Origin of the sequence: Massilia sp. UBA6681 (genome assembly GCF_002454935.1) — a bacterium.
Lineage (GTDB): Bacteria > Pseudomonadota > Gammaproteobacteria > Burkholderiales > Burkholderiaceae_D > Telluria > Telluria varians.
The window spans coordinates 55522-113192 of sequence record NZ_DKJX01000057.1; the positions used below are offsets into that span (position 1 = coordinate 55522).

A 57671-nucleotide genomic window follows, 5' to 3' on the forward strand; every position below is an offset into this window, starting at 1 on the left:
ACCGGCATGCCGTGCACCTTGAAGTCTTCCTGCAGGTCCGACTCGAAGCTCCAGTGTCCGTCGTACAGCAAGTTGATGTCGGTGACGCCCACCCAGTTGATGCCGCACTTGTAGAGCTCGGGATCTTTGACCAGGCCCATCAGGGCAGCATAGCCGCCGTAGCTGGCGCCGGCGATGCTAATGCGCTTCGGGTCGGCGATGCCTTGCGCGATGGCCCAGCGCGCGGCGTCGGCGATGTCGTCCTGCATCGCCAGGCCCCACTGCTTCCAGCCTGCCTGGAAGTGCGCCTGGCCGTAGCCGCGGCTGCCGCGGAAGTCCGGCTCCACCACCGCATAGTCGCGCGAGGCAAGGAATTGCGTCTCCGGATCCCAGCCCCAGCGATTGCCGCGCACGTAAGGGCCGCCGTGCACCAGCACCACCAGCGGCAGGTTCTTCTTGCCACCTGCCGGGATCGTGAGCAGGGCCGGGATCTCGCGGCCGTCGCGCGCCTTGTAGCGCACCGCGTCCTGGCGTGCCATGCGGCGCGGGTCGATGCCCTCGCGGCTCTTGCCGACCGGATTGAGTTTGCCGGTCTCCAGGTTATACAGGTTGTAGGCCAGCGGCCGCAGGTCGGAGTAGGAGGCGACCAGCACCCAGGGCGTTTCGGGACGCGCCGGCACCGTGATCATGTTGATCGTGCCCGGCATGAGCTGGTCGACTTTCTGCTGGACTGCCTGCATGTCCTGGTCGAACCAGACGTGCCCGACTGCATCGGTCTCGTAGCGCACGCCGAGCAGCTTGCCGGGACGACCGACCAGGGCGCCATTGAAGTCGTAGCCCGGGGTGACGACCACCGGCTCGGGAACGACCTTGCCGCTTGCCATGTCGAAGCGGTGCAGCGCGGTGGTGTCCTTGCCGAGGCTGGCACGCACGAAGAGCGTGCCGTCGCTGCCGAAGCCGACCGGCGAGAATGGAGCGTCGCCGTCGTAGGTGGCGTATCGCGCGATGGTGCGCCAGGCGCCGCCGGATGGCTCGCGATAGTGGAAGGTGGTCTTGCCGTCTTCGCTGTTGACGGCCAGGCGCGGCTCGCCCGCATTGTCGAGCAGCCAGGCGTCCACCGGGCCGGGACGCTGTACGGTTTGCGCGCGGCCGGTGACGGTATCGAGGTGCAGCAGGTTCACGGTCCGGACATCGAAGCGCGATGCGAGCTCGATGCTGGTCACGTACACCTTGTCAGAATCCTGCGCGCCACGCTGGCCCAGCATGAAGGTGTGCCAGGGCAGCATGCGGCGGTCGCCCAGCGATGGGGCTGCCACCACCCCCTGCATGCTGCGCCGGTGCGCCAGCTGGCGCAGCTTGGCGCCGTCGCGGTCGACCGCATAGAGGCCGCTGGCGAGGTGGCGTCCACCGGGACCGACCTGCTTGTCGGTGAGGTTGAACAGCAGGCGCTTGTCGTTCACCCATTGGAATTGGAACACGTCGGCGTCCGTGTAGCCGGCCACCAGCCTGGGCTTGTTGTCGCTCAGGTCGACGACGACGAGCATGTCGCGCCGGCCCGGGGCCCCCGACAGCGCAGCCAGGTAGCGGCCGCTCGGTGACAGCTCGGCGCGCTCGAGCAGTGGGTTCGAGAAGAAGGTTTCGACCGGCGGCGGCGCGTCCTGGGCGTGCGACGGTAGGATGGCGACACTGGCCGCCGCCAGCACGAGGCATAGCCGCGCGCAGGGTGTGAATGAGGCGGGGTTCATGGTCTCGGTTCAGCTTGTCGTTATTGGCGGACGCCGGAGCGTCCGTTCCTGTCTGCTGTCTTGTCTTGCTATTTCGCCGCGCCTGCGCCGATGTGCTTGTCGAGGAAGCGCTCGACCCGGCCCCAGAAGTCGACGTTGTTCTTCTCCAGTGCGAAGCCATGGCCTTCTTCCGGATACTCGACCCACTCGACGTTCTTGTTGGTCTTCTGAAGCGCGTTGCGGAACAGCGTGCCGTGGTTGATCGGCACGCGCTGGTCGACACCGCCGTAGGCAAGCAGCACCGGCTGGGTGATGCGGGCGGCCTGCTCGATCGGGGACGTCGCCTTGAACTGGGCCGCGTCCTTGACCGGATCGCCGATCATTTCCGGCATGCCGTAGGCCTTGAATTCGTCCGAGGTGTCGTTGGTGAAGCTCCAGCCGCCGTTGTACAGCAGGTTGATGTCGGTGACGCCCACCCAGTTGATGCCGCACTTGTACAGGTCCGGATCCTTCACCAGCCCCATCAGCGTGGCGTAGCCGCCGTAGCTAGCCCCGGCGATGCATACGCGCGCTCCATCGGCGATGCCCTGGCCGACCGCCCAGCGCACGCCGTCGGCAATGTCGTCCTGCATCGCCAGGCCCCATTGCTTGAAGCCGGCCTTGAAGTGCTTGATGCCGAAGCCCAGGCTGCCGCGGAACTCGGGTTCCAGCACCGCGTAGCCGCGCGAGGCCAGGAACTGTGAATCCGGGCTCCAGCCCCACGATCCGCCGCGCACGTAGGGGCCGCCGTGCACCATGACCACCATGGGCAGGTTCTTCTTCACGCCACCCGGCGGGAGGGTAAGCAGGGCTGGGATCTCGAGGCCGTCGCGCGCCTTGTAGCGTACGAACTGCTGGCGGCCCATCTGGGAGGGCTTGATGTCCGGCTTGAAGTCGGCGACCTTGTTCAGCTGCTTGGACTGCATGTTGTACAGTGAGTAGGTGCCGGGGATGGCATCCGAGTAGGAGAATACCAGCACCCAGGGCGATTCGCTTTTCGCCGGCACCGTGACCATGTTGATCGTGGCCGGCAGCAGCTTGTCCAGCTCGGCCTGTATCGTCTTCATGCGAGGGTCGAACCATTCGTTCGATACCGCATCGGTGCGGAAGCTGATGCCCAGCACCTTGTCGCGGTTGGCGATCAGGCGGCCATCGAAATCGAAGCCCGCGGTCATGACGAGTGGCTGCGGGTCGATCTTGCCGGTGCCGATGTCGAAGATATGGACCGCCGTCGTATCGCGTCCGCCGCTGCGCGCCAGCACGTACAGATTGCCTTCCGCGGTGAAACCGAGCGGCTGCAGCGCTTTGCTGCCGTCGCCGTAGGCGGGATAGCTGGCCAGCACGCGCCAGGCGCCGCTGGCCGGGTCGCGGTAATGCAGGGTGATCGTGTCTTTCTCGAAAGCCGTGGCGAGGCGTGGCTCGCCCTTGTGGTCGAGCATCCAGCTCCGTACGTTGCCCGGCCGGGGCACGGTCTGGGTGAAGCCGGTCAGCGTATTCAGATGCAGCAGGTCGAAGCTGCGCACTTCACCGGCGGTATCGAAATTGGCATTCATGACATACACGTAGTCGGAGTCGCGCGTGCCGGCCTGAGGAAGCAGGTAGGTATGCCAGGGTAGGACCTTGCGGGTGGCGCGGGTGCCGTGCGTACTGCGCCAGCCGGTGCGGTCCGCCAGTTCGACGAACTTCTGGCCGTCGCGGTTGATCGCATACAGGCCGGGCGCGTAGCGCTTGTTGCCGAGGCCGACGTTCTTTTCCTGGGTGGTGAAGACCAGGCGTTCGTTGTTGATCCAGCGGATGTCGCCGACGTCCGCATCGTCGTAGGAGGCGATGACCTTGGCGCTGTTGTTCGACAGGTCGACGATGGCCAGTGAGTCGCGCTTGCCTGGCGCACCCAGGCGCACGGCCAGGAAGTGGGCGTCCGGCGACAGCACGGCGCCGCCGAATGGGGAATTGCCGAAGAAGCTGGCGATGGACGGCAGCGCAGCCGGGACCGGCGCCTGCGCATCGGCATGGACCGGCAGGGTGCAGGCGAGTGCGACGGCGGAGGCGAGTGCAGCGCAGCGCAGGGAGCGGAGTAACGAAGTGTGCATGGATCTCTGTTCGGTTGTCGTCTTGGACGCGGGACGCTTTCCCGCAGCCGCTCGACAATAACAGTCTTGCCATCGGAAAAACACCCGCAATACCGATGTCATGCATACGGCATGCCTGCCGTGGCGCATACGCCTCAGGGCTTGCCCGCCGTCTCTTCCTCGGGCGCCCGGATGTAATCCACCATGCCCAGGCTCGCATGGCTCGGCGGTGCGCTCAGCAGGCTGCCGATCACCGTGGCCAGCAGTCCCGCCGGCACCCCGAACACGCCGGCCGCCAGCGGCTGGATGCCTAGCCAGGACTGGTCCAGGCTGCCGCCCAGGGTGGGGCTGGCGCGCAGCATGTACCACAGGCAGACCAGGAAGCCGGTGACCATGCCCGCCATCGCTCCCATGTGGTTGGCGCGCTTCCAGAACACACCCAGCACCAGCACCGGGAAAAGAGTCGAACCGGCGAGCGAGAACGCCGCGCCGACCAGGGAGAGGATGTCGGCGGGCTTCTGCGAGGCGGTATAGGCCGCGATGAAGGCGACCGCCAGCAGCAGCAGCTTGGAGATCGTCACCCGCTTCTGGGTCGAGGCGCCCGGATCGACCATCTTGTAGTACACGTCGTGCGACAGCGCGTTGGAAATCGCCAGCAGCAGGCCGTCGGCCGTGGACAGCGCCGCGGCCAGGCCGCCGGCCGCCACCAGGCCCGAGATCACGTAGGGCAGGCCGCCGATCTCGGGCGTCGCCAGCACCAGCACGTCGGCGTCGATCGCGATCTCGGCCAGCTGCACCACGCCGTCGCGGTTGACGTCGGCGATGCTGAGCAGGGGGCTGACCTTGTCCACGCTGGCCCAGTACGAGACCCAGGTCGGCAGCGACGAGAAATCGCTGCCCACCAGCGCGGTGTAGATGTCGTACTTGGCCAGCACCGCCAGCGCCGGGATGGTCAGGTAGATCAGCAGGATGAAGAACAGGGTCCAGAACACCGACACCCGGGTTTCGTTCACCGAGGGCGTGGTGTAGGCGCGCATCAGGATGTGGGGCAGGGCGGCGGTGCCGAACATCAGGCAGAACACCACGGCCAGGAAGTTGTTGCGGCGCTTGTCCGATTCCTCTTCGGTGGCGCCGGGGAAGGGCACCGTGTGCGGCACCGGCGGGCGGGCGCGCGCCAGGTTGGCGTCGCGCTGCTCGAGCCACAGGGCGCGCGCCTCGTCGGCCGAACCGGGATAGGTGTTCATGGCGCGCTCGGCCTGGCGCACCTCGACCAGCGAGGCATTGCTGGCGCGTACCGAGGCCAGGTTGCGCTGCGCTTCCAGCTGGCCCGTCTCCCACGAGGCCGGCAGGGCGGCCAGGCGCACCGCGTATTCGTCGGCACGGCGCCGGAACTCGGCCCGCACCTGTTCCTCGCGCGGGTCCTTCTCCAGCTGCTGCTCGCGCGCCGCCAGCTTCTGTAACAGCGAGCCGTAGGCCACCTGGGGGATGGGGTTGTCGGCATGCTTGGCCGCCAGCCAGATGCTCGGGATCAAAAAAGCGACCAGCAGGATGATGTACTGCGCCACCTGGGTCCAGGTGATGCCGCGCATCCCGCCCAGGAACGAGCAGACCAGGATCGAGGCCAGGCCCAGGAAGATCCCGACCGAGAAATCGACGCCGGTGAAGCGCGAGGCGATCAGGCCAACCGCGTAGATCTGGGCCACCACGTAGGTGAACGAGACCAGGATGGTGGCGGCCACCGCCAGCGCCCGCACCGGCCCGCCGCGCCCGCCGGCGCCGCCGCCGTAGCGCACCGCCAGGAAATCGGGGATGGTGTATTGCCCGAACTTGCGCAGGTAGGGCGCGATGAGCAGGGCCACCAGCACGAAGCCGCCGGTCCAGCCCATGATGTAGGCCAGCCCGTCGAAGCCGTACAGGTACAGGCCGCCGGCCAGGCTGATGAAGCTGGCCGCCGAGATCCAGTCGGCCGCCGTGGCCATGCCGTTGAACAGGGCCGGCACCCGCCGCCCGGCCACGTAGTATTCGGTGACGTTCGAGGTGCGCGCCACCACGCCGATGGTGGCGTACAGGACGATGGTCGCGAACATGAAGATGTAGCCGATCCACAGGCGCGGCATGCCTTCCTGCTCGAGCAGGGCCAGCGCCAGCAGGAACAGGGCGAAGCAGGCGGTGTACCAGAGGTAGTAGCGCGACAGCTTGCGGAAGTAGGGCGGCTTGTTCGCGCTCATGCGCTCTCCCGCGCGGCGTCCGGGTACAGGCGGTCGAGCCGGCGCATGCGCCAGGCGTAGAACACGATCACGGCGAGCGACACCAGCGACGCTCCTTGAGCCGCCATGTAGAAGGACATGGGCCAGCCGAACAGGGTGAAGCGCGACAGCTCGCGCGCGAAGAACACGGTGCAAAAGCCGGTGCACAGCCACACCACCAGCAGCGCCGCGGTCAGCCGGCGTGTCGCCTGCCAGTGCGCGGCGCGGGCGGCGGCCAGGCGCGCGTGCGGATCGCTCGGCGTAGGCGGGGAATCAGTCGGCATCGATGGGTTCATGGACAGGAGGCGGGAAGGTCAGGCGGAACAGGCTGCCGGGATACTTGGACGAGTGGCTGCGCGGGTTGTTGAAGATGTCGATCTCGGCGCCGTGCTGCTGCGCGATCTCGCGCACGATCGCCAGCCCCAGGCCGCTGCCCTGCACGTTGCTGCCGAGGATACGGTAGAAGCGTTCGAACACGTTGGCGCGCTCGCTCGGCGCGATGCCGGGACCGGTGTCCTCGACCTCGAGCAGGGCGTGTTCTCCGTCGCGGCGCACGCGCACCGTCACGCTGCCCCCCTGCGGGGTGTAGCGCAACGCGTTGTCGATCAGGTTCGACAGCAGTTCGCGCAGCATCAGCGCGTTGCCGGCGATATGCAGGGTTTCGTGCGCGGGCGCATCGGGAGATTCGTAGCCGAGGTCGATGCCATGCGCGAACGAGGCCTGCACCCAGTCCTGCACGGTGGCGCGGGCCAACTGGGCCAGGTCGATTTCCTCGAAAGCGAGGCCGGCATGCGGCTGGTTCTCGGCGCGGGCGAGGGCCAGCAGCTGGTTGACCAGGCGCGTGGCCGATTCCGAGCTCTTGGCCAGCTGCTCGAGCGAGCGGTGGATCTCGCCCGGGTCGACCTGGCGCAATGCGAGCTCGGACTGCATGCGCATGCCGGCCAGCGGGGTCTTCATCTGGTGCGCGGCGTCGGCGATGAAGCGCTTCTGCATCTCGACGGTCTGGGCCAGGCGCTCGAGCATGTCGTTGAAGGAGCCGACCAGCGGCGAGATCTCTTCCGGCACCTGGCGCGGGTCGATCGGCGACAGGTCGTCCTGCGGGCGCGCGCGGATGCGCTCCTGCAGCTCGGCCAGCGGGGACAGGCCGCGCGACAGCGCGAACCAGACCAGCGCCAGGATCACCGGCAGGATGATGAACTGGGGCAGGATCACGCCCTTGATGATCTCGTTGGCCAGGTGGGCGCGCTTGTCGAGGGTTTCGGCGACCTGCACCAGGGCCAGGCTGGGGGGCGTGCCCGCCGGACGGGCGCGCAGCGGATCGAGGTTGACCCAGGAGTAGGCGACGCGTACCGGCGTGCCGTGGATGTTGTCATTGCGGAAGAGCACGGCGCCGCCATGGGCGCCTTCCTCGAGCATGCCCTTGCGCGGGCGCGGCAGGTCGCGGTCGCCGTCGAGGTGGGCGCCGTCCGGCCCGCTGATCTGGAAGTAGACGCTGTCGACGTCGTCGGCGCGCAGCACGTCGGTCGCGCTGCCGGGCAGCTGCACCTCGGGCCGGCCGGCCACCGTGCGGATCTGCTGCGACAGCACGGTGACGCGGTCTTCCAGCGCGTCGTCGAAAGGCTGGTTGGCGATCGACTTGGCCACCAGGTAGGTGATCGCGATGCTCATCGGCCACAACAGCAGCAGCGGGGCCAGCATCCAGTCGAGGATCTCGCCGAACAGCGAATGGCGGATGTTCTCGTCGGGCTCGGGATTGGGTGGGATCCAGGGCTGGTACTGGCCCGCCTGGAAGGGCGCGAACGGGTCCTGCCCCGCGCTTGGCGGCTTGTCGGCAAGGCCGCGTTCGTGCTCGTTCACTTGTTCTCTTGGACCGGGGCGCGCGGGGCGTCTGAGTATTTCTCGAGGCAGTAGCCAAGGCCGCGCACGGTGGCGATGCGCACGCCGCCGACCTCGATTTTCTTGCGCAGGCGGTGCACGTAGACCTCGATGGCGTTGTTCGAGACTTCCTCGCCCCATTCGCACAGGTGGTCGACCAGCTGCTCCTTGGAGACCAGGCGCCCGGTGCGCGCCAGCAGCACTTCCAGCAGGCCGAGCTCGCGCGCCGACAGGTCGAGCATCTGGTCGTTGATGTAGGCGCTGCGGCCGACCTGGTCGTACACCAGCGGGCCGTGGCGCACCACGGCGGGGCCGCCGCCGGCGCCGCGGCGGGTGAGGGCGCGCACCCGCGCCTCCAGCTCGGACAGGGCGAAAGGCTTGGCCATGTAGTCGTCGGCGCCGAGGTCGAGACCCTCGACGCGCTGCTCGACCGAGTCGGCGGCGGTGAGGATCAGCACCGGCAGCAGCGAGGAACGCGCGCGCAGGCGGCGCAGCACTTCCAGGCCGGACAGCTTGGGCAGGCCGAGGTCGAGGATCAGGAGGTCGAACTCCTGGGTGGACAATGCCGTATCGGCATCCTGGCCGTTCTTGACGCAATCGATGGCATAGCCGGACTGGCGCAGGGAACGCGTTAGCCCATCGGCAAGTACGCTATCATCTTCGGCGAGCAGAATTCGCATGGGGCTACCTCAGTATTCGTTAGACCTTTGACAGGCCCTATTGTGTTTGATTTATCGCAACAATGCGAGTCTTACGGATAACAACACGGCGACTTTTTTCGCTTGCCTAAACCACTGGATTTATATACAGTAGTGGCTTGATTTCGCTTGTTCAAACCACTGAGTTTTTATACAGTAGTGACCTTGATTTGCGTGGTAGCGCCCCTACCTTGCCTACTCCACAGCTGAAAGTACACCATGGACGACAAAAAAACCGCAGTAAACGCCGCTGAAAAGGGCAAGGCGCTGGCCGCCGCCCTGGCGCAAATTGAAAAGCAGTTCGGCAAGGGCTCGGTGATGCGCATGGACACCAGCGCACCGGTCGAGGAAGTCCAGACTGTTTCCACCGGCTCGCTGGGCCTGGACATCGCGCTGGGCGTCGGTGGCCTGCCGCGCGGCCGTATCGTCGAGATCTACGGTCCGGAATCGTCGGGTAAAACCACCCTGACGCTGCAGACCATCGCCCAGATGCAGAAACTGGGCGGCACCTGCGCCTTCATCGACGCCGAGCACGCGCTCGACGTGACCTACGCGCAGAAACTGGGCATCAACCTGGGCGAGCTCTTGATCTCGCAGCCGGACACCGGCGAGCAAGCCCTCGAAATCACCGACGCGCTGGTGCGTTCGGGCTCGGTCGACCTGGTGGTCATCGACTCGGTGGCGGCACTGACCCCGCGCGCCGAAATCGAAGGCGACATGGGCGACTCGCTCCCGGGCCTGCAGGCGCGACTGATGTCGCAGGCGCTGCGCAAGCTGACCGGCTCGATCAACCGTACCAATACCCTGGTCATCTTCATCAACCAGATCCGTATGAAGATCGGCGTGATGTTCGGCAGCCCGGAAACCACCACCGGCGGTAACGCGCTGAAGTTCTACGCCTCCGTGCGCATGGACATCCGCCGTACCGGCTCGATCAAGTCGGGCGACGAAGTGATCGGTAACGAAACCAAGGTCAAGGTCGTCAAGAACAAGATCGCGCCGCCGTTCAAGGAAGCCCACTTCGACATCCTGTACGGAGAAGGCACCTCGCGCGAAGGCGAAATCCTGGACCTGGGCGCCGACAACAAGATCGTCGAGAAGTCGGGTTCGTGGTACAGCTATAACGGCGAACGCATCGGCCAGGGCAAGGACAACGCCCGCCAGTTCCTGAAAGACCGTCCGGCACTGGCACGCGAAATCGAGAACAAGGTCCGTGCTGCGCTGGGCGTGCGCGAACTGCCGCCGGTCCTTGCTGCTGTCGAAGACAGCGGCAAGGACAAGCTGAAGGCAGTCGGCGAGTAATCGCCGGTTCGCGGAAGTAGTCGATGCCGGCACCCCAGCTGAGCCTCAAGGCGCGCGCGTTGCGTTATCTCTCGATGCGCGAGCACAGCCGGCTCGAGCTGGGGCGCAAGCTGGCCCGTTATGCCGAGGAGGGCGATGACGTGGAAGCCCTCCTGGATTTCCTTGAGAAGAACAACTGGCTGTCGCAGGAGCGTTTTGCCGAATCCCTGATCAACAGGAAGGCAAGCCGCTTCGGCAACAGCCGCGTGATGGCCGAGCTGCAAAGCCACGGCGTCAACGGCGAAGCGCTGGACGAGATCAAGGCCGCGCTCGCCGACAGCGAAACCGCACGCGCCACCGAAGTCTGGCGGCGCAAGTTCGGCACCGTCGCCGCCGATGCGGCTGAGCGTGCCAAGCAGATGCGTTTCATGCTGCAGCGTGGTTTCTCCCAACGCGCTGCACGGATCGCAATGCAGGGCGCTCCCGACGACGACGAGCTGTAAACAGGCTGGAGTTCGAGCCTGTTGCCCTGACGAGCCGGCCTGGCCCCAGGCTTGCTCTGACGATATGCCAGGCGTGGCCGCAGGCCTGATGTATCACCCTCGATCATTGCGCTTCTTCTATATAGAAGCATGCTCCGGCGCCAGCGTGGAGCGTCATCCCCGATATGCCCAGGCATATTCCTCAACGGACGATGGCGCTGCACGCTGGCGCTGTGCGTTTACGGAGCCTGTGCGGCGCGCCGCTGTCGAGATTGGTCTTGCCAACCCGCCAGACCCGTCCAGCCAAAGTAATATTGACGGCTCAGCAAGAAACCCGTCCGATCTTGCCTGCAGTGCAGCAAAAAGGCCGCTGTTGCAGTGCAACCGCCAACGCCGTGTGCTAAACTTTCACGGTTTAAGCAGCGCCGCATGAGCGGTTGTTGTCGTAGAAGCTACGGCAACGTGCATGAAGCACACTGGCTGCACCACTAACCGCCGCGTAAGCGGCATTGGTTTTTATGCCCCTGTCTCCTCCCGTATCGCGCTCGCTCCGGCATACGCGCGCCATCACCGTCGAAGCCTATGCGCGCGACGATGGCCTGTGGGATCTGGACGCCAGTATCCGCGACGTCAAAACCCGTGACATTTCGCTGCCTTCCGGTGATCGACCGGGCGGCATGCCTGTACACGACCTCAAGCTGCGCGTCACCATCGACCGCAAGCTGACCATCGTGGACGCCGAAGCCGCGTCCGATTCCGTTCCGTATCCCGGTTTTTGCGAGACCATCGGCCCTGCTTACAAAAAGCTGGTCGGCCTGTCGCTCATGAACCACTTCCGGCTGCACCTGAAAGACCGCCTGTCCGGCGTGCTCGGCTGCACCCACCTGACCGAATTGGCCCAGGTGCTGCCTACCGCAGCGCTGCAGGCCTACGCCGACGACGTGTTCGACGATCGCGGCGGCGCCGACGCAGATGCGAATAAAAGCGCGGCCGAACGGCCTTTCGAGCTCGACCGTTGCCATGCGCTGCGCAGCGACGGACCGGCCGTGGCCACCTACTATCCCCGCTGGTCGATCAAAGCCGTGTCGGGTTAGGATTCGCTGTTTGTCATTTTGTAATTCAACCGTATTACTCATTCAGTACATAGATAAGAAGGGAAGCCAGCATGAAAATCCATGAGTATCAGGGCAAAGAAATCCTCCGAAAATTCGGAGTGACCGTTCCGCGCGGCATTCCGTGCATGAACGTGGAAGAGGCCGTGAAGGCAGCTGAAGAGCTGGGCGGCCCGGTCTGGGTCGTCAAGGCGCAGATCCACGCAGGCGGCCGCGGCAAGGGTGGCGGCGTCAAGGTTGCCAAGTCGCTGGAACAGGTCAAGGAATACGCCGACCAGATCATGGGCATGCAGCTGATCACGCACCAGACCAGCCCGGAAGGCCAGAAAGTCCGCCGCCTGCTGATCGAAGAAGGCGCTGACATCAAGAAGGAACTGTACGTTTCCCTGGTGACCGACCGCGTCACCCAGAAGGTCGTGCTGATGGCCTCGTCGGAAGGCGGCATGGACATCGAAGAAGTCGCGCACAGCAACCCGGAAAAGATCCACAACGTCGTGATCGAACCGTCGGTCGGCCTGACCGATGAGCAGGCCGACGACGTCGCCCGCAAGATCGGCGTGCCGGAAGCGTCGATCGTCGACGCGCGCACCAACCTGCAAGGCCTGTACAAGGCCTACTGGGAAACCGACGCATCGCTGGCTGAAATCAACCCGCTGATCCTGACCGGTTCGGGCAAGGTCATCGCCCTGGACGCGAAGTTCAACTTCGACTCGAACGCCCTGTTCCGTCACCCGGAAATCGTCGCCTACCGCGACCTGGACGAAGAAGATCCGGCTGAAGTCGAAGCATCGAAGTTCGACCTGGCCTACATCTCGCTGGACGGCAACATCGGCTGCCTGGTGAACGGCGCCGGCCTGGCCATGGCCACCATGGACACCATCAAGCTGTTCGGCGGCGAGCCGGCCAACTTCCTGGACGTGGGCGGCGGTGCGACCGCAGAAAAGGTCACCGAAGCATTCAAGATCATGCTGAAGAACCCGGGCCTGAAAGCCATCCTGGTCAACATCTTCGGCGGCATCATGCGCTGCGACGTGATCGCCGAAGGCGTCATCACCGCATCGAAGGCCGTGTCGCTGCAAGTGCCGCTGGTCGTCCGCATGAAGGGCACTAACGAAGACCTGGGCAAGAAGATGCTGGCCGATTCGGGCCTGCCGATCATCTCCGCCGACACCATGGAAGACGCAGCGAAGCAGGTCGTTGCCGCTGCCGCTGGCCAAGCCTAATTCGCGAAGGAAATAAAAATGTCGATTCTGATTAACAAAGACACCAAAGTCATCACCCAAGGTATCACCGGCAAGACCGGCCAGTTCCACACCCGCATGTGCCGCGACTACGCGAACGGCCGTGAAGCCTTTGTGGCAGGCGTGAACCCGAAGAAAGCCGGCGAAGATTTCGAAGGCATCCCGATCTACGCATCGGTCAAGGAAGCCAAGTCGGAAACCGGCGCCACCGTGTCGGTGATCTACGTTCCGCCGGCAGGCGCAGCCGCCGCCATCTGGGAAGCCGTTGAAGCCGAGCTGGACCTGGCAATCTGCATCACGGAAGGCATCCCTGTCCGTGACATGATGGAAGTCAAGGATCGCATGGCCAAGGCCGGCTCCAAGACCCTGCTGCTGGGCCCGAACTGCCCAGGCCTGATCACCCCGGACGAGATCAAGATCGGCATCATGCCGGGTCACATCCACAAGAAGGGCCGTATCGGCGTCGTGTCGCGCTCGGGCACCCTGACCTATGAAGCAGTCGGCCAGCTGACCGCCCTGGGCCTGGGCCAGTCGTCGGCAGTCGGCATCGGCGGCGACCCGATCAACGGTCTGAAGCACATCGACGTGATGCGCATGTTCAACGACGATCCTGACACCGACGCGGTCATCATGATCGGTGAGATCGGCGGCCCGGACGAGGCGAACGCTGCTCAGTGGATCAAGGACAACATGAAGAAGCCGGTCGTCGGCTTCATCGCTGGCGTCACCGCGCCTCCGGGCAAGCGCATGGGCCACGCCGGCGCGCTGATCTCGGGCGGCGCCGACACCGCGCAAGCCAAGCTGGAAATCATGGAAGCCTGCGGCATCAAGGTCACCAAGAACCCGTCGGAAATGGCGCGCCTGCTGAAGGCCATGCTGTAATCTGACCAGTTCACGGTCGACGAGGACGGGGAGCGCGAGCTCCCCGTTTTTTTTACCACTCGGTAAATTTTTGGCATGCCATGACCAACGCGTTTGGTATGCATGACAAATTACGTTCCATAAACTGTTCAGCTGACAAAAATTGCTGAGCTCAAGTGACAAATTTTGTCACCGCTCAAGCCAAAACCTGTCCTGGCACGGCGTTTCCTTATCTCCCTGCTAATAAAATCAGCATTTTTCGGGCTGGCACACGCCTTGCATATAGGAAAGCGTGGCAACAAGCAGTAACCCAATTACCCGAAACACCACCCTGGAGAGATAGAAATGAACATCAAGCAAATGCAAACCAAGAAAGCTGAAGGCGGTTTCACCCTGATCGAACTGATGATCGTCGTCGCGATCATCGGTATCCTGGCTGCCGTGGCGATCCCGGCCTACCAGGACTACATCGCCAAGTCGAAGGCTGCTGCTGCCTACGCTGACATCGCCGCAGGCAAGACCGGTTTCGAAATGGCCGTCGTCGAAGGTATGCCTTCGGATGCTGACGGCGAGGACTACCTCAAAAAAGCTGGCCTGTCCGCCGCGACCGGTAACTGCAGCGGGATCGTTGCTGCTGCACCAGGCGCCAACACCGCTGTCCTGACCTGCACCATTAATAACCCGGGCCGTATCGGCGACGCACCGACCATCGCGCTGCATCGCTCGACCAGCGGCATCTACACCTGCGTGACCAGCGGATTCCCAGCGGACGACACCAAGTACACCCCGGCAGGCTGCGTGGCTACTGCCCCGGCTGATTCGTGATCCCTGTGAAGTAATTGCCGGCCGTGCATACGGCCAGCATCAAAAGAGACCGCCTCGGCGGTCTCTTTGTTTTGGCCTAGCGTTTTAGATAACGATCCAGCCAGTTCATTACCGTGCGATGCCACTGCACCGAATTCGCCGGCTTGAGCACCCAGTGGTTCTCGTCCGGGAACACGAGCAGCTGGCTGTCGATGCCCTTGCGTTGCAGTGCGGTGAAGGTGCCGAGCGCCTGGGCGGTCGGGATGCGGAAATCGAGGTCGCCCTGGATCACCAGCATCGGCGTCTTCCACTTGTTGACGTGGTGGACCGGATTGAAGCGCTCGTGATTGTCAGGCGCCGCGAAATAGGCGCCGCCGTTTTCCCAGTCCGTGAACCACTGTTCCTCGGTCGAGTAGGCCATGCCGCGGCTGTCGAACACGCCGTCGTGGTTGACCAGGCAGCGGAAGCCGTCGTTCCAGTTCCCCGCGATCCAGTTCATCATGTAGCCGCCGTAGGATGCGCCCAGGGCGCAGCTGCGTTCGCGGTCGAGCCATGGGAACTTTTTCGCGGCCGCTTCCAGGCCCTTCTGCAGGTCCACCAGCGGCTTGCCACCCCAGTCGCCACTGATTGAATCGGTGAATTTCTGGCCGTAGCCGGTCGAGCCATGGAAGTCGATGAACACGGTGGCATAGCCCGCGCCCGCATACACCTGGGGATTCCAGCGATAGCTCCAGCCGTTGCCGAAGCTGCCCTGCGGCCCGCCGTGCACGAGGAAAGCGATCGGGTACTTCTTGCCCGGTTCGGCATTCCAGGGTTTCATCACGTGCCCGTACACGGTCTCGCCATTGGCCCCGGCAAAGCTGAACTGCTCGTACTCGCCCCAGCGCACGTCGGTCAGGCGCTCGGCGTTCAGCCTGGTCAGCTGTCTTGGCCGGCCGCCGGGCTGCATGGCGAACAGCTGCGCACCGGAGGCCAGGTTGGCCTGGGTATAGACCACCGTATTGCCGCGCACGTCGAAGGCGCCGACCGCGCCCTTGTCGGTCAGCGCCGTCACCTTGCCGCTTGCGACGTCGACCGAGAACAGCCGGTGCTGGCCCAGGTCTTCGGCATCGACGATCAGGGCCTTGCCGTCGGCACGCCAGTGCAGGCTGCCGGCGGAGCGGTCCCAATCCGCAGCCAGCGTGCGCTTTGCGCCGCTGGCCACGTCCATCAGCATCACCTGGTAGCGGTCCGCCTCGAAGCCGGGACGCGCCATCGCCAGGTAGGCAAGGGTTTTCCCGTCAGGCGAAAACACGCCCTTGGTATCCCAGGCCGGGTTGTCGGCCGTGAGGTTGCGCGGGACGCCGCCCGCGGCCGGCACGGTGTACAGGTCGAAGTTGGTCGACCAGGCCTCGGTCTTGCCGGCAATGCGGGCCGCGAACACGATGGTCTTGCCGTCCGGGCTGAAGCGGAATTCTTCGCGGTCGCCGAAGGGCTTCGAGGGTACGTCGCCGTCGAGCGAGCCCGATAGCGCAACCGGCACGCTGTCGGCCTTGCCGGCGCTGTCGAGCGGCGCCGAGAACAGCACATTGTTGCGTCCGTCCTTCCAGGTGTCCCAATGACGTACGAACAGGCGGTCATACAGCTTGCCGCTGGCCTTGTCCTTGTCCTTCGCGTCAAGGCGCTGTCTGGTGCAGGCGAGATCCGCGCAGTCGCGGAAGACCGACAGGCTCATCGCCAGGCGGTCGCCTGCCGGCGAGATGCGGAAACTCTCCACGTCGAGAGGGAGGTCGGTGACCTTCACCGGCTCGCCCGCCGCGCCGCCGGCAATCGGAAGGCGCCACACTTGCGACGAGCCCGAACGGGACGACAGGAAATAGATGGCGTCGCCGGACGGCGACCATTCCGGTTCGGTACTGCTGGAAGCGTGACTGGTCAAGCGCTGCGGCGCCGCGCCGGCAGTGCGCAAGTCGAGCATCCACAGTTCGGTGTGGCCACGGTTCTTGCTCATGTCGGTGCTGCGCACGGTGTAGACGACGCGGCTGGCATCGGGCGACACGGCCGGGCTGCCCACCCGTTCCATGTTCACCAGGTCTTCCACGGTAAAGCCGCGCGGCGCCGCCGTGGCGCTCGTCGCGACAAGGGCCGCCGCCGCCATTGGCAGCAAACCCGACAAACGAATATTCATGCTCCATCCTTGTTGTCATCTGGCAAGTAGCAGGGCGCTGCTTACGCAGGCCGGCAATTTACCATGGACATCATTTGGAGCGGGGGAAGGCGCGTCCCTAGACGATCTTGAGCCGGTCCGCCAGCAGCGCCTCGTAGGTCATGTTCTGCAGCAGGGTGTAGTGCACCGGATCGAGGTCGACGAACTGGACGCCGTAGCTGTAGACATCGGGCTTGTCCGGCGCCGGCCGGGCCACCGTCATGTTCCGGATCGCGGCCAGGGTCTCCACCGGCACTTCCTCGTTGGTGGGCGGCGTCGCCAGCGTGAACGCCAGCGTGAGCACTTCGCTGTCGGCCGGCAGCGGATAGTTCGAGTCGATCCTGGCTCCGGTCACCGAGACGTTGGCCAGCGTGCAGGCGATCGGTGACGCGGCCCCACTCGCCTTGAATACACGCGCCGGAATGTCGGCCCTGACCCGCATCGCACCGCGCAGGCTGGTGCCCTGGATCGCGGTCGGGAAAGACAGGTGCACGTAGTTCAGCGGCCGCGGGAAGACCCGCTCGACCGAGCACGCGAACGAGCACACGTTCACTCCCGAAAACACCCGGATCGTTAGCGGATCGCCTTCCGTCATCGCGATCGGCGCGCCGTTCTCGGTCGGAATCTTGATGATGAGGTATTCGTCCTTGACGTAACCGATCAAGGTCGAGAAATACTGGGCGGGCTTGAGGTGCCGGTAGGTCATCACCTGCAGCCGAACGCCGACCTGCAGGTTCATGGTTTCGAACTCGAATTCCTGGGGCTTGAGTTCGCGGGCTTGTTCGGTGGTCATACGATGCGGGCCAGATTCGCCGTCGGGACGACGTGCGGGAGGCGGCATCATATCAGCTTACATGTATGTTGACAGTGCCTTATTCGAGTGGTGAATATTGGTGAGATTACGGGCGGAGAGACGTCACGAAAACCACCGCCGATGCTGTGATCGGCGGTGGGAACATGGCTTACTTCGGCATGATGACCGTATCGATCACGTGGATGACGCCATTGTCCGCTGCGATATCGGTTTTCGTGACGGTTGCCTTGTCGACCATGACTTTGCCGCCGCTGGTGCTGACCTTGAACGCGTTGCCTTCAACGGTCTTGACCATGCCCGGCTTGACGTCCGCCGCCATCACCTTGCCTGGAACCACATGGTAGGTCAGGACCTTCGTCAATGCTTCCTTGTCCTTGAGCAGGGCGTCCAGCTTCGCCTTCGGAATCTTGGCGAATGCCGCATCCGTCGGCGCGAACACCGTGAACGGACCGGGACCTTTCAGGGTGTCGACCAGGCCAGCTGCCTGCACGGCGGTGACCAGCGTATTGAAGCTGCCGGCCGACTTGGCGGTGTCGACGATATCGGCAGCCTGGGCCGAGCCGAGGGACAGAGCAAACGGGACTGCGAGGAAGAATCGTTTCATGATGCGCTCCTTGGGGTAGGGGTGAATGAAATGAACTTGTCCCGATAATATAGAAAAATTTGGCGAAATGTCTAAGTCATGAACCTATAATTTCTTATATATATGGTTCAAAAACGGTGCATAGCAATGGAAAATTTCGAAAAAGCGGTTCAGCATACGGTTGTCTACCGTGCCGGTACAGCTGCTCGCATGGCTGGCTTGCCAGTCGAAACCTTGCGTGTATGGGAACGGCGCTATCAGATATCCGACACCCAACGCTCCATGCATGGACAGCGCCTTTACTCGGCTGAGCAAGTCGAGCGTCTTGCCTTGCTCAAGCAACTGGTCGACCAGGGGCACGGCATCGGCTTGCTGGCCAGCTTGTCACGTCAACAATTGGAATCGATGTTGGAGCAGCACAATCCGGGACAGGCCTCATTGTCGGCTGTACCGATACGTGCGGCGGTCGTGGGAGCAAGCTTGCCGCGCAGGCTGGTCGCGCTCGGCGCCGACGCGATTGGGCTCGACCTGCGCCTGCGCTGTGCCACGCTGGCCGAGCTCGGTCAGGAAGACGTCGACGTTGATGGCGAGGTGTTGATTGTCGAGAAGGCGGAACTGGACGATACGGTATTGCCCCGCATCGAAGCCCTGCGCGGGCGCATTCCAGCCGCGATCCTGGTGCTGTACCGTTTTTCGTCCGGAGCAACGATCCGGGCCTTGCGCAACGCCGGCTGCCTGGTGGCCCGCCTGCCTGCCGACTTGAGTGAACTCCTGCCCTTGTGTCGGCTTGCGATGCAGGGAGAGCGGATACCCCTGTCTCATACACCACCACCGGTGCCTGCGCCGCGCTATGGAGACGAAACACTATCGATGCTGGCACAAACAAGCGGGCGTCTGGCTTGCGAGTGCCCGCGGCATCTGGCCGAGGTCTTGATGACCGTCGGGAGTTTCGAGCGCTACAGCGCTCAGTGCGCGCTACGCAGCCCGGAAGATGCCGAACTTCACGCGAGCTTGCAACGCAGCGCGGGTCAGGCCCGCGCCCTGCTGGAGGACGCCCTGGAGCGGCTCGCGCTTGCCGAAGGCATCACCGTGGTGACGAACCGCGCTTGAGAGTGCCGGCTGCGTCAGGACAGGGCGGCCGTCCAGTCGCCGCTCTTGCCGCCATGCTTCTCCAGCACCCGCACATTCGTCATCACCATCCCGCGATCGACCGCCTTGCACATGTCGTAGATGGTCAAGAGACCAACCTGCACCGCGGTCAGCGCTTCCATCTCGACCCCGGTCTTGCCGATGGTCTCGACCTGCGCCCGGCAATGCACGCTGCTGGCCGCCGCGTCCACCTCGAAATCCACCGCCACCCGCGTGATCGGCAGCGGATGGCACAGCGGCACCAGGTCGCTGGTCCGTTTGGAAGCCATGATCGCGGCGATGCGGGCAATCCCGATGACGTCGCCCTTTTTCGCATTGCCCGACTGGATCAGCGCCAGGGTCTCCGGCTTCATGCGGATGGTGCCGGCCGCCACGGCGATGCGGTGGGTGTCCTGCTTGGCGCCGACGTCAACCATGTGGGCCTGGCCGGTGGCGTCGAAGTGGGTCAGGTGCTCTGCGGGCGGGGTGGAAGTGCTCATTGCTAACCCAATAAGGTTGTTAAACAAAGTGTTTCGCCGTGCAGCAACGCGGCTGCGGATAGGGTTATCATAGCATTGTGAACTACGCTCCCCGCCCAGCATCGGCGCGCCGCTGGCGCCCTGCGTTGACCGCCATTGCCCTGTGCACGGCGGCCGCCCTCGCCATTGCCGCACCCGCCGAGCCACTTCAAAAGCCGAACAACCTGCGCCTGCCGACGCTAGGCGACACCGCGCGCCAGGACCTGTCGCCGGTACTCGAGCGCAAGCTCGGCGAAGAGATCATGCGCGACGTCCGGCGCGACCCGGCCTATCTCGACGACGACCAGATCACCGAGTACCTGAACAACCTCGGCAACACGCTGCTGTCGTCGGTGCCCGGCGCGCGCGGCGAGACCAATGCCGATTTCACCTTCTTCGCGATGCGCGACGTGAACCTGAACGCCTTCGCCCTGCCGGGCGGCTTCATCGGCGCCCACACGGGCCTGATCGTGGCGGCACAGAAGGAGTCGGAGCTGGCCGGCGTGATGGCGCACGAGATCGGCCACGTGTCGCAGCGTCACATCGCCCGCATGATCGGGCAGCAGAAGCAGGACGTGCTGCTGCCGCTGGCCTCGATGATCCTGGCCGCGCTGGCCGCCAAGGCAAGCTCCGATGCCGCGATGGGCGTCCTGATGGGCGGGCAGGGCCTGGCCGTGCAGCGCCAGCTCAATTTCAGCCGCGAGGCCGAGCGCGAGGCCGACCGCGTGGGTTTCCAGATCATGGGCGCGGGTGGCTTTGACGTCACCGGCATCGTCGGCTTCTTCAGGCGCCTGCAGAGCGCCACCAAGCTGTCGGGCGACATCCCCGCGAACCTGGCCCACCTGAGCAGCCACCCGCTGACGGCCGAGCGCATCACCGACATGCAGGCGCGCATCCGCGAGATGCCGAAAAAGGCGCGCGTGGACAACCTCGACTTCCAGCTGGTGCGCGCGCGTGCCCGCGTGCTGCAGGACGAGAGCGTCGGTGGCCGCCGCGAGGCGAAGAACGCGCTCGACGCCCAGCTCAAGGAATCGCACCGCCACCTGCAGGCCGGCGCGCAGTACGGGCTGTCGCTGCTGGCGCTGCGCCAGGGGAACCTGGTCGAGGCCCAGGAATGGCTCGACAAGGCGCGCGCCACCGTCAAGCCGAAGGAGGGCGTGCTCTCTGCCGAATCGAACGCCGGCGACGGCGCGGCGATGTTCGCCGGGCTGTCCGTCGAGATCAAGCTGGCGCCCGGCCAGGGGCCGGCGATGGCCGAGCAGGCGGTGCAGGAAGCGGATGCCGCGCGCCAGCGCTATCCGCTGTCGCGGGCCATCGCGCGCCAGTACGGCGAGGCGCTGATCGCGGCCGGCAAGTTTGAGGAGGCCACCCGCTACCTGCGCGACCAGACCCAGCTCTACCGCGAGGAACCGAAGCTGCACGACATGCTGGCGCGCACCTATGCCAAGCAGGGCAAGATCGCCCTGCAGCACATGGCGCTGGCGGAATCGTATGCGCTGGCGGGCGCGCTGCCGGCAGCGGTGGCGCAGCTCGACCTGGCGCGCAAGGCAGGCGACGTGTCCTTCTACGACCAGGCCGTCATCGATGCGCGCGAGCGCGAGCTGAAGGCGCGCCAGAAGGCCGAGAAGGAAACCGAGAAGGACTTCCCGTAGATCAGGTCCCGGGCGCCTGTACGTAGCCGAAGCGGCGCTGCAGCGCTTCCGCCGCCAGCCGTTCGACGCGCACGCGCCCGCCCGGCAAGGCCAGCGCCAGCTCGGCCGAGTCGTCCTCCAGCCAGGCCATGATCGCTTCCACCGAGGCCGGCTGGCCGTCGAGCTCCATGCGCGCCAGCACCTGGGCCACGTCGCGGTCGTCGAGCTGGGCGACGATTTCGCCGGCCTGCAGGATCACGGCGCCGGCATCGGTCATGTAGGCCGCTTCCACCGCCGCCAGCGCCTGGCCGGTCTGCAGCACGAAGCCCTGGCTTGGGTCGGTGCGCGCGATGAAGGGCGTCGCTTCCAGGTTCACGTACACGCGTTGCGGACCGTTCTGGAAATACCAGCGGCCCTTGTCGTCGTGCGCGTAGTTACGGTTGATGAAGCCCACCAGCGCCGCATTCGCCAGCTTGTCGCCCGGCGCATTGGCGCGTTGCGCCGCCTCGTCGCGCATGCGCCAGTTGCCGCGCGCATCCAGCGCCAGCCAGCCGTAGCAGTGCGGTACGTTCGGCCACTTGGCCATTGCCTGTTTTACGATGTCGTCCATAGTCTCAAGCTTCGCATGGTTCGAGCGCGCCGGGCGCGCGGCTTGCGGCAGGCGCCGCGCAGTCGAAGAAGGCCAGGATGCGCCGCGGCAGCCAGTCGATCCATCCGGGGAAGGGCCCCACGGCGAAACCCACGTGCCCACCTTCGTCAGGATACTCCAGCGTCACCGCTTTCGAGGCGGACTGGGGCAAGTGCTGGCCGGGCAGGAAGGGGTCGTTGCGGGCGTTGAGCACCAGCGTCGGCACGGTGATCTCGTGCAGCACATGGCGGGCGCTGGCGCGGTGCCAGTAGTCGTCGGTGTCCTTGTAGCCGTGCAGCGGCGCGGTCACCACGTTGTCGAAGGCGTAGAGGTCGCGCGCCGCCATCAGGGCGCCGCGGTCGAACAGGCCGGGGTAGCGTTCCAGCTTGGCCAGGCACTTGGGCTTGAGCGTCTGCAGGAACATGCGCGTGTACAGCATGTTGAAACCGGACGACAGCGCTTCGCCGCCGCGCGCCAGGTCGAGCGGCGCCGACACCGCGCAGGCGGCCTCGACGATCTCCGCCCCATGGCCCGACTCGCCCAGCCAGCGCAGCAGCGCATTGCCGCCCAGCGACACGCCCGCCGCGAACAGGGGACCGGGGGCGCGTGCATGCAGCTTCCTCAGCACCCAGTCGACTTCCGCCGCGTCGCCGGAATGGTAGAAGCGCGGCATCAGGTTGGCTTCGCCCGAGCAGCCGCGGAAGTGCGGCACCGCGCCGGACCAGCCGCGTGCGCGCAGCGCCGCCATCAGCGAGCGCGCGTAATGGCTGTTGGACGAGCCTTCCAGGCCGTGGAACAGCACGACCAGCGGCTTGCCCGGCTGGCCGTCGACGAAGTCGACATCGATGAAGTCGCCGTCGCTGCTGCTCCAGCGCTCGCGCCGGTAGGCGACGGGCGGTTTGGCGACGCAGGTCGCCGGATAGATGGTCTGGAGGTGGCCGCCAGGCAGCCATGCGGGCGCGCGGTAGTGCATGGAAGATCGGTGCGGCTGGCGCCGCACCGGGAAGATCAGTGGTGCTTGAGCTCGACGCCCGGGGCCAGACGGTACTGGGTGCCGCAATACGGGCACTTGGCATCGCCGTGGTGGTCGAAATCGAGGAAGACGCGCGGGTGCGAGGACCACAGCGGCATTGCCGGATTCGGGCAGTGTGCCGGCAGGTCTTTGGCCTCGAGTTCCACCACAGGCATCGTCTTTTGGTTCATCTGTTTTTCTCCATAAAAGGGAAATGGCAAAGACAAGATTCTATCCGATTCAACCTGCATATCGAAATGATCGGTAGAATTACCAGCTGATCATAAACGAGCCCGGGGGCATTGCGCTGCCAGCCTGGCGCCGCACCCTTACATGCGTTTCATGCCCGACCGTTTCAAGCCCGTCGCCGCATCCGCCCCATACGGCAGTTGCAGGAAAACAACATGACCCCGGCCCTGCCGCCGGGCCAGCAAGCAGCTGTCACCACGGAGCCCACCGAAGCCCACGACCCCGCCGCCTGGCGCGAGGGCTTCAAGACCGGCCTGCCTTCGCTGTTCGGCATCGGCGCCTGGGGCCTGGTGGTGGGCATTGCGATGGTCAAGAGCGGCCTCACCGCCGCGCAGGCGGTCGGCATGACCCTGCTGGTATTCGCCGGATCGGCCCAGCTCGCTTCACTTCCCCTGATTGCCGCTGCCGCACCGATCTGGGTCATCTTCGCCACCGCCCTGGTCGTCAACCTGCGCTTCGTCATCTTCTCAGCACTGCTGGGCCCGCACTTCGCGCACCTGCATTGGCGCCAGCGCTTCCTGCTCGGCTACGTCTCCGGCGACCTGACCGTGGCGATGTTCCTGCAGCGCTATCCGACCGCCGAACGCGTGGCCGGCAAACTGTCTTACCTGAAGGGGCTGATGTACCCGAACTGGTTCGCCTGGCAGATCGGCTCGCTGATCGGCATTTTCCTGGGCAGCGCCATCCCGAGCGAATGGGGGCTGGGCTTTGCCGGCACGCTGGCGATCCTGTGCATCATGGTCCCGCTCATCATCAACAATGCGGCGCTGTGTGGCGTCGCGGTCGCCATTGCGGTATCGGTGCTGGCCTACGGCCTGCCGTACAAGCTCGGGCTGCTGCTGGCCGTCCTGGTCGGCATGGTCACGTCGATGTTTGTCGAAGAGTCCCTCGCAAAACGAAAGGCACGCAATGGCTGATTGGGAAATCTGGCTCACCATCGGCGTGCTGTGCGTCGCCACCGCCGCCACCCGCAGCTCGTTCTGGCTGATCGGCCACCGCGTCACCATCCCGCCCCGGGTGCAGGAGATGCTGCGCTATGCGCCGGCCTGCGCGCTGGCCGCCATCATCGGGCCCGACCTGCTGATCGACACCCAGGGCCAGACCCAGCTCACGCTGGCCAATCCCAAGCTGATCGCGGCGCTCGCCGCCCTGGCTTTCTACCTGTGGCGCCGCAGCATGCTGATGACGATCATCTTCGGGATGCTGGTATTCACACTGTTGCGTGTGTTACACGTTTTTGGACAGGTCGGCTAATGTACAATGACGTTTTTTCACTTTTTCATTGTTGACTAGCCAATGGACGACGTTCTCAGTTTCACCCGTTTGCAAGACCTGATCGACCGCGATGCGCTGAAAAACAAGCGCGTATTCATCCGCGCCGACCTGAACGTGCCGCAGGATGACGCTGGCAATATCACCGAAGACACCCGTATCCGCGCCTCCGTGCCGGCGATCCAGGCTGCCCTGAAGGCCGGCGCCGCCGTGATGGTCACCTCGCACCTGGGCCGTCCGACCGAAGGCGAGTTCAAGCCGGAAGACAGCCTGGCGCCGGTCGCCGCGCGCCTGTCCGAGCTACTCGGCCAGCCGGTGGAACTGAAGCAGAACTGGGTCGATGGCGTGGACGTCGCGCCGGGCCAGGTTGTTCTGCTGGAAAACTGCCGCGTCAACAAGGGCGAAAAGAAGAACGCCGACGAGCTGGCCCAGAAGATGGCCAAGCTGTGCGACGTCTACGTCAACGACGCCTTCGGCACCGCGCACCGCGCCGAAGCCACCACCCACGGCATCGCCAAATTCGCACCCGTGGCCGTGGCCGGCCCTCTCTTGGGAGCTGAACTGGATGCGCTGGGCAAGGCCCTGGGCCAGCCGACCCGTCCGCTGCTGGCCATCGTGGCCGGCTCGAAGGTGTCGAGCAAGCTGACCATCCTGCAGAGCCTGGCCGGCAAGGTCGATAACCTGATCGTCGGCGGCGGCATCGCCAACACTTTCATGAAGGCCGTCGGCCTGAACATCGGCAAGTCGCTGGTCGAGAACGACCTGGTCGGTGAGGCCAAGCAGATCATCGACATGATGGCCGCGCGCGGCGCGCAAGTGCCGATTCCGGTGGACGTGGTCTGCGCCAAGGAATTCAGCCCGACCGCGGCGGCGACCGTCAAGGACGTGGCCGACGTGGCGGACGACGACATGATCCTGGACATCGGCCCGAAGACCGCCGCCATGCTGGCCGAGCAGGTGGCCAAGGCCGGCACCATCGTCTGGAACGGCCCGGTGGGCGTGTTCGAATTCGACCAGTTCGCCGAAGGCACCAAGACCCTGGCGATGGCGATCGCCAAGTCGAACGGTTTCTCGATCGCCGGCGGCGGCGACACCCTGGCCGCGATCGCCAAGTACGACATCGGCGACCAGATCGGCTACATCTCGACCGGCGGCGGCGCCTTCCTCGAGTTCCTGGAAGGGAAGACCCTGCCGGCAGTCGAGATCCTGCTCCAGCGTAAATCCAAACAATAAGTAATCAGTACCAGCGCAGCCCAGTGGCTGCGCTTCTCTTTTCAGAACCAAGGATTCCAGACACATGCAAGCTGCGCGCCCCCTGTACAACGCCACCAAGATCGTTGCCACCATCGGCCCGGCATCGACCGACTTCGACATCCTCGTCCGCATGATCCGCGCCGGCGTCGACGTCGTGCGCCTGAACTTCTCGCATGGCAAGGCGCAGGACCACATCGACCGCGCCGCCCTGGTGCGCCGCGCGGCTGCCGAATGCGGCGTCGAAGTGGCGATCATGGCCGACATGCAGGGTCCGAAGATCCGCGTCGGCAAGTTTGAAGAGGGCAAGATTTTCCTGAACAACGGCGACAAGTTCATCCTCGACGCCCGCTGGGGCGAGAACGGCGAGCTGGGCAACCAGGACCGCGTGGGCCTCGACTACAAGGCGCTGCCGCGCGACGTCAAGCCGGGCGACAAGCTGCTGCTGAACGACGGCCTGATCGTGCTGATCGTCGACAAGGTCGTCAACCACGAGATCTTCACCACCGTGAAGGTGGGCGGCGAGCTGTCGAACAACAAGGGCATCAACCGCCAGGGCGGCGGCCTGACCGCGCCGGCCCTGACCTCGAAGGACATGGAAGACATCAAGACCGCGATGAGCTTCCAGGCCGACTACCTGGCGATCTCTTTCCCGAAGAACGCCACCGACATGGAAATGGCGCGCCAGCTGGCCAACATCGCCGGCGAACCCTACGGCCACAAGCCGATGATGATCGCCAAGATCGAGCGCGCCGAAGCCATCCCCGTGCTGCAGGAAATCCTGGACGCCTCGGACGGCATCATGGTCGCGCGCGGCGACCTGGCGGTGGAAGTGGGCAACGCGGCCGTGCCGGCGCTGCAGAAGCGCATGATCAAGATGGCGCGCGCCTCCAACAAGCTGGCCATCACCGCGACCCAGATGATGGAGTCGATGATCGTCAACGCCGTGCCGACCCGCGCCGAAGTCTCGGACGTTGCGAACGCCGTGCTGGACGGCACCGACGCCGTGATGACCTCGGCCGAGACCGCATCGGGCAAGTACCCGGTCGAGACCGTCGAAATGATGGCCGCGATCTGCCTCGAGGCCGAACAATCCGAATACAACAAGCAGGATGCAGATTTCCTGAATGTCCAGTTCACCCGCATCGACCAGTCGATCGCCTACGGCACCCTGTTCACGGCCCATCACCTGAAGGTGAAGGCGATCGTGGCGCTGACCGAATCGGGCTCGACCGCACTGTGGATGAGCCGTCACTCGATCGACACCCCGATCTTCGCCCTGACCCCGCTGCAGACGACGCAGCGCAAGGCATCGCTGTACCGGAACGTGCGAGCATTCCACCTGCTGCAGGAAGGTGGCAGCCACGCGGTGCTGCGCAAGGCCGAAGAAGTCCTGATTCGCGAAGGCATGGTGCGCAAGGGCGACCTGATCGTCGTGACCTGGGGCTCGCCGATGGGGCAGGCCGGCGGCACCAATGCGCTCAAGATCGTGCGCGTGGGCGAGCTGGATGAAATAGTTTCTTAATTGTTTGGAGTAATCAACCATGGCACTCGTATCGCTGCGTCAACTGCTGGACCATGCCGCCGAAAACGGCTACGGCTTGCCGGCATTCAACGTCAACAATCTTGAGCAAGTGCAGGCCATCATGGCCGCCGCCGACGCCACGTGCAGCCCGGTCATCATGCAAGCCTCGGCCGGCGCCCGCAAATACGCAGGCGAAGCCTTCCTGCGCCACCTGATCGACGCCGCCGTCGAAGCCTACCCGCACATCCCGGTCGTCATGCACCAGGACCACGGCCAGTCGCCGGCGGTCTGCATGGCCGCGATCCGTTCGGGTTTCAGCTCGGTGATGATGGACGGTTCGCTGGAAGCCGACGGCAAGTCGGTCGCTTCCTACGAATACAACGTGGAAGTCTCGCGTGAAGTCGTCAAGTTCGCGCACTCGATCGGCGTGACGGTCGAAGCCGAACTGGGCGTGCTCGGTTCGCTGGAGACCATGAAGGGCGACAAGGAAGACGGCCACGGCGCCGACGGCACCATGACCCGCGAGCAGCTGCTGACCGACGTGGCCCAGGCCGCCGACTTCGTCGCCAAAACGCAATGCGACGCCCTGGCCATTGCCATCGGCACCTCGCACGGCGCCTACAAATTCACCCGCAAGCCGACCGGCGACATCCTGGCGATCGACCGCATCAAGGAAATCCACGCCCGCATCCCGAACACCCACCTGGTGATGCACGGCTCCTCGTCGGTGCCGCAGGAACTGCTGGCGATCATCCGCGAATTCGGCGGCGACATGAAAGAGACCTACGGCGTGCCGGTCGAAGAGATCCAGGAAGGCATCAAGCATGGTGTCCGCAAGATCAACATCGACACCGACATCCGCCTGGCCATGACCGCTGCGATCCGCAAGTACATGTTCCAGAACCCGTCGAAGTTCGACCCGCGCGACTACCTGAAGCCGGCCCGCGAAGCCGCCACCGAGATCTGCAAGGCGCGCTACCTGTCCTTCGGCTGCGAAGGCATGGCTGCCAAGATCAAGCCGGTGCCGCTGGAGAAGATGGCCGAGCGCTACAAGGCAGGCGAGCTGGCCCAGATCGTCCAGTAAGCAGTGCGTCCATTGTCTTACCGCCCCAGGGGCGGTGAGACAATCTGAATTGACGTAAAATGTCGCATTCGGTCCAGGCCACCCCCGGCCTGGACGCCTTCACCGGAGGCCTTCTCCGGCTCTGTTTCCCTGATATCCCTTCTATGAACAGCCTCTACAAATCCACCATCAAGTCCCTGCCATTGCTCGGTCACGGCAAGGTGCGCGACAACTACGCTGTCGGCGACGACAAGATCCTGATCGTCACCACCGACCGCCTGTCGGCCTTCGACGTGGTCATGAACGAGCCGATCCCCGGCAAGGGCATGGTGCTGAACCAGATGAGCGACTTCTGGTTCGAGAAGCTCGGCCACATCGTGCCGAACCACCTGACCGGCGTGGCGCCGGAAAGCGTGGTGGCCCCGGATGAAGTCGAGCAGGTGCGCGGCCGCGCCGTCGTGGCCAAGCGCCTCAAGCCGATCCTGGTCGAAGCCGTCGTGCGCGGCTACATCATCGGCTCGGGCTGGAAGGATTACCAGGAAAGCGGCGCCGTCTGCGGCATCCAGCTGCCCGCCGGCCTGCGCCAGGCCGACAAGCTGCCGCAGCCGCTGTTCACCCCGGCCGCCAAGGCCGACATCGGCGAACACGACGAGAACATCTCGTTCGAGGAAATGGAAAACCGCATCGGCAAGGAACTCGCCGCCAAGATGCGCGACATCAGCATCCAGCTCTACACCACCGCCGCCGAATACGCCGCCACCCGCGGCATCATCATCGCCGACACCAAGTTCGAATTCGGCCTGGACGACAATGGCGTGCTGCACCTGATGGACGAAGTGCTGACCGCCGACTCCTCGCGCTTCTGGCCGGCCGATTCCTACGCGCCGGGCATGTCGCCGCCGTCGTTCGACAAGCAGTTCGTGCGCGACTACCTGGAAACCCTGACCGACTGGGGCAAGACCGCCCCGGCCCCGGCACTGCCGCAGGACGTCATCGAAAAGACCCAGGCCAAGTATTTCGAAGCCATCGAACGCCTCACCGGCGAGAAGCTGAAGGCCTGAGAAGATGAGCGAGCAAGCAAACAAGCCAGTTGTCGGCGTCATCATGGGTTCCTCGTCCGACTGGGACGTGATGAAGAATGCCGTGGACATCCTGAAGCAGTTCGCCGTGCCTTTCGAGGCGCAGGTGATCTCGGCGCACCGCATGCCGGACGAGATGTTCACCTATGCGGAAACCGCACGCGAGCGCGGCCTGCGCGCCATCATCGCCGGGGCAGGGGGCGCCGCCCACCTGCCGGGCATGGTGGCCGCCAAGACCATCGTGCCGGTGCTGGGCGTGCCGGTGCCTTCGAAGTACCTGCGCGGCGAGGATTCGCTGCTCTCCATCGTGCAGATGCCGAAGGGCGTGCCGGTGTCGACCTTCGCCATCGGCGAAGCCGGCGCCGCCAACGCGGCCCTGACCGCGGTGGCGATCCTGGCTGCGACCGACGATGCGCTGGCGCAGAAGCTGCTGGCCTTCCGCGCCGAGCAGACCGCGGCGGCCCAGGCCATGACTCTTCCCGTGTTGACGCATGAGTGATTCGTTTCTCCCAAGCGCTGCCAACAAAGGCGCGTCGACCTGGCTCGGCGTGATGGGCGGCGGCCAGCTCGGCCGCATGTTCGCCCATGCCGCCCAGGCGATGGGCTACAAGGTCGCGGTGCTCGAGCCCGCCGCGGACTGCCCGGCAGGGCAGGTCGCCGAGCGCCTGATCAACGCCGGCTATGCCGATGCGAACGGCCTGGCCGAATTGGCCCAGGCCTGCGTCGCCGTCACCACCGAATTCGAGAACGTCCCGGCCGACAGCATGGCCTGGCTGGGCGAGCGCGCTTTTGTTGCGCCCGCCGCCTCCTGCGTATCGATAGCCCAGGACCGCATCGCGGAAAAACGCTTCTTTGTCGAATGCGCGCCGAGCTCCGGCGTGATGCCGACGCCGCACAAGACCATCGCCTCGCATGCCGACATCGACGCCATCGATGACGATCTGCTGCCCGGCATCCTGAAGACCGTGCGCATGGGCTATGACGGCAAGGGCCAGGTGCGCGTGCGCACCCGCGAGGACGTGCGCGCCGCTTTCGATGCCATGAAGGGCGTCACCTGCCTCCTGGAGAAGATGCTGCCGCTGGCCTACGAGGTGTCGGTCCTCACCGCACGCAGCCACGATGGCGCGTCGGTCGTCTACCCGATCGCCGAGAACGTGCACCGCGACGGCATCCTGTTCACGACCACCGTGCCGGGACCGAACGTCTCCGCGGCCTGCGCCAAACAGGCGCAGGATGCGGCGCGCGCCATCGTGGCCCAGCTGGGCTACGTGGGCGTGCTGTGCATCGAATTCTTCGTGCTTGCCGACGGCAGCCTGGTGGTCAACGAGATGGCGCCGCGCCCGCACAACAGCGGCCACTACACCATCGACGCTTGCATCACCAGCCAGTTCGCGCAACAGGTACGCGCGATGGCGCGCCTGCCGCTGGGCGACGTGCGCCAGCATTCGCCCGCCGTCATGCTCAACATCCTGGGCGACGTCTGGTTCGAAGGCGACAGCACTACCCCCCGCGAACCGGCCTGGGACCGCGTCCTGGCACTGCCGGGCGCCAACCTGCACCTGTACGGCAAGGACGACCCGCGTCGCGCACGCAAGATGGGCCATGTGACCTTCGTGGCGCCGACGCTCGAACAGGCGCAGGACAGCCTGCGCCAGGCCTGCGCCATCCTCGGAATCCCGGAGTAAGGATGGCAAGCGAGAACATCGACCAGGCCGCCATCGAGGCTGCCGCACGCGCGCTGGAGCAGGGCGCGCTGGTCGCCTTCCCGACCGAGACCGTGTACGGCCTCGGCGCCGATGCCGAGAACCCGGCCGCGGTCGCGGCCATCTATGCCGCCAAGGGCCGCCCCCAGGACCATCCGGTGATCGTGCACCTCGCTCCTGGTGCGCCGCTCGACTACTGGGCAGCAAGCATCCCGCACGAGGCCCGGGCGCTGGCCGATGCCTTCTGGCCGGGCCCGCTGACCATGATCCTCAAGCGCGCACCGAACATCCCGGACGCCGTCAGCGGCGGCCAGGACACGGTCGGCCTGCGCTGCCCGTCGCATCCAGTGGCGATCGCGCTGCTGCGCGCCTTCAAGGGCGGCAAGGGCGGCGTGGCGGCGCCGTCGGCCAACAAGTTCGGTGCGGTCAGCCCGACCCTGGCCCAGCACGTGCGCGACGAGTTCGAGCAAGACGGCACGCTGGCCATGGTGCTGGATGGCGGCGCCTCGCAAGTCGGCATCGAATCGACCATCGTCGACCTGTCGCGCCTGGCCACGCACGGTCCGGTGCTGCTGCGTCCGGGCCAGATCAGTGCCGAGGCGATCGCCGCGGTGATCGACCAGCTCCCGGCAGCTCCCGACGCCGCCGCGCCGCGCGCCTCGGGCACGCTCGAATCGCACTATGCGCCGCATACGCCGGTGGCGATGCAGGACAGCGCCACGCTGCGCCAGACCCTGGCTGAACTGGCGGCGGCGGGACGCAAGGTCGCGCTGATCCACTACTCGGACATGCCGAGCACGCACGCCGCGCTGCGCCTGCCGGCCACGCCGGATGGCTTCGCCCACGCCCTGTACGCCGCGCTGCGTGCGATGGACGGCCAGGGCGCGGACCTGATCCTGGTCGAAGCGCCGCCGCAGGGCGGAGCCTGGCTGGGCGTGAACGACCGCCTGCGTCGCGCCGCGCACGGCTCGACCGGCATCGTCCACGGCTTGCTGAACCAAACCGCTCAGTAAGCGCGCGTCTTCGCACACCTGAAGCGTCTTCAGGCACAACGCCCGTACGTACGGGCGTTGTTCTGTGTCACACCGTTCAAAAACCCTTTCTTTCCAGATCGATAGCGGCGCTATAATCGCCGCCCGATCTGTTTGCCACGTGTCACTAAAAACTGACGTGCGGGTAAGCAATTCCTATACAAGCAAGTTGAACACTGGCATATTATTGTGAAACGAATAGCACGCCCGTTCGTTTCAAATAAAACCAATTTAGGAGACACAATGCGTCAAACCAAACTCGCGCTCGCCCTGCTAACGGCAGCGGTGCTGGCAGCCTGCGGCGGGACCAGCCCAAGCGGCGGCGACCAAACGCAAAAACTCAGCTTCACCCAGCAGGTCTCCTTCGGCGACAGCCTGTCGGACGTCGGTACCTATGCCGTGGGCGCGGTCAAGCAGGCCGGCGGCGGCAAGTTCACCATCAACGGCGATGGCACTGCCAAGAACTCTGAGCTGAACGGCAAGATCTGGGTCGAATTCCTGGCAGCCGAGCTGAAACTGCCGGCGCCTTGCGCGGCCCAGACCGGCCTCGAAGGCGACGCGTCGCGCGGCTTCTCGGTAGCGATCAGCAACAACCTGAACTGCTTCAACTATGCCCAGGGTGGTTCGCGCGTGACCAACCCGATCGGCCCGGGCAACAAGGCCACCGGCTCGCCGATCGGCGAAATGACGGTGCCGCTGGTGACCCAGGTCGCCAACCACCTGTCCCGCACCGGCAACAAGTTCAGCGGTACCGAGCTGGTGACCATCTTGTCCGGCGGTAACGATGTGCTGATGGCCCTGAGTACCCTGTCGGCCCAGGCTACGGCGGCAGGCAATGCCGCCGGTGCCCAGACTTTCGCCACCTCGCTGACCGCCCAGCTTGCAGCCGGCGCGACCAATCCGCAGACCGCCGCCCAGGCGATCGGCGCGGCTATCGCCACCGAGAGCGCACGTCCGGGCAATACTTCGCAGACCATCGTGGCCGCCGCCGTGGGCGCCGCCGCGCGCCAGCCCGGCAACGCCGCCGTGGCCCAGGTGTCGGTCTATGGCCCGATGGTCACGAAGGCCCAGGCCGACGCCACCGCTGCCGGTGCCAAGGCCGGCGCCGACTACGCCGCCACCAATGGTCCGAAGCTGGTCCAGGACCTGGGCACAGCCGGCGCGCAGATGGCCGCCCTGGTGAAGAACGAGATCCTGGCCAAGGGCGCCAAGTACGTCATCGTGGCAAACCTGCCCGACGTCGCCAGCACCCCGGCCGGCAAGTCTCGCACCGCCGACATCCAGCAGCTGATCACCGCGATGGTCAACGCCTTCAATACCCAGCTGAAGAACGGCATCGGCGCCGACGACCGTATCCTGTACGTCGACCTGTACAGCGTCAGCAATGACCAGGTGAAGAATCCGGGGCCGTATGGCCTGACCAACACCACCAGCCCGGCCTGCGGCCCGAACGCACTGGGCACCACGTCCCTGATCTGCACAAACAGCAATACCGTGGCCGGTGACGTCAGCCGCTACATGTTCGCCGACGACATCCACCCGACGCCGTTCGAGAACAACCTGATCGCACGCCTTGTTCTCAAGGAAATGGCGGTCAAGGGCTGGCTGTAATCGACAGGCTGCACGACAGCGGAGGGCCCGCCACCAGGCGGGCTCCCATCACAGAATCAGGAGATAACATGAAAGTACGTTTCAACAGCGTCGTCAAGGTGCTGGGCGTCGCCGCAGCGCTGGCCTGCGCTTCGACCGCGTCAGCCCAGTCCGCCGGTCAGTTCACGGCCAAGGTCGGCCTCAACCAGCTCACCCCGAAGGTCGAAAGCGGCGACATCGGCGCGCCAGCCCTGCCGGGCTCGAAGGGCGACGTCGACCGGGACATTCAGCCGGTGCTGGTCCTGGCCTACGGCCTGACCGACAACATTTCGCTCGAGACCGCGCTGGGCACGCCCTACAAGCACAAGATCTACGGCGCGGGCGCCATCGCCGGCACCGGCCAGCTCGGCACCGTCGAGGCGCTGCCGGCGACTCTGTTCGCCCAATACCGCTTCGGTGCCCCGACGGCCACTTTCCGTCCCTTCGTTGGCATCGGCGCGACGTATGCCTATTTCATGAAGGAACGCGGCTCGGCCAAGATGACCGCGATTACCAACCCGGGCAGCGGCGTTCCGACGACCTTCAGCATCGACAACAAGTTCACTTACACCGCCCAGGTCGGCATGGCCGTGAACTTTACCGAGAAATGGTTTGCCGACGTCACGCTCAACAAGGCCCGCCTGCGCACCGACGTGCACTTCTCGACCGGCCAGACCCAGCACATGAAGCTGGACCCGGTATCGGTGATCCTGGCTGTCGGCTACAAGTTCTAAGCGGCGTTTCATCCTGCCCGAAGGCTCGCCGCGTGCGGGCCTTTTTCTTTGCGGCGCGCACGATGAAAAAAGCCCGCGCAAGCGCGGGCTGTCAAAGCTCCCAAGGAGAGGAGAGGAAGAAATCAGAACTTGTAGCGCAGCCCCGCCAGGAACTCGCGTCCGGTCACGTTGTTCACCACCACGCTGTTGCGCGCGCGGCTGATGAACTGGTCGTTCGGCTCGTTGGTCAGGTTGACGCCTTCCAGCGTGAATTCCAGCTGCTCGTTCCACTTGTACGAGAGCGACACGTCCACGTTGAAGGTCTCGTTCTTGCCCTCGACGTCGTTGTTGTTCTGGCCCGGCACGCGGGTCAGGAAGGACGAACGCTTGGCGCCCGAGACGCGTGCGCTGAACTTGCCGTCGTCATAGTAGAAGGTCGCGTTCCAGGACTTCGGCGAGAGGTTCAGCAGGTCGTCGACGATGCGCTCGCTGCTGGTCGGCGAGACGGCATACTCGATCTTCGAGCTCACCTTGGTGTAGTTCAGCACCGTGCCGAAGTTGCGGCCCCAGCCCGGCAGGAAGGTGAACGGCTGCTGGTAGTTCAGCTCGAAGCCCTTCAGCTTGCCGCCATCGGTGTTGATCGGGGCGGTCACCTGGAACTGCTCGTCGCCGCTGAAGTTCGCCGGCAGCAGCGACAGCGGCAGGCCGGTCTCGCGGAAGGCCACGTTGGTGCGCAGCGACTGGATGTAGGTGTCGATGTTCTTCTGGAACAGGCCCAGGCCCACGAAGGCGTTCTTGCCGAAGTAGTACTCGAAGCTGGAATCGAAGGTCTTGGCGCGGAAGGGTTTCAGCAGCGGGTTGCCGGTGTTGATGGTCAGGGTGCCGGTGGTCGAGATGGTGCCGCCCGGCGACAGGAAGCCCAGTTGCGGACGGGTCATCACCTTGGCCGCGCCGAAGCGGACGATGAAGTCGCGGGTCAGGTTGGCCGCGATGTTCATCGAAGGCAGGGTGTCCTTGTACTCGTGGTTCACCTTCACCGCGGTGCCGCCGCCGGCGGCCTGGTAGCCGATCGCTTCCAGCTCGGTCTTCACGTGACGCACGCCGAAGTTGCCGCGCAGCGGGATGTCCCACAGGTCGTACTTGAACTCGCCCATCAGGTAGAAGCCGTCGTCGCGCTCGGTGACGGTGCGGTTGTTGCCGCGCGCATTGCCGTTGGTGATCGACGACAGGGTGAAGTCGCCCGGACCGCCCGCGGGGCCGGCCTTGATGCAGTTGCAGTAGATGTCGTAGGCGGCCGCGATGGCGCGCAGGTTCGGGATCACCCAGCCAGTCGCGTTCCCGGCCGGCATGTCGAGGCCCTTGCCGAAGCCGCTGACGGTCGTCGTCAGGCCGCTCGATCCTGCCGCCGGCGCGAAGATCGTGTCGTTCTGGTTCACGCGGCGGAATTCGTAGGTGTCCGACTCGTACTTCTTGCGATTCACGCCGCCCTTGAAGCTCAAGTGCTCGCTGGCTTCCCAGGCCAGGTCGAACTGGCCGACGTCGTTGACGTTGGTCGCGCCCTGCGGACGGATGCGGATCTCGCTGGTAGTGGTGTTCGGCACCGTGGTGGGTTGGGTACCGCTGGCCACTGCCGGCACGCCGATGATGCCCAGCGCGCCGTTGCTTGCCATCGGGTCGAACGGATAGCTGATCGCCGGCAGGCGCTCGTTGCCGCGGAAGTCGATGGTGTAGCCGTTCACGTTCAGCGCGTCCAGCGTGACGGTGGTCTGCACCGGATTGCGGAACTTCGAGTTCGCGCGGCCGACCTTGGCGCTCATGCTCCAGGTGTCGCTGAACTTGTGTTCCAGCGTCAGGGTCGGCTGGCTGAAGGTGGTGTTCAGTTCGTCGAAGCGCGATTCCGAGCGGATGTCCACGCCGTTGTAGCGACCATACAGAAGTGCGCCGTTCGGCGCGTATTGCGCTTCGACCACGCTCATCTGCGGCTTGCCGCCCTGGGCGGCGCTGCGGCTGAAGGACATCGCCTGCAGGAAGTCTTCCTGGCGCGTCGCATCCAGCTTCGAGTACAGCATGTCGAAGGTGAGCAGGGTGCCGCGCTGCGGGCGCCACTGCACCGAAGCGGTCAGGCCCAGGCGGTCCTGGTCGTGGGTCAGGCGGCCGTAGCGTGGCAGGCGCGGGTGGAAGTTACCGGCGCTGCTGGCGGCGTTGTAGGCTTCCGTCGCGGCTGCGGACGCCGGCAGGCGCGGCACGCCCTGGGCCGCCGGGCCGCAGGTGGTGGCGGTGGAGTTGACTGGGTTGTTGGCGACGCCTTGCGGCGCGCACCAGCCGCCCGATGAGGGACCGTTATCCCAGCGCACCGTGCTGAAGCCTTCTTCCAGCACGCGGCGTTTCGAGAATGCGCCCGAGACCAGCACGCCGAGGGTGCGGTCCATGAAGGTGTTCGACAGCATGAAGGCCACGCGCGGGTCAATCTTTTCCGAGCCGTCGTTGTACTTGCCCTTGGCCGCGATGGTGGCGTTGAAGCCTTTCAGGTCGAAGGGGCGCAGGGTCTGCAGGTCGACGGTGGCGCCGAGCGAGCCTTCGTCGACGTCGGCCGAGGAGCTCTTGCGCACGGTGAGGGAGCTGAACAGTTCGGAGGCGAACACGTTGAAGTCGAAGCCGCGGCCGCGGTTGGTGCCGCCCGAGCTGTCGGTGCCGCCGGTGGTGGCCAGGCCCTCGATGCCGTTGATGCGCACGCGGGTGAAGTCCTGGCCCAGGCCGCGCACCGTGATGTTGCGGCCTTCGCCGGCGTCGCGGTCGATCACCACGCCCGGCACGCGCTGCAGCGACTCGGCCAGGTTCGTGTCCGGGAACTTGCCCATGTCTTCCGCCTTGATGACGTCGACGATGCCGTTGTCTTCGCGCTTGGCGTTCAGCGCGCTCTCGAGCGAGGCGCGCAGGCCGGTCACCTGGACGGTCTGGATCTGTTGCGGCTGGGAGGCTGGGACGTCCTGGGCGAAAGCCGCACCGATGGACAGGGTGGACACCGAGGCAGTGCCGAGCAGGCACAGGGTGAGTTGGCGTAAGGCGGCACGCGGCGCTTGTTTCATGCTGTCTCCATTGCGTTTTTTATCTAGATCTGGTCAGGCCAGTTTCTAGATTTTACGGCAATATTGACAGATGTGGTCAGGCCAATTCAAATAAATACATGAACCGGCCTGACCTCTCCCAGATTAGGGATTGCTGGACGACAGGGTCGTGTTGTAGAGCTTGCCGCCGATGGTGACCTGGTCCAGGGTGATGCCGGTGGCGTTGTGCAGGAACCAGGGTTGGGCCGCGTTCTTCGGCGTGCCGAAGTCCGAATCGCTGATGCGCATGCGCTGGATCGGCAGGATCGGGGTGCCGGCCGGTCCGTTGAAGCTGGACGCCACGGGCCCGAGCAGCACGAAGGCCTGGTAGCACGAGAACTTGCCGGAGCCGGTGTCCACGTTGCCGGCACGGACACCGCTGATGACGATGTCCGACACCTGCGGCGGCCGGGTGCGCACCGCGTCGTCGCCCGGCACGTAGTCGCAGTCGATGGTGATGATCGCGCCCGCGGTCGAGGCCACCGGCTGGGTGATTTCCTTCGCACCCGGCAGCGGCTTGTACATCATCGGCTCGATCCTGACGCCGTTCGGCAGGGTGACGTCGCGCACGTACAGGTGGCGCAGGAAGCCGCCCCGGTTCATGTTGGTCTTCAGGCGGATTGCGGTGTTCAGCGGCTTCTTGGCCCAGTGCATGTTGCGGAACTCGAGCTGCTGCGCGTACACGTGCTCGATGCCGCCGGCCATTTCGCTGCCCAGGGTCACGCCGCCGTGGCCGCTGTTCATGATGCAGCGCTGGATCACGATGTTGCGCGTCGGCCCGAACCCCGTATCGAGGTTCTTGCCGGCCTTGATCGCGATGCAGTCGTCGCCGTTGTTGAAGGTGCATTCCTCCACCAGTACGCCGTCGCAGGCCTCCGGGTCGAAGCCGTCGCTGTTCGGGCCCAGGCTTTCCATGTTCACGCCGCGCATCGCCAGGTCCCGGCAGTTCACGGGGTGGTGCAGCCAGAACGGCGCCGCATTCACCTGGTAGCCCTGCAGCAGCACCTTGCTGCAGCCGATGAATTCGATCATGCACGGGCGCAGGAAGTGGCCGTGGCCAAACACGCGGCGCGCCACCGGCACGCCCGCCTCCGACAGGGCCGGCAGGTAGCGCGAATCGGTCTGCCAGCCCTCGCCCTGGATCAGGGCGCGTTGCGCCTCGGGCAGGTTCGGCATCACCTTGTCCAGCGACAGATTGGCCGGGTTCGGCGCGATCTCGGTGCGGGTGCGCGCAGGCGTGCCGCGGCCTTTCCAATCCCACCAGCACTCGTCCGGCTTGTCTTCGAAAGGCACGCCGCCCTGGCCGTTCAGGATGCTGGTCCAGTCGGCGCCGGTGAGCGCGATATTGGTCTGGTTGTGGGCATAGACCAGCGGCGAGTAGTTCAGGACGTCGTTGCCCTGCCAGCGCGACAGGGTCAGCTTGCCGTTGGCGCCGCAGTCGAATTCGCCGTGGCGCGCATAGTGTTCCGGGTTGGCCGAGAAATGCACGCGCGCGTTTGCCGCCAGGTGCACGTGCACGTTGGAGCGCAGCACGATCGGCCCGGCGCAGTACCAGTCGCCGGCCGGGATCACGACCCGGCCGCCGCCCTTGGCGTGGCAGGCCGCGATGGCCGCCGTGATCGCCGGATAGGCGTCGGGCGAGCCCTTGGCCGGGGTGCGAAGTACGCCGTTGACCAGGGACGCGGTCTGTCCCTTGACCTCGACCATCGAGCAGGGCTTGGCGCCGAAGGCGGTGATCGGGAAGTCTTCCTCGCGGAAGCGCAGCGGGGTGGCGAAGCGCGCGACGATGTCGGCGGCGCGCTGCCACGGATCGCCTGCGGCCTTATTGCTGGAGGAGGTGGCGCAGCCGGCGCCGGCGAGCAGCAGGCCGGCGGCGGGAACGGTGCGCAGCAGGGCGCGGCGGCGGGGCTGGAAGCGCATCGTCACCTCACTTGCCCGACTTGGCCGGCTTTGCGAGGATCACGCGCACCGGATTGCCGTCGCGCGCAGCGGTGTCCTGCGCCAGCCGCTGCCACTGGGCGAGCGTGGTGACGTCGCCGGCGCGGCTCCAGGCGCCGCCGGCGTAGTAGCGCAGCGGCTTGCCGGACGTGGCCTTGGCCAGGATCAGCTCGTTCAGCTTGTCCTCGGTGAAGCCTTCCGCGCCCGGCAGCACCACCGCGGTGCCGAAGGCGCCATTGCTCTTCTGCTCGATCCACTGCAGCAGCACCGGACCTTCGCGCTTGACCGCGATGACCGGGTCCTGGCCCTTGTCGCTCGGATTCTTGTTCAGGCCCACGGCAACCGTGATCGGATCATTGCCTTCGAACTGGAAGGTGCTCTCGATGCGGTCCAGCTGGCGGCCCGCGTCGACCGTGAAGCGCTTGACCTCGCTGACCGGCTTTCCGGCCGCATCCCAGGCGGCGTAGTGCAGCTCGAAGACCGCGCGCACCGGGCCGTTGGCCAGCACCTTCCACGAGGCGTAGTTCACGCTGGTGTACAGCTGCTTGCCGTCCCACACGCCGGTGCCGCCGGCGCCGCGCGACTTGCCGACCTGGTACATGTCCATGCCCTCGCCCTCGTCCTCGTGGTAGTGGTCATGGCCCTTGTTGTACCAGCGGTCGATGATCGGGTAAGGCACGCGCTTGAACCACAGGTCCAGGCCGCTCGTCACCAGCACTTCCTTGTTCATGCCGGCCGGGGAGGGCGCGGCCAGGGCCGGGCCGTAGGTGCGGTGCGCCACCTTGTCGTTTTCCCAGGCGAAGTCGTCGAGGCGTTCCTGCACGTAGCGGGCATAGGCCTTCTGGGCGAACACCGGCGCCACCGTGTCGATCTTCTCGACGGTGAAGCTGGCGCTCTTCTCGCCGGGGGCGAAGCTGTGCTGGAACAGCAGCTCGCCGTAGGCGATGCCCTTGTTCTCCGGATCCTTGGACAGCGGCGCCACGTTGGTCACCTGGTAGGGCAGCACACGGCCCTTGGCGTCCTTCACGGCGATCTTCTGGATCAGGGCGCCCGGCAGGGCGGCGTTGACCTCGCTCCAGGGAATCGAGATGGTCTCGGACGGACGTGCGATGGACAGGTCGTGCTGCACGGTCACCGCCAGTTTGTCAAAGGCGTAGGCGTTCAGCGATGCGGCGCTGGTGGACAATGCGGCCGCTGCAAGGATCAGTCGTTTCATGGCTTCACTCGGTGATGAACGCATCATTGCTGATGCTTGTTGTAGTCGGTCTTGCCCCCTTTGGGCACGTAATGATACGTGCGAACCTTGTGCTGGATATCGATAGCCGGGTTATTGATCATCTTGATGATCTCGGCGCCGGCCAGCAGCGTCGGGCCGTAGCCGTGCAGCGCGTGCGCGCTGGTCGGGCGGTTGTAGTAATAGACCATGTCGCCGGCGAGGGTGGTGCCGACGCAGGTGCCTTCCACTTCACCCTTGGCGGTGATGCGGGTCGACAGGCCCACCCAGCCGGCCTGCGCGATCGAGCCGTAGGTGGTCGGGCTGACCCAACCCTGGTTGACCGCGTGCGCGATCACGTAGGTGAACATGGCGCTGGCCGAGGTTTCGAGGTAGGAGTCGTTCCGGTCGATCATCTGGTGCCACAGGCCGGTGCCCGACTGCAGTTCGGCGATGCCCTTGATCGCGGCGCGCAGCTGGTTCAGCACCGGCTGGTAGCCCGGGTGGTCCTTCGGCAGCACGTCGAGCAGGTCCGACATGGCCAGCACCGCCCAGCCGTTGGCGCGCGCCCAGTAGAAGCGCGGCGCGTCCGGATGGTTGGCGTGCCAGCCGTGGGTGTACAGGCCATTCTGCGGGTTGAACAGGCGCTTGCTCATGCCCATGACGTTGTTGACGGCGTCGTCGAAGTGCTTGCGATCGCCCGTCATGCGGCCCATCTCGGCCAGCAGGGGAATGCTCATGTACATGTCGTCGCCCCACAGCGACACTTCCTGTGGGCGCTTGCGCGCCATGGTGCCGTCTTCCAGGCGGAACTGCTTGTTGATCACCCAGTCACTGCAGGTGTCGATCATGGGCTTGAGGTCCGGCCCGACCTTGGCCGCGCGCGCGCGGATCAGGGCGGCGCACATCGAGCCGGAATCGTCCAGCGAGTGCGGGGCGAGGAAGCGCGCGAAGCTGTTGGCCCGGTCGAGCTGGAATTTCTGTTCCTGGGCGCGGAAATAGGGGAGGGTCTGGGAGAAGAACTGGAAGTGGCGCTGGCTCATCGCCGTGAAGCTCTTGTCGCCGGTCGCTTCGGCTGCCTTCAGGAGGCCCGAGTGGACCACGCCCATCTCGTACACCTGGATGCCGTAGTCGCCCGCGCTGGGTTCGAAGATGGCGTCGGCGTTCGGCGTCTTCAGGTCGGTGATCTGGTCGCCGGTCTTCCTGTTGATGATGCGGGTCGGCGTTGCCTGGTCCATGTAGCCGCGGATCGCCTTGAGCTGGGCCGTCACTTCCGCCACCACCGGCTTCTTGTATGGCACCGGATAGGTGCCTTCGGAGTGGTCCAGCAGGTTCTTGTTGTCGGTGTTGCGGTAGTGGCCACCCTGGGCCAGGGCGGGGCCGCAAGCGAGTGCGCAGCCAAGAACGGTGGCAAGCGAGGCTGCCAGAAGCGAGGTCTTCATATGTCTCCAGTCGGGCGGATTTGTCTGACTTATACGTCTAGCTACTATCTGACTACTTATTGGTCAGGCCATTCTAATTTGGTCCGACCAAAATAGCAATGTGGACTAGCCACTGCCCGTAGTGTATGGCATACTGAAAAAGAACCTACCGACCAAGGCACCACACCATGAACACCCAAGTTCCGCGCACAATCCGCATGCAGGCCAGCGACAACGTCGCCATCGTCGTCAACGACGGCGGACTGCCCGCGGGCACCGTTTTCCCGGACGGCCTGACGCTCGTCGAAGGGGTCCCGCAGGGGCACAAGGTGGCACTGGTGGACTTCGCCGATGGGGACCCGGTGATCCGCTACGGCGTGATCATCGGCTATGCCAACGGCGCGATCCCGCGCGGCAGCTGGGTGTCGGAACGCGTGCTGCGCATGCCCGCGGCCCGCTCGCTCGACGACCTGCCGATCGGTACCCATGCGCGCCCGGTGACCGAAGCGCTCGAAGGCTATACCTTCGAGGGCTACCGCAACAAGGACGGCTCGGTCGGTACCCGCAACATCATGGCGATCACCAGCACCGTGCAGTGCGTCTCGGGCGTGATCGACTACGCGGTCAAGCGCATCAAGGAAGAGCTGCTGCCGCGCTACCCGAACGTCGAGGACGTGGTCGCGCTCGAGCACGTGTACGGCTGCGGCGTCGCGATCGACGCGCCGGGTGCGGACATCCCGATCAAGACCATCCGCAACCTCTCCAAAAACCCGAACTTCGGCGACCACGTCATGGTTGTCAGCCTGGGCTGCGAGAAGCTGCCGCCGGCGCGCCTGTTCCCGGCCGGCTCGATCCCGATCGGCAATGCCGAACCTTCGGTGATCACCCTGCAGGACCAGCAGCACGTCGGCTTCATGTCGATGATCGACAACCTGATGCAGACCGCCGAGAAGCACCTGGCGCTGCTGAACGCGCGCCAGCGCGTCACTTGCCCGGCCTCCGACCTGGTGGTCGGCGTGCAGTGCGGCGGCAGCGACGCCTTCTCGGGCGTGACCGCCAACCCGGCCGTCGGTTTCGCCACCGACCTCATCGTGCGTGCCGGCGGCGCCGTGATGTTCTCCGAAGTCACCGAGGTGCGCGACGGTATCGACCAGCTGACCGCGCGCGCCGCCACCCCGGAAGTGGCCCAGGCGATGGTGCGCGAGATGCAGTGGTACGACGATTACCTGGTGCGCGGCGGCGTCGACCGTAGCGCGAATACCACGCCCGGCAACAAGAAGGGCGGCCTGTCGAACATCGTGGAAAAGGCCATGGGCTCGATCGTCAAGTCGGGCACCACGGCGATCACCGGCGTGCTGTCGCCGGGCGAGAAGCTGCAGCAGAAGGGCCTGATCTACGCCGCCACCCCGGCCAGCGATTTCATCTGCGGCACCCTGCAGATGGCAGCCGGCATGAACGTGCACATCTTCACCACCGGCCGCGGCACCCCCTACGGCCTGGCGGCGGTCCCGGTGATCAAGGTGGCCACCCGCACCGAACTGGCGAACCGCTGGCACGACCTGATGGACGTGAACGCCGGACGCATCGCCAGCGGAGAGGCTAGCATCGAGGACGTGGGCTGGGAGCTGTTCCGCCTGATCCTCGACGTGGCCAGCGGGCGCAAGACCTGGGCCGAACACTGGAAACTGCACAATGCGCTGGCGCTGTTCAATCCTGCGCCGGTGACCTGACGAATGAGGAGTTTTAGCAATGACTGAAGCAGCAAAGGGCAAGCCCTTCAAACGCATCCTGCTGACCGGCGCCGCCGGTGGCCTCGGCAAGGTGCTGCGTGACCGTATCAAGCCCTGGGCCGAGGTCGTGCGCCTGTCCGACGTCGCCGACATGGGCGAAGCGCGCGAGGGCGAAGAGATCGTCCAGTGCGACCTGGCCGACAAGGAAGCGGTACTGAAGCTGCTTGAAGGCGTGGACGCCGTGCTGCACTTCGGCGGCATCTCCACCGAGAAGCCCTTCGAGCCGATCATGCAGGCCAACATCCTGGGCGTGGCCAATTTGTATGAAGCCCTGCACAAGGCCGGTACCAAGCGCGTGATCTTCGCCAGCTCGAACCACGCGATCGGCTACCACCACGTCAACACCGTGCTGGATGCGGACTCGCCGACCCGCCCGGACAGCTACTACGGCCTGTCGAAGGTCTTCGGCGAGCAGATCGCGCGCTACTACTTCGACCGCTTCGGCATCGAGACCGTCTGCATCCGCATCGGTTCGAGCTTCCCGGAGCCGGCCAACAAGCGCATGATGAGCACCTGGTTCTCCTACGACGACCTGACCGAGATGCTGCGCTGCGCGCTGTTCGCGCCGCGCGTCGGCCACACCATCGTCTACGGCATGTCGGACAACGACAGCGTGTGGTGGGATAACCGCCTGGCCTCGCACCTGGGCTACAAGCCGAAGGACAGCTCGTCGAAGTTCGCCCACCTGTTCCCGGACACCTCCGAGTTCCCGGCCAAGGACGACGTCACCACGATGTACCAGGGCGGCAAGTTCCTGCTCGACGGCCCGCAATACTGATCGGTGAGCAGAGCCGTGCTGGAACGCCTCACACTGCGTAACGAGCGCCTGCTGGCCGAGATCGTTCCGCAGATCGGGGGCGGCCTGGCGCGGCTGGACTGGCTGGACGGCGACCAGGCGCGGCCCCTGCTGCGCGGCTTGCCGCCGGACGCCAACGACACGCCGCTGCCCGGCCAACTGGCCTGCTTCCCGCTGCTGCCCTGGTCGAACCGGATGGCGCCCTCCGGCTTTGCCTTCGAAGGCGAGCGCCACGTGCCCGCCCCGAACCGGGCCGGAGAGCCTTGCCCGATCCACGGCGACGGCTGGCAGCAGCCCTGGCGCGTCGCCGCCCACCACGATACCTCCCTCACCCTGAGCCTGGACCGCCGGGATGCGCAACCCTTCGCCTACACGGCCGAGCTGCACTACATCCTGGACAAGGATGCGCTGGTGGTGGAGCTCAGCGTGCGCAATGCGGGCCGTAGTGCGCTGCCCTTCGGGATCGGCCTGCATCCGTGGATGCCGGATCCCCAGGGCGCCCGGCTGGAAGCAGGCGCCAACAGCGTCTGGATGGCCGGTCCCGACAAGCTGCCGCTGGCGCGCCAGGACATCCCGCCCGAGTGGCGCTTCGGCAGCCCCGCACCTTTGCCGCAGAACGGCGTCGACAACGTATTCGAGGGCTGGCATGGCGCCGCCCGTATCACCTGGCCGCAACGCGGCCTTGCACTGGAGGTACAGGCCGACATGGATTACTTCATCCTCTACGTTCCGCCGGGACGCGATTTCTTCTGCTTCGAACCGGTGGACCACCCGATCAATGCGCACAACCTGCCGCGCTATCCCGGCCTGACGGTGCTGGCGCCGGGCGCGAGCCTGCGCCGCCGCTGCGTGTTCCGGGGAGCGGCGCTGTGAGGCGGGCTCCTTTCGGCCTGCTGCTGGCACTGACGGTCACTGCGGCCTTCGCCCAGGCGCCGTACAACGCCGACACCACCTACCGCAAGCTGGTGCGCGACTATCCCGACATCCGCATCGCCAGCGCCGAGGCGCCGGCCCCGGTCCAGGTGCGCAAGGACCTCGAGTATGCGCGGCGCGGCGACCTGTCCCTGGGGCTCGACCTCTACCTGCCCGGCCCGGGCGGCAAGCCGGCGCCACTGGTGATCCTGGTCCACGGCGGTGGCTGGGGCACCGGCGAGCGGACCAACATGGCGCCGCTGGCGGCGCGCCTTGCCGCACGCGGCTACGCGGCCGCCACCGTCAGCTACCGTTTGTCCGGACAGGCGCGCTACCCGGCCGCGATCGAGGACGTGAAGGAAGCCGTGCGCTGGCTGCGCAAGGGCGCGGGCAGCCATGGCATCGACCCGGCCAGGGTCGCGATTGCCGGCGGTTCGGCCGGCGGCCAGATCGCCTCGCTGGTCGGCATGCTCGAGCCGCAAGCCATCCGTGCGGTGGTGAACATCGACGGCCTGTCCGATTTCACCTCGGAGGAAGCACGCAGGCACGAGGACGATCCGAAGAAGAACCCGTCCGCGGCCGGCGCCTGGTTCGGCGGCCGCTACGCCGAGACGGAAGCGCTGTGGCGCGAGGCTTCGCCGATCAATCATGTGGGCAAGAACAGCCCGCCGGTTCTCTTCATCACCAGCAGCGTGCCGCGCTTCTCGGTGGGACGCGAGGCGATGGCGGCCAAGCTGGCCTCGCACGGCATCCATTCGGATACCGTGGCGCTGGCCGGTACCCCGCATTCGTTCTGGCTGTTCGATCCCTGGGTGTCGCCCACCGTCGACGCGATGGCGGCGTTTCTCGAGCGCGTACTTGGCCCCGGGCTCGACAAAAGCACGGCACGCGCGCCGTGGTCGCCCGACCTCGGCGACGGTCGCTACCGCAACCCGATCCTGCATGCCGATTATTCCGATCCGGACGCGATCCGCGTCGGCGACACCTACTACATGGTGTCCTCGAGCTTCGCCAACGCGCCCGGCCTGCCGCTCCTGGTCTCGAAAGACATGGTTAACTGGGAGCTGCAGGGCCATGCGCTGCCCCAACTGGTGCCGGACGCACAGTTCGCCGCGCCCCAGCACGGCAAGGGCGTGTGGGCCCCGTCCCTGCGCCACCACGACGGTAAATTCTGGATCTTCTATCCCGACCCCGACAACGGGATCTACGTCACCACCGCGAAAGACTTCAAGGGTCCCTGGAGCGCCCCGCACCTGCTCCTGCCGGGCAAGGGCATCATCGATCCGGCCCCGCTGTGGGACGAGGACGGCAAGGCTTACCTGATCCACGCCTGGGCCAAGAGCCGGGCCGGGTTCAACAACGTGCTCACGCTGCGCAAGATGGCGCCCGATGGCCGCAGCCTGCTCGACAGCGAAGGCAAGGTGGTCATCGACGGCGACAAGCTGCCCGGCTACCGCACGCTGGAGGGACCGAAGCTGTACAAGGCGAACGCTTATTACTACGTGTTCGCACCCGCGGGTGGCGTCGAGCATGGCTGGCAATCGGTGTTCCGCTCGCGCAGCATCGAGGGCCCCTACGAGTCGCGCATCGTGATGGAGCAGGGCGCGACAAGCATCAACGGACCGCACCAGGGCGCCTGGGTCAGGACGCCGCAGGGCAGCGACTGGTTCTTCCACTTCCAGGACAAACGCGCCTACGGACGCGTGGTGCACCTGCAGCCGATGCGTTGGGAGGATGGCTGGCCGCTGATTGGCGAGCCGTCGAGCAAGCCGGGAGTGGGCCAGCCGGTGTTGGAGCACGCCAAGCCGGTTGCGGGAAGATTCGCGCAACGCGTGCCGGCCACGAGCGATGAATTCGATGGCAAGGCGCTGGGGGCGCAGTGGCAGTGGGCAGCCAACCCGGATTCCCGCTGGTATGCGCTCGACGCCCGTCCGGGCCATCTGCGCCTGTTCGCGCAGCCGGAGATGCCGGTGCGCTCGCTGCCCTCGGTGCTGACCCAGAAGTTCCCGGCGCCCGCCTTCGGCGTCACCGCCAAGGTCGACCTGCAGGCGCAGCGCGACGGCGACCAGGTCGGCCTCGGCACGATGGGCCTGGCCAGCCAGTGGTTCGGCCTGCGCCGCGTCGAGGGCAAGCCGCGCATGGTCCTGGTGCGCTGTGCTCAAGACGGCAAGTGCGTCGAGGAGCTGGGCGCGGAACTGCCGGGCTTCGCGGCCCACCTGCGCATGCACGTGACGGCCGGCGCCCGCGTCGCGTTCTGGTACAGCGCGGACGGCCTGCGCTTCACGCAGCTCGGTGCGCCATTCGACGCCACCATGGGCCGCTGGGTCGGGACGCAGGTCGGCCTGTTCGCGACCGGGGCGGCGGGCAGCTACGCGGACGTGGACTACCTGCGCATCACGCCTTGATGCCGGTGCCGGGGTGATAGTATTGCCGGACTTCCGTTCTTGAAAACTGGAGACCTCATGGCCCTCGACCCGCAGCAGACCTATGTCCACCTCGCCGACGATGGCCTGGCACGCAGCGTGCCAGGCGAATCTTTCTGGCAGCTGCCGCCAGCCGAACTCGATGCCTTCGGCAAGGGCTGGCTGGTCAGCGAATTCTCGTTCACGCAAGATTGGCCGAGCTGGGAAATGCACCCGCGCGGCGACGAATTCGTCTACCTGCTCGCAGGTCACGTAGAACTGCTGCTCGAACGCGACAGCGGGGTGGAGACGATCGTGCTGGAGGGCAGCGGCGCGGTCGTGGTGCCGCGCGGCGTCTGGCATACTGCCCGGGTGCACCAACCGAGCCGCATGTTGCACGTCACGCGCGGCGAAGGGACCGAGAACCGGCCGGCCTGATCCGGACTACGAGGAGACCAGCATGTTACGAGGAAGCTGCCTGTGCGGCGCCGTTGCCTACCAGGCGGCCGGCCCGATCGAGAGCACCAGCCACTGCTATTGCACCATGTGCCAGAAGCAGCATGGGGCGGCCGCCGGCACCTATGCCAACCTTGCCCGTGCCGGCTTGCGCATCGAACGTGGCGAAGAGTTCATTACCGAATACGCCTCGTCAAGCCACGGCCGGCGCGCCTTCTGCCGGCAGTGCGGGTCCACCCTGTTCTGGCGCAGCGAGCACACGCCCGAGCGCATCGCGGTCACCCTCGGCACCCTGGACGCACCCTTTACCGATCCGGTCGACATCGAGCTGCACACCGATACCAAGCCGTCCTGGCTGCCGGTTAGCGGCGTGCGCTGACCGGTGGGGGCGCCTGCGGCCATGCCGACAGGTGACAATGCGTGTATGTGTAGCGCCGTGCGATGCCGTACAGTCGAGGGATGAAGAAGCTCATCCTCTCCCTGGCCGCTGCCGCGGCCGTCCTTCCCGCCCAAGTGCTTGCCGCCCGCCTGCAGGACCCGCAGCAGCTGATGGCCATGGACCTGAATGCCTGCGGGCGCCCCGTCTATCCCGCCGCCGCGCTGGCGCAGGGCGCCGGCGGCAAGACGACGGTCGAAGTGCTGATCGGCGAACTGGGGCGCGCGAACGATGCGCGCGTGTACACGTCCAGCGGCAGGGAAGACCTCGACAAGGCCGCACTCGATGCGGTGCGCAACTGCCACTTTCATGGCGTGCAAGCCACGGGCCAGGCGCCGACCGGCTGGCTCAAGACGCAATTTGTCTGGATACCCGGCGGGGCGCAGAAGACGCAGGCGCAGGACGCGGCGCTGCTCGCCGGCACGAGGACACGTGCGGAAGCGGGCGATCCGGTCGCCCAGAATACCTTGGGCGCCTGGTACCAGCACGGCACCCACGTCGAGGCCGATCCCGTGCAGGCCGCCGCCTGGTACCTGCGCGCGGCGCAAGCCGGCAATGCATTCGCGCAGAACAATCTCGGCGTGCTGTACTACCGTGGCCTCGGCGTGCCGTATGACCAGAAACAGGCGGTCTACTGGTACGCGAAGGCGGCGGAACAGGGGCACGGCTGGGCCCAGGCCAACCTGGCGTGGGCCTACCAGTACGGCACCGCGGGAGAGCTCGACATGGACAAGGCCTTGTCCTGGCTGACGCGCTCCGCCGAGGGCGGATTGGCCGAGGCGCAGATGCGCCTCGGCCTGCTGGGAATGCAGCGCGCCGTCTCCGACGAGGAGCGCACGGCGGCAGTGGCCTGGATCGCACGCGCCGCGGCGCAGGGCGATGCGTCAGGCCTGGTCCATCTCGGCCGCAGCTTCGAACTGGGCCTTGGAAACGTGCAGGACGACGCGCAGGCGGCGGCACTGTACCGCAAGGCCCTTGGCCGCAGCGAAGGGCGCGCCGAGCTCGCCCTCGGCAAGCTGCTCGTATCGGGCCGCGTAGTGCCTGTGGACGCGGACGAAGCATCCAGGCTGTTCCAGAAAGCGATGCAGGGCCGGCTTCCGGAGGCCTACCATCAATACGGGCTGATCCTGGAACAGAACGGCGATCTCGACCTGGCAAGGGCCATCTTCCTCCTGGGCGCGAAGATGGGACATTGCGATGCCGTGGTGAAGTACGTCGAGATGCGGCCGAACCAGGAAACGCCGGCCGGCGACGTCGCGGCCGTGTTCGCGCTGCGCGCGCAGTGGTGCAGGACCCGTCCGGCTGCGCCGCCGCAGCTTTGAGGAGCCGATGCTGCTACACTCGTCCCCCCGATTTCACAGATATTCTTGAGCAGAACATGAAGAGCAGTTCGAACAGCGGCCTCGTCTATTCCACCGAGAGCGGCCGCATGTGCCCCGCATGCCGCAAGCCCGTCTCGGCCTGCGAGTGCAAGGCCAGGGCCGCGGTCAAGGGCGACGGCGTGGTGCGCGTCTCCTTGCAAACCAAGGGTCGGGGCGGCAAGAGCGTGACCATCGTCAAGGGCCTCGCGCTCGATGCCACCCAACTGGCCCAGCTGGGCAAGCAGCTGCGCACGGCATGCGGTTCCGGCGGCACCGTGAAGGATGGGGTGATCGAAGTGCAGGGCGAGCACTGCGAGCTGATCATGGAAACGCTCAGGAAGCTCGGCCACCAGCCGAAGCGGGCCGGCGGCTGAGCGCTCAACGCTCGGGAACCTGGGCGCCGCCCGCGCGCAGCCGGTACCAGCCCATGCCGATCAGTTCGTACATGGCATACCAGGAGCGGCGCAAGCCCTCGGCACTGGGCACCCAGGCGTGGATGCTGCGGGCCTGGCCGGTGAAGAACATGGTCGGTGCGTCGACCACCTCGAGCCCGGCGCGTTCGAACGCGGCGCGGGCGCGCGCCATGTGCATGGCATCGGTCACCAGCAGGACACGCCGGACCTCATCCGCGCGCAGCAGCGCGGCGCTGTAGGCGGCGTTTTCCGCGGTGTCGCGCGAGCGTGCTTCGACCCATTGCACCGGCACGCCGAAATCCTCGCGCAAGGCGGTCGCCATCGCATCGGCCAGCGAGTAAGCGCGTTCACCGGCGGGCGGCTTTCCGACGGTGCCGCCGCTGACCAGGATGGGCAGCTTCGTGCGCCGCTGCAGGTGGGCCGCGTAGCGCAGGCGCGCCAGGGCGGTGACATCGGGGATGTCGCGGCCGCCGTACTCGGGGGCGTTACGCAGCCGTCCGGCCCCGAGCACCACGATCGCCTGGGCGCCGGCGCGTTCGGGCGCGTGCAGGGGCGCGGTCATCCGCTCCAGCGGCGTGACGAACAGCTCGGCCACCTTCGGCATCGACAGCAAGGCCAGTAGCGCCAGCCCGGTTCCCGCAAGACTGCGGCCGATGCGCGGCCAGCGGCGCCATAGCGCGAGGCCGATCAGGATCAACAGGAACAGGTTGGCGGGAGGAAGAATCAGGCTGCGCGGGATGGCGTTGATCAGGTCGAGCATCGGTGTCGGCTAGGAAGCGGTGGCTGTCAGTCCGACATCCTAGCTCATCCTGCACCGAAACCGGTGCAGGCTTCAGGCCTGCAGGGTGGTGTTGTAGACCTTGCCCGCGATGGTGACCTTGCTCAGCTTGACGTTGCGGACGTTGTAGATGAACCAGGGCTGGTCCGCGTTCACCGGGGTGCCGAAGTCGCAGTCGGTGATGGTCACGTCGCGGATCGGCAGGATGTCGACCGGCTTGTCGCCGTTGTAGTCGAAGGCGACCGGGCCGAGCAGGAGCAGCGCCTGGTAGCAGGAGCGCGGGCCATTCTCCGTGGCGACGTTGCCGACCCTGACGCCGGAGATGTGGATGTGCTCCACGCTAGGTGGGCGGGTGCGCACGTTGTCGGCGTTCGGCGCGTAGTCGCAGTCGAAGGTGATCACGGCGCCGGCTCCGGCGCCGACCGACTTCGGTTTGATCGGCGAGCCGGGCAGCGGGGTGTAGAACTGCGGCTTGAGGTTGACGCCGTTCGGCATGGTCACGTTGCGCACGTAGAAGTGGCGCAGGAAGCCGCCGCGGTTCATATTGGTCTTCAGGCGGATCGCGGTGTTGAGCGGGTCGCTTGCCCAGTGCGTGTTGCGGAACTCGATGTCCTGCGCATATACGTGCTGGATCCCGCCCGCCATCTCGCTGCCCAGCGTGACGCCGCCGTGGCCGCTGTTCATGACGCAGTTCTGGATCACCACGTTCTGGGTCGGGCCGAACTGGGTGTCGAGGTTCTTGCCGGCCTTGATCGCGATGCAGTCGTCGCCGCTGTTGAAGGTGCAGCCGTCGACCAGCACGGTGTTGCAGGCTTCCGGGTCGAAGCCGTCGCTGTTCGGTCCCATGCTGTCCATGTGCACGCCGCGGATCTCGACCTTGCTGCAGTTGACCGGGTGGTGCTGCCAGAACGGCGTCTGGTTCAGCTGGTAGCCCTGCATCAGCACATTGGTGCAGCCGATGAATTCGACCATGCAGGGGCGCAGGTAGTGGCCGCGGCCGAACACCCGTTTCGCGGCCGGCACGCCCGCTTCCGACAGCGTCGGCAAGTAGGCTTCGTCGGTGCGCCATTTGTCGTTCTTGCCCTCCATGAGGGCGACCTGGGCGTCGTTCAGATTCGGGGCCACTGCCCGGATCGAGGAGGGATTGAGCGGGTTGACCGCGATCTGCGTGCGCTTCTGGTTGTGCGCCTTTCCTGCCACGCCCTTGCGCTTGCCCTTCCAGTCCCACCAGGTCTCGCCATCGGCACGCGGCACGCCGCCCTGGCCGTCGAGGATGCTGGTCCAGTCTTCGCCGGTGAGGGCGATGTTGGTCTGGCCGTAGGCGTAGACCATCGGCGAATAGTTCAGGCAGTCGTTGCTCTGCCAGCGCGAGATCACCAGCTTGCCATTGGGTCCGCAGTCATACTCTCCGTATTTGGCGAAGTCTTCCGGATCGTTGCTGAAGTAGACGTGGGCGCCCTTGGCCAGGTGCACGTTGACGTTGGATTTCAGGACGATCGGTCCCTTCACCAGCCAGTTACCGGCCGGGATCACGACCCGGCCGCCGCCCGCCGCGCTGCAGGCGGCGATGGCCGCCGCGATCGCCGCGTAGCAGTCATGGGCGCCCGGCGCCGGGGTGCTGAGCTTGCCCTCTTCGTGGTCGGCCACGTAACCCGTCACCATGACTGCTTCGCAGGGCTTGGCGCCGTAGGCGGTGATGGAAAAGTCGCGCTTGGGGAAGACGAGCGGCTTCCTGAACCCGTCGATGATGTTTTGGGCGCGCGCCCAGGGATCGTCTTGTGCCACCTTGGCTCCTCCGCTTGCGGCGAGCGCCGGTCCCACAGCCAGGCCGGCCACCGATGCCGATGCAGCATACAGCAGCGAACGGCGTTGCGGATTGATGTGTCGCGTTGTCATGGTGTTTCCTTTTGTTTGCCGGCGCCGGCATGGGCGCGAGAACGAGGGGAGGTGCGTCATGGGGTCGCTCCATGTGCGCAGGGCGGACGAGGTCATCGTCCGCCCTGCGTTGGTCACGGTCCGGAGACGCTTAGAACGTGTAGTCCGCGCGCAGCGTGAAGGCACGCCCGATCGGCTTGGCGATGTTCTGCGCAAACACGACACGCGAGGACAGGCGCTGGTTCGACAGTGGCGGCTCTTCGTCGAACAGGTTGTTCACGCCGGCGCCGATCTTGAGCTGCTTGTTCACCTTCCAGCTGGTCGACAGGTTGTACACGCGGTACGGTGCGATCACGTTGTAGAACGGCTGGCCCGGCTGCTGGGTCGGCAGCGCGTTGGTGTCTTCATAGGTCGACGAGTACTGCTGCGTCAACTGGGCGAAGAACGGACCGTAGTTCCAGTTCACGCGCGCCTGGTGCTTCCACTTGAAGATGTAGGTGTTGGCCGAGGTGGAGCCGGTGGACAGGGCGCCGATGCGGCCGACGCTGTCGACCCATGGGCTGCCGACGTCGTTCTGGCCTTCGTACTTGTCGGTATAGGTGCCGTCCATCGAGAAGCCGAAGCGGCCCCAGTTCTTGGTCGGGTACGAGTAGTTCAGGCTCAGGTCGATACCCTGGGTCTTGAGGCCACCCATGTTCAGGCGCGTCTTCGTGATGTACTGAAGCGTGCCGTCCGGGTTACGCACGAACAGGTCCTGGTAGCGCGCCAGGTTGTCGAAGATGGAGTCTTCGTTGATCTGGGCGATGGTGCCCTTCATGTCGATCTTCCAGAAGTCGACGGTGGCGACGAAGTTCTTGACCGGTTCGACCACGAAGCCGACGGTATAGGTCTTCGACTTTTCCGGCTGCAGGTCCGGGTTGGCGCCGACCAGCGTGGTCAGGCGCGTGTTGCAGACGCGCTCGGCGTCCAGGCCCAGGCCGGCATAGCGCGGATCGGTGGTCAGGGTACCGGAACCGGCCACGTTCGGGGTGGCGCTCGGGCACAGCAGCGGATCGTCCCAGCTCGAGGTCGACGGGGTCAGGGTGCGCGGGGTGCCGTACAGTTCAGGCAGGGTCGGCGCACGGAAGCCGGTGCTGACCGTGCCGCGCACCATCAGCTGCTTCATCGGCTGGTAGCGGAAGCTGGCCTTCGGATTCCAGGTCGAACCGAAATCGCTGAAATGGTCGCCGCGCACCGCGAAGTTCAGGTTCAGCTCTTTCGTGACGGGCGCATCGAGTTCGGCGTACAGGCCGGCGACGCGGCGTGCGCCGCTCGGGTTGTTGCCCGGCGAGCCAGAGACGCGATGGACCACCTCGTTGGCGATCATGCGCGCATCTTCCTCGTAGGTCTCGCGGTGCCAGTCGCCGCCCACGGCCAGGCCCAGCGAGCCGCCTGGCAGGTCCATCAGGGTGCGGCTCAGGTTGAAGTCGAGGCCATAGTGGCGCACGTCGGCGATGCGGAAGTCCTCGCCGTCGGCCGAGATGCTCTCCAGGTAGGCGCGGCCGGCGGCATCCTGGGCGCCGAACGGGCTCAGGATGCCGTTGGCGACGCCGGCGTACACGGCCGGGGTGCGCACGAAGTTTTCCTTGAAGCCGGTATCGCGGTGGCTGTAGCCGTAGGAGCCGCCGACGCGGTAATCCCATCCCTTGATCTGGCCTTCATCGGCCACCACCAGGCGGGCATTCTTTTGTACGTCGTGCAGCTTGGCTGCGCCCAGCTCGTCCAGGCTCCAGGTCAGCGCCAGGTCTTCGCCGTTCAGGCCGGCCACTGCCGGCACGCCGCCGCTGCCGCCCGGGTACCACTTGCTGGCCTTGGTGATCATCAGGGGCTTGCGCGAGGCGGTTAGGACGTCATAGTTGGTGTTCGCACCAAAGGGCTGCGGCGGGCTGATGGCGTCGATGTAGGAGCGCGACAGGTTCAGTTCCACCGTCAGCACGCCGCCGTCGCCATGGGCCAGGCTGCCCTTGGTGAACAGGGTGACCTGCTGGTTTTCCGGCAGCAGCTGCGGGTAGATGGTCGGGTCGGTGATGCAGGTCTTGCCGCCGTTGGCGTTGGTACGGGTCGACGGCACCGTGGTCTGCGGCAGGCCCGGCGCTACGCAACCGGAGGCGAAATACGGGTTGCCGGTGATGTTGGCCGACTTGCCGTTGCGGTAGATGGTGTAGTTCGCCGGCGATGCCGAGCCGCCCGAGGTGTTCGAGGTGAACGGGTTGCCGCCGAGCGCAGCCAGCTTGACCGGATCCCAGATGTTCGGGCGGTCCTTCTGCATCAGCGACTCGCGGCGCTGGGCGCTGAAGGCGGTGTAGACGTTCCAGCCGTCGGTGGCCATGTCGCCCTTGCCGGCGATCAGGGTGACGCGCTTCTGGTCGCCGCCGCCGGATTGTTCCGGCTGCACCGTGCTGGCGTGGACGGTCACGTCCTGGACCGATTTTTTGGTGATGAAGTTGACCACGCCGGCGATCGCGTCGGTGCCGTACAGGGCCGATGCACCGTCACGCAGCACTTCGACGCGCTCGATGGCGGCCATCGGGATCACGTCGACGTTGACCGAGCTCGCGCCCAGCGCCTCGTTGGCCAGGCGGCGGCCGTTCAGCAGCACCAGGGTACGGTTGGTGTTCAGGCCGCGCATGTTGATCATGGTGCCGCCGCCGCCGCCGCCGACCGGTTCGTTGGTCGCCGCGACGGTCAGGGCCACGGCGACTTCCGTCATCGTGGTCAGGCCCTGGTTGGTCAGTTCCTCGGCCTTGTAGGTGGTCAGCGGAAGGGCATTCTCGGTGGCGAGGCGCTTGATCGAGGAACCGGTCACTTCGACGCGCTGCATCGGCGCGTCCTGCGCGATGGCAGTGTTCGTCAGGGTCAGCACTGCGGCAGTGATTGCCGTCAGAAGGAAGCGTTGTTCGGTGATACGAGTTTGTTTCACTGGAAGTCTCCTGCTCAAATCAGAATTGCGTCCGGGTGTGTCCCTGGATCGCGCGAAGGGATACGCAGGGGTATCCGCGCGGTGGTGACGAGGTCACTGCCGTCCAATGCACAGCGCTGTGGTCCGCGGCAGGCCATCCTCGTGCGACGGCGGTAAGGGATCAGCAGATGATTGATTGGTCTGTAGCGGATTCTACTTTGGTCTGACCGCTTTCGCAATCTGGACGAACCACTTATTTTTGGTCTGTTGGTAAATACAATGCGGTTGGGCCAATTATTCAAACAGCAATATTTCCGCAACGCGAAGGCAACCTGGAAACGCAGGGAGGGGAGAGAACGGCGGGAAGGGTGGACAGCCGGGCCGACGGCCCGGCCCGGACAAGGCATCAGCCGCGCGAGAAAGTGCGGGTCACGCGGTCGAGGTGGGCGCGCATGGCGGTGCGGGCGCCGGCCACGTCGTGCGAGGCGATGGCGGCGAAGATGTTGCGGTGGTCGATCAGGGTCTGCTGGCGCAGTTCTTCGGTCTGGAAGTGTTCCTTCAGCTTGTGCCAGAGCGAGCCGCGCTGGCTCCACAGGTATTCGATCACGCCGACCATCGCGCTGTTGCCGGTGGCGCGCGCGATCGCCAGGTGGAAGTTGCGGTCGGCCGATTCGTTGCCGCTGCGGTCTTCGTGGTGCTGTTCCATCTCTTCCACCGCGCGCAGGATGGCGTCGATGGCCGAATCGCTGGCGTGCTTCGCGGCCAGCGCCGCGACTTCGACCTCGATCAGGCGGCGCGCGGCCAGCACTTCGAATGGCCCGGGGCCGGCGGTCGGCACCTCGGCCTGGGGCTGGGCCTGTTCGCTGACGTACACCCCCGAGCCGCCGCGCACTTCGACCGTGCCGCCCAGTTCCAGGGCGATCAGGGCTTCGCGCAGCGAGGTGCGGCTGACGCCGAGCTTGGTGGCCAGCTCGCGCTCGGCCGGCAGGCGCTCGCCCGGACGGATGTTTTCGGCGCGGATCAGTTCCTCGATCTTGGCCGAGACCACCCGGTACAAGCGTGGCTCGTTGACGCTGTTCTCGTTCAGCGCAGCGGTTTTCTTCATCGATGGGTCCGTCGTTTGTAAATATGGTGGCCGATGCCAAACCAGCGATCTTAGTTTGGTGCGGGTATTGTTGCAAGTGGACCAACCAATTATAAGCTAACGGAGCCGTCTTTACGGTGGTGTTGTCACGGTCATCGCCACGCTGAAGGCTTTCTCGCCCTCGCCGACCCTGACGGTAGCCGCTTCGCCGACGCGGGCCAGCAAGGTTGGCGCCGTCACCAGGGCTGCGCCCTTGAACAGTTTCCCGGTCAGCCAGACCTTGTCGGGCGTCTCGGCCGGATGGACGATCATGTCGAGGCGCCATTCGC

At 65.7% G+C, this 57671-nt stretch carries 49 protein-coding genes (2 of these 49 only partly in view); 27 read left to right on the forward strand and 22 right to left on the reverse strand.

Annotated features, from left to right (window positions below):
* The 6 genes from B2R83_RS09820 to B2R83_RS09845 all read right to left on the reverse strand — a co-directional run.
* Positions 1 to 1724, reverse strand: the 5' portion of a protein-coding gene (locus B2R83_RS09820; protein ID WP_292040596.1) for an alpha/beta hydrolase family protein. The gene continues 295 nt to the left of window position 1, outside the view; 1724 of the gene's 2019 nt are visible here — the first part of the coding sequence; its start codon is at positions 1722 to 1724; its stop codon lies beyond the left edge, outside the window.
* A 68-nt stretch (positions 1725 to 1792) separates the two neighbouring features.
* Positions 1793 to 3832 (reverse strand): alpha/beta hydrolase family protein, encoded by a 2040-nt coding sequence (locus B2R83_RS09825; RefSeq protein ID WP_292040599.1) that lies wholly within the window; start codon positions 3830 to 3832, stop codon positions 1793 to 1795.
* A gap of 134 nt (positions 3833 to 3966) precedes the next feature.
* Positions 3967 to 6039, reverse strand: coding sequence for a sodium:solute symporter family protein (locus B2R83_RS09830; RefSeq protein ID WP_036213232.1), 2073 nt, complete (start codon positions 6037 to 6039; stop codon positions 3967 to 3969).
* Positions 6036 to 6341 carry a DUF4212 domain-containing protein gene (locus tag B2R83_RS09835; RefSeq protein ID WP_051996750.1) on the reverse strand — a complete coding sequence of 102 codons (306 nt, stop codon included), beginning with the start codon at positions 6339 to 6341 and terminating at the stop codon, positions 6036 to 6038. Before B2R83_RS09835 ends, B2R83_RS09830 begins: the two co-directional genes overlap by 4 nt.
* Complete coding sequence (locus B2R83_RS09840; RefSeq protein WP_036213229.1) at positions 6331 to 7914, reverse strand: sensor histidine kinase; 1584 nt, start codon at positions 7912 to 7914, stop codon at positions 6331 to 6333. Before B2R83_RS09840 ends, B2R83_RS09835 begins: the two co-directional genes overlap by 11 nt.
* Positions 7911 to 8612 carry a response regulator transcription factor gene (locus B2R83_RS09845; RefSeq protein WP_292040607.1) on the reverse strand — a complete coding sequence of 234 codons (702 nt, stop codon included), beginning with the start codon at positions 8610 to 8612 and terminating at the stop codon, positions 7911 to 7913. The genes B2R83_RS09840 and B2R83_RS09845 overlap by 4 nt, the downstream gene beginning before the upstream one ends.
* A 237-nt stretch (positions 8613 to 8849) precedes the next feature.
* On the opposite strand from B2R83_RS09845, the gene recA reads away from it, so the two are divergent.
* The 6 genes from recA (at position 8850) to B2R83_RS09875 (ending at position 14432) form a co-directional block, all read left to right on the forward strand.
* Positions 8850 to 9932, forward strand: coding sequence for a recombinase RecA (gene recA / locus B2R83_RS09850; RefSeq protein ID WP_036213223.1), 1083 nt, complete (start codon positions 8850 to 8852; stop codon positions 9930 to 9932).
* 23 nt (positions 9933 to 9955) lie between these two features.
* Positions 9956 to 10414 carry a recombination regulator RecX gene (recX, locus tag B2R83_RS09855; protein WP_027865433.1) on the forward strand — a complete coding sequence of 153 codons (459 nt, stop codon included), beginning with the start codon at positions 9956 to 9958 and terminating at the stop codon, positions 10412 to 10414.
* A 497-nt stretch (positions 10415 to 10911) separates the two neighbouring features.
* On the forward strand, positions 10912 to 11487 hold the full coding sequence (locus tag B2R83_RS09860; RefSeq protein ID WP_036213220.1) for a DUF2889 domain-containing protein: 576 nt from the start codon (positions 10912 to 10914) through the stop codon (positions 11485 to 11487).
* Positions 11488 to 11558: 71 nt separating this feature from the next.
* A complete protein-coding gene (gene sucC / locus B2R83_RS09865; RefSeq protein ID WP_036213217.1) occupies positions 11559 to 12728 on the forward strand; it encodes an ADP-forming succinate--CoA ligase subunit beta in 1170 nt (389 codons plus the stop codon).
* An 18-nt stretch (positions 12729 to 12746) separates the two neighbouring features.
* A complete protein-coding gene (gene sucD, locus B2R83_RS09870) occupies positions 12747 to 13628 on the forward strand; it encodes a succinate--CoA ligase subunit alpha (protein WP_036213214.1) in 882 nt (293 codons plus the stop codon).
* Positions 13629 to 13952: 324 nt separating this feature from the next.
* A complete protein-coding gene (locus B2R83_RS09875; RefSeq protein WP_285380110.1) occupies positions 13953 to 14432 on the forward strand; it encodes a pilin in 480 nt (159 codons plus the stop codon).
* Positions 14433 to 14508: 76 nt separating this feature from the next.
* Here B2R83_RS09875 and B2R83_RS09880 read toward each other — a convergent pair whose 3' ends face one another.
* The 3 genes from B2R83_RS09880 to B2R83_RS09890 form a co-directional block, all read right to left on the reverse strand.
* Positions 14509 to 16578, reverse strand: a complete 2070-nt coding sequence (locus B2R83_RS09880) for an alpha/beta hydrolase family protein (protein ID WP_292040617.1) — start codon at positions 16576 to 16578, stop codon at positions 14509 to 14511.
* A gap of 97 nt (positions 16579 to 16675) precedes the next feature.
* A complete protein-coding gene (locus tag B2R83_RS09885; RefSeq protein WP_292040620.1) occupies positions 16676 to 17389 on the reverse strand; it encodes a flagellar brake protein in 714 nt (237 codons plus the stop codon).
* A gap of 169 nt (positions 17390 to 17558) precedes the next feature.
* Entirely contained in the window at positions 17559 to 18014 is a 456-nt protein-coding gene (locus tag B2R83_RS09890; protein ID WP_036213206.1) for a fasciclin domain-containing protein, read from the reverse strand.
* Positions 18015 to 18140: 126 nt separating this feature from the next.
* Here B2R83_RS09890 and B2R83_RS09895 point away from each other — a divergent pair, with 126 nt between their 5' ends.
* Entirely contained in the window at positions 18141 to 19103 is a 963-nt protein-coding gene (locus tag B2R83_RS09895; RefSeq protein ID WP_292040622.1) for a MerR family transcriptional regulator, read from the forward strand.
* 14 nt (positions 19104 to 19117) lie between these two features.
* Here B2R83_RS09895 and moaC read toward each other — a convergent pair whose 3' ends face one another.
* Positions 19118 to 19621, reverse strand: coding sequence for a cyclic pyranopterin monophosphate synthase MoaC (gene moaC, locus B2R83_RS09900; protein WP_209587200.1), 504 nt, complete (start codon positions 19619 to 19621; stop codon positions 19118 to 19120).
* A gap of 125 nt (positions 19622 to 19746) precedes the next feature.
* On the opposite strand from moaC, the gene B2R83_RS09905 reads away from it, so the two are divergent.
* On the forward strand, positions 19747 to 21291 hold the full coding sequence (locus B2R83_RS09905) for a M48 family metalloprotease (protein WP_292040623.1): 1545 nt from the start codon (positions 19747 to 19749) through the stop codon (positions 21289 to 21291).
* Position 21292: 1 nt separating this feature from the next.
* Here B2R83_RS09905 and B2R83_RS09910 read toward each other — a convergent pair whose 3' ends face one another.
* From B2R83_RS09910 to B2R83_RS09920, 3 genes are read right to left on the reverse strand one after another with little or no spacing between them, the layout of a single operon-like run.
* Complete coding sequence (locus tag B2R83_RS09910) at positions 21293 to 21880, reverse strand: DUF2946 family protein (RefSeq protein WP_292040624.1); 588 nt, start codon at positions 21878 to 21880, stop codon at positions 21293 to 21295.
* A gap of 4 nt (positions 21881 to 21884) precedes the next feature.
* Positions 21885 to 22871: a YheT family hydrolase gene (locus B2R83_RS09915; RefSeq protein ID WP_292040625.1), complete on the reverse strand. Its 987-nt coding sequence runs from the start codon at positions 22869 to 22871 to the stop codon at positions 21885 to 21887.
* A 35-nt stretch (positions 22872 to 22906) separates the two neighbouring features.
* Positions 22907 to 23101 (reverse strand): zinc-finger domain-containing protein, encoded by a 195-nt coding sequence (locus tag B2R83_RS09920; RefSeq protein ID WP_027865446.1) that lies wholly within the window; start codon positions 23099 to 23101, stop codon positions 22907 to 22909.
* 213 nt (positions 23102 to 23314) lie between these two features.
* Here B2R83_RS09920 and B2R83_RS09925 point away from each other — a divergent pair, with 213 nt between their 5' ends.
* From B2R83_RS09925 to B2R83_RS09975, 11 genes are all read left to right on the forward strand, one after another.
* Positions 23315 to 24076 carry an AzlC family ABC transporter permease gene (locus tag B2R83_RS09925; protein WP_292040626.1) on the forward strand — a complete coding sequence of 254 codons (762 nt, stop codon included), beginning with the start codon at positions 23315 to 23317 and terminating at the stop codon, positions 24074 to 24076.
* Positions 24069 to 24413, forward strand: coding sequence for an AzlD domain-containing protein (locus tag B2R83_RS09930; RefSeq protein WP_292040627.1), 345 nt, complete (start codon positions 24069 to 24071; stop codon positions 24411 to 24413). The genes B2R83_RS09925 and B2R83_RS09930 overlap by 8 nt, the downstream gene beginning before the upstream one ends.
* Positions 24414 to 24455: 42 nt before the next feature.
* Positions 24456 to 25664: a phosphoglycerate kinase gene (locus B2R83_RS09935; RefSeq protein WP_292040629.1), complete on the forward strand. Its 1209-nt coding sequence runs from the start codon at positions 24456 to 24458 to the stop codon at positions 25662 to 25664.
* An 82-nt stretch (positions 25665 to 25746) separates the two neighbouring features.
* Complete coding sequence (gene pyk / locus B2R83_RS09940) at positions 25747 to 27207, forward strand: pyruvate kinase (protein ID WP_152571001.1); 1461 nt, start codon at positions 25747 to 25749, stop codon at positions 27205 to 27207.
* A gap of 19 nt (positions 27208 to 27226) precedes the next feature.
* Complete coding sequence (fba, locus tag B2R83_RS09945; RefSeq protein ID WP_036213183.1) at positions 27227 to 28291, forward strand: class II fructose-bisphosphate aldolase; 1065 nt, start codon at positions 27227 to 27229, stop codon at positions 28289 to 28291.
* Positions 28292 to 28434: 143 nt separating this feature from the next.
* Positions 28435 to 29331, forward strand: a complete 897-nt coding sequence (locus tag B2R83_RS09950) for a phosphoribosylaminoimidazolesuccinocarboxamide synthase (RefSeq protein WP_036213180.1) — start codon at positions 28435 to 28437, stop codon at positions 29329 to 29331.
* A 4-nt stretch (positions 29332 to 29335) separates the two neighbouring features.
* Complete coding sequence (gene purE, locus B2R83_RS09955; RefSeq protein WP_292040630.1) at positions 29336 to 29848, forward strand: 5-(carboxyamino)imidazole ribonucleotide mutase; 513 nt, start codon at positions 29336 to 29338, stop codon at positions 29846 to 29848.
* The gene (locus B2R83_RS09960) at positions 29841 to 31034 is read left to right on the forward strand and encodes a 5-(carboxyamino)imidazole ribonucleotide synthase (protein WP_292040633.1); all 1194 of its coding nucleotides are present in this window, start codon (positions 29841 to 29843) and stop codon (positions 31032 to 31034) included. The genes purE and B2R83_RS09960 overlap by 8 nt, the downstream gene beginning before the upstream one ends.
* Positions 31035 to 31036: 2 nt before the next feature.
* Positions 31037 to 32065, forward strand: coding sequence for an L-threonylcarbamoyladenylate synthase (locus tag B2R83_RS09965; RefSeq protein ID WP_292040635.1), 1029 nt, complete (start codon positions 31037 to 31039; stop codon positions 32063 to 32065).
* A 261-nt stretch (positions 32066 to 32326) separates the two neighbouring features.
* Positions 32327 to 33694, forward strand: coding sequence for an SGNH/GDSL hydrolase family protein (locus B2R83_RS09970; protein ID WP_292040638.1), 1368 nt, complete (start codon positions 32327 to 32329; stop codon positions 33692 to 33694).
* A gap of 68 nt (positions 33695 to 33762) precedes the next feature.
* Complete coding sequence (locus tag B2R83_RS09975; protein ID WP_292040640.1) at positions 33763 to 34446, forward strand: OmpW/AlkL family protein; 684 nt, start codon at positions 33763 to 33765, stop codon at positions 34444 to 34446.
* Between the two features lie 122 nt (positions 34447 to 34568).
* Here the strand turns inward: B2R83_RS09975 and B2R83_RS09980 are convergent, their stop codons facing one another.
* The 4 genes from B2R83_RS09980 to B2R83_RS09995 form a co-directional block, all read right to left on the reverse strand.
* Positions 34569 to 37511 carry a TonB-dependent receptor gene (locus tag B2R83_RS09980; RefSeq protein WP_292040642.1) on the reverse strand — a complete coding sequence of 981 codons (2943 nt, stop codon included), beginning with the start codon at positions 37509 to 37511 and terminating at the stop codon, positions 34569 to 34571.
* A gap of 123 nt (positions 37512 to 37634) precedes the next feature.
* Positions 37635 to 39449 (reverse strand): glycoside hydrolase family 28 protein, encoded by a 1815-nt coding sequence (locus tag B2R83_RS09985; RefSeq protein ID WP_292040643.1) that lies wholly within the window; start codon positions 39447 to 39449, stop codon positions 37635 to 37637.
* A gap of 7 nt (positions 39450 to 39456) precedes the next feature.
* Positions 39457 to 40683 (reverse strand): DUF4861 family protein, encoded by a 1227-nt coding sequence (locus tag B2R83_RS09990; protein ID WP_036213162.1) that lies wholly within the window; start codon positions 40681 to 40683, stop codon positions 39457 to 39459.
* Between the two features lie 23 nt (positions 40684 to 40706).
* A complete protein-coding gene (locus B2R83_RS09995; protein WP_292040646.1) occupies positions 40707 to 42122 on the reverse strand; it encodes a glycoside hydrolase family 88/105 protein in 1416 nt (471 codons plus the stop codon).
* Between the two features lie 167 nt (positions 42123 to 42289).
* Here B2R83_RS09995 and garD point away from each other — a divergent pair, with 167 nt between their 5' ends.
* The 8 genes from garD (at position 42290) to B2R83_RS10035 (ending at position 50628) form a co-directional block, all read left to right on the forward strand.
* On the forward strand, positions 42290 to 43831 hold the full coding sequence (gene garD, locus B2R83_RS10000; protein ID WP_209587214.1) for a galactarate dehydratase: 1542 nt from the start codon (positions 42290 to 42292) through the stop codon (positions 43829 to 43831).
* 19 nt (positions 43832 to 43850) lie between these two features.
* On the forward strand, positions 43851 to 44669 hold the full coding sequence (locus B2R83_RS10005) for an NAD-dependent epimerase/dehydratase family protein (RefSeq protein WP_209587215.1): 819 nt from the start codon (positions 43851 to 43853) through the stop codon (positions 44667 to 44669).
* A 15-nt stretch (positions 44670 to 44684) separates the two neighbouring features.
* The gene (locus B2R83_RS10010; protein ID WP_292040655.1) at positions 44685 to 45560 is read left to right on the forward strand and encodes an aldose 1-epimerase; all 876 of its coding nucleotides are present in this window, start codon (positions 44685 to 44687) and stop codon (positions 45558 to 45560) included.
* Positions 45557 to 48004 (forward strand): family 43 glycosylhydrolase, encoded by a 2448-nt coding sequence (locus tag B2R83_RS10015; protein WP_292040657.1) that lies wholly within the window; start codon positions 45557 to 45559, stop codon positions 48002 to 48004. Before B2R83_RS10010 ends, B2R83_RS10015 begins: the two co-directional genes overlap by 4 nt.
* A gap of 57 nt (positions 48005 to 48061) precedes the next feature.
* Positions 48062 to 48439, forward strand: coding sequence for a cupin domain-containing protein (locus B2R83_RS10020; protein ID WP_292040659.1), 378 nt, complete (start codon positions 48062 to 48064; stop codon positions 48437 to 48439).
* A gap of 22 nt (positions 48440 to 48461) precedes the next feature.
* Positions 48462 to 48836 carry a GFA family protein gene (locus B2R83_RS10025; protein ID WP_292040661.1) on the forward strand — a complete coding sequence of 125 codons (375 nt, stop codon included), beginning with the start codon at positions 48462 to 48464 and terminating at the stop codon, positions 48834 to 48836.
* 80 nt (positions 48837 to 48916) lie between these two features.
* Positions 48917 to 50215 carry a TonB family protein gene (locus tag B2R83_RS10030; RefSeq protein WP_292040663.1) on the forward strand — a complete coding sequence of 433 codons (1299 nt, stop codon included), beginning with the start codon at positions 48917 to 48919 and terminating at the stop codon, positions 50213 to 50215.
* 56 nt (positions 50216 to 50271) lie between these two features.
* On the forward strand, positions 50272 to 50628 hold the full coding sequence (locus tag B2R83_RS10035) for a translation initiation factor Sui1 (protein WP_292040665.1): 357 nt from the start codon (positions 50272 to 50274) through the stop codon (positions 50626 to 50628).
* A 4-nt stretch (positions 50629 to 50632) separates the two neighbouring features.
* Here B2R83_RS10035 and B2R83_RS10040 read toward each other — a convergent pair whose 3' ends face one another.
* The 5 genes from B2R83_RS10040 to B2R83_RS10060 form a co-directional block, all read right to left on the reverse strand.
* Positions 50633 to 51427, reverse strand: a complete 795-nt coding sequence (locus B2R83_RS10040) for a YdcF family protein (protein WP_292040666.1) — start codon at positions 51425 to 51427, stop codon at positions 50633 to 50635.
* Between the two features lie 72 nt (positions 51428 to 51499).
* Positions 51500 to 53341: a glycoside hydrolase family 28 protein gene (locus B2R83_RS10045; RefSeq protein WP_292040668.1), complete on the reverse strand. Its 1842-nt coding sequence runs from the start codon at positions 53339 to 53341 to the stop codon at positions 51500 to 51502.
* 130 nt (positions 53342 to 53471) lie between these two features.
* Positions 53472 to 56279, reverse strand: a complete 2808-nt coding sequence (locus B2R83_RS10050; RefSeq protein ID WP_292040670.1) for a TonB-dependent receptor plug domain-containing protein — start codon at positions 56277 to 56279, stop codon at positions 53472 to 53474.
* Between the two features lie 385 nt (positions 56280 to 56664).
* Entirely contained in the window at positions 56665 to 57363 is a 699-nt protein-coding gene (locus B2R83_RS10055) for a FadR/GntR family transcriptional regulator (protein WP_051996733.1), read from the reverse strand.
* Positions 57364 to 57474: 111 nt separating this feature from the next.
* On the reverse strand, positions 57475 to 57671 hold the 3' end of the coding sequence (locus B2R83_RS10060; protein ID WP_292040672.1) for a M56 family metallopeptidase. It continues 1042 nt past the right edge of the window; only the last 197 of its 1239 coding nucleotides appear in the window; the start codon falls outside the window, past its right edge; it ends in the stop codon at positions 57475 to 57477.

Bases quoted from the DNA above. Each gene is read 5' to 3' on its own strand.
- B2R83_RS10045 (WP_292040668.1), bottom strand. From the start codon at position 53,341: ATGACAACGCGACACATCAATCCGCAACGCCGTTCGCTGCTGTATGCT.
- B2R83_RS09965 (WP_292040635.1), top strand. From the start codon at position 31,037: ATGGCAAGCGAGAACATCGACCAGGCCGCCATCGAGGCTGCCGCACGC.
- sucD (WP_036213214.1), top strand. From the start codon at position 12,747: ATGTCGATTCTGATTAACAAAGACACCAAAGTCATCACCCAAGGTATC.
- B2R83_RS09995 (WP_292040646.1), bottom strand. From the start codon at position 42,122: ATGAAGACCTCGCTTCTGGCAGCCTCGCTTGCCACCGTTCTTGGCTGC.
- B2R83_RS10035 (WP_292040665.1), top strand. From the start codon at position 50,272: ATGAAGAGCAGTTCGAACAGCGGCCTCGTCTATTCCACCGAGAGCGGC.
- B2R83_RS09885 (WP_292040620.1), bottom strand. From the start codon at position 17,389: ATGACCACCGAACAAGCCCGCGAACTCAAGCCCCAGGAATTCGAGTTC.
- B2R83_RS09910 (WP_292040624.1), bottom strand. From the start codon at position 21,880: ATGGACGACATCGTAAAACAGGCAATGGCCAAGTGGCCGAACGTACCG.
- fba (WP_036213183.1), top strand. From the start codon at position 27,227: ATGGCACTCGTATCGCTGCGTCAACTGCTGGACCATGCCGCCGAAAAC.
- B2R83_RS09930 (WP_292040627.1), top strand. From the start codon at position 24,069: ATGGCTGATTGGGAAATCTGGCTCACCATCGGCGTGCTGTGCGTCGCC.
- B2R83_RS09920 (WP_027865446.1), bottom strand. From the start codon at position 23,101: ATGAACCAAAAGACGATGCCTGTGGTGGAACTCGAGGCCAAAGACCTG.
- B2R83_RS10055 (WP_051996733.1), bottom strand. From the start codon at position 57,363: ATGAAGAAAACCGCTGCGCTGAACGAGAACAGCGTCAACGAGCCACGC.
- B2R83_RS09925 (WP_292040626.1), top strand. From the start codon at position 23,315: ATGACCCCGGCCCTGCCGCCGGGCCAGCAAGCAGCTGTCACCACGGAG.
- moaC (WP_209587200.1), bottom strand. From the start codon at position 19,621: ATGAGCACTTCCACCCCGCCCGCAGAGCACCTGACCCACTTCGACGCC.
- B2R83_RS10040 (WP_292040666.1), bottom strand. From the start codon at position 51,427: ATGCTCGACCTGATCAACGCCATCCCGCGCAGCCTGATTCTTCCTCCC.
- B2R83_RS09980 (WP_292040642.1), bottom strand. From the start codon at position 37,511: ATGAAACAAGCGCCGCGTGCCGCCTTACGCCAACTCACCCTGTGCCTG.
- B2R83_RS09970 (WP_292040638.1), top strand. From the start codon at position 32,327: ATGCGTCAAACCAAACTCGCGCTCGCCCTGCTAACGGCAGCGGTGCTG.
- purE (WP_292040630.1), top strand. From the start codon at position 29,336: ATGAGCGAGCAAGCAAACAAGCCAGTTGTCGGCGTCATCATGGGTTCC.
- B2R83_RS09880 (WP_292040617.1), bottom strand. From the start codon at position 16,578: ATGAATATTCGTTTGTCGGGTTTGCTGCCAATGGCGGCGGCGGCCCTT.
- B2R83_RS10020 (WP_292040659.1), top strand. From the start codon at position 48,062: ATGGCCCTCGACCCGCAGCAGACCTATGTCCACCTCGCCGACGATGGC.
- recX (WP_027865433.1), top strand. From the start codon at position 9,956: ATGCCGGCACCCCAGCTGAGCCTCAAGGCGCGCGCGTTGCGTTATCTC.
- sucC (WP_036213217.1), top strand. From the start codon at position 11,559: ATGAAAATCCATGAGTATCAGGGCAAAGAAATCCTCCGAAAATTCGGA.
- B2R83_RS09985 (WP_292040643.1), bottom strand. From the start codon at position 39,449: ATGCGCTTCCAGCCCCGCCGCCGCGCCCTGCTGCGCACCGTTCCCGCC.
- B2R83_RS09895 (WP_292040622.1), top strand. From the start codon at position 18,141: ATGGAAAATTTCGAAAAAGCGGTTCAGCATACGGTTGTCTACCGTGCC.
- recA (WP_036213223.1), top strand. From the start codon at position 8,850: ATGGACGACAAAAAAACCGCAGTAAACGCCGCTGAAAAGGGCAAGGCG.
- B2R83_RS09860 (WP_036213220.1), top strand. From the start codon at position 10,912: ATGCCCCTGTCTCCTCCCGTATCGCGCTCGCTCCGGCATACGCGCGCC.
- B2R83_RS09825 (WP_292040599.1), bottom strand. From the start codon at position 3,832: ATGCACACTTCGTTACTCCGCTCCCTGCGCTGCGCTGCACTCGCCTCC.
- B2R83_RS10005 (WP_209587215.1), top strand. From the start codon at position 43,851: ATGACTGAAGCAGCAAAGGGCAAGCCCTTCAAACGCATCCTGCTGACC.
- B2R83_RS09975 (WP_292040640.1), top strand. From the start codon at position 33,763: ATGAAAGTACGTTTCAACAGCGTCGTCAAGGTGCTGGGCGTCGCCGCA.
- B2R83_RS09990 (WP_036213162.1), bottom strand. From the start codon at position 40,683: ATGAAACGACTGATCCTTGCAGCGGCCGCATTGTCCACCAGCGCCGCA.
- B2R83_RS09830 (WP_036213232.1), bottom strand. From the start codon at position 6,039: ATGAGCGCGAACAAGCCGCCCTACTTCCGCAAGCTGTCGCGCTACTAC.
- B2R83_RS10030 (WP_292040663.1), top strand. From the start codon at position 48,917: ATGAAGAAGCTCATCCTCTCCCTGGCCGCTGCCGCGGCCGTCCTTCCC.
- B2R83_RS09845 (WP_292040607.1), bottom strand. From the start codon at position 8,612: ATGCGAATTCTGCTCGCCGAAGATGATAGCGTACTTGCCGATGGGCTA.
- B2R83_RS09950 (WP_036213180.1), top strand. From the start codon at position 28,435: ATGAACAGCCTCTACAAATCCACCATCAAGTCCCTGCCATTGCTCGGT.
- B2R83_RS09960 (WP_292040633.1), top strand. From the start codon at position 29,841: ATGAGTGATTCGTTTCTCCCAAGCGCTGCCAACAAAGGCGCGTCGACC.
- B2R83_RS10025 (WP_292040661.1), top strand. From the start codon at position 48,462: ATGTTACGAGGAAGCTGCCTGTGCGGCGCCGTTGCCTACCAGGCGGCC.
- garD (WP_209587214.1), top strand. From the start codon at position 42,290: ATGAACACCCAAGTTCCGCGCACAATCCGCATGCAGGCCAGCGACAAC.
- B2R83_RS09835 (WP_051996750.1), bottom strand. From the start codon at position 6,341: ATGCCGACTGATTCCCCGCCTACGCCGAGCGATCCGCACGCGCGCCTG.
- B2R83_RS09935 (WP_292040629.1), top strand. From the start codon at position 24,456: ATGGACGACGTTCTCAGTTTCACCCGTTTGCAAGACCTGATCGACCGC.
- B2R83_RS09890 (WP_036213206.1), bottom strand. From the start codon at position 18,014: ATGAAACGATTCTTCCTCGCAGTCCCGTTTGCTCTGTCCCTCGGCTCG.
- B2R83_RS09915 (WP_292040625.1), bottom strand. From the start codon at position 22,871: ATGCACTACCGCGCGCCCGCATGGCTGCCTGGCGGCCACCTCCAGACC.
- B2R83_RS09875 (WP_285380110.1), top strand. From the start codon at position 13,953: ATGAACATCAAGCAAATGCAAACCAAGAAAGCTGAAGGCGGTTTCACC.